The 57,671-nt window shown below is 34.3% G+C and carries 51 protein-coding genes, 1 riboswitch and 2 other annotated features (2 of these 54 cut by a window edge); of the genes, 40 read left to right on the top strand and 11 right to left on the bottom strand.

Translation table 11 applies throughout. The features are described 5' to 3' along the window. The 16 genes from RT261_RS06180 to RT261_RS06105 all read left to right on the top strand — a co-directional run. A protein-coding gene (locus tag RT261_RS06180) for a capsular polysaccharide biosynthesis protein CapF (RefSeq protein ID WP_313130725.1) crosses the window boundary here: on the top strand, nucleotides 1-331 show its final stretch. The gene continues 779 nt to the left of window position 1, outside the view; 331 of the gene's 1,110 nt are visible here — the last part of the coding sequence; the start codon falls outside the window, past its left edge; the stop codon is at nucleotides 329-331. A 63-nt stretch (nucleotides 332-394) separates the two neighbouring features. After that, nucleotides 395-1,519, top strand: coding sequence for a non-hydrolyzing UDP-N-acetylglucosamine 2-epimerase (gene wecB / locus RT261_RS06175; RefSeq protein ID WP_313130722.1), 1,125 nt, complete (start codon nucleotides 395-397; stop codon nucleotides 1,517-1,519). A 140-nt stretch (nucleotides 1,520-1,659) separates the two neighbouring features. Continuing rightward, nucleotides 1,660-1,712 (top strand) — a sequence feature (sodium ion sensor (DUF1646 type); this cis-regulatory element may regulate processes involved in with the transportation of sodium ions). An 83-nt stretch (nucleotides 1,713-1,795) separates the two neighbouring features. Then, nucleotides 1,796-3,517, top strand: a complete 1,722-nt coding sequence (locus RT261_RS06170; protein WP_313130721.1) for a LytS/YhcK type 5TM receptor domain-containing protein — start codon at nucleotides 1,796-1,798, stop codon at nucleotides 3,515-3,517. A 49-nt stretch (nucleotides 3,518-3,566) separates the two neighbouring features. Next, complete coding sequence (locus tag RT261_RS06165; RefSeq protein ID WP_313130718.1) at nucleotides 3,567-4,289, top strand: LytR/AlgR family response regulator transcription factor; 723 nt, start codon at nucleotides 3,567-3,569, stop codon at nucleotides 4,287-4,289. 266 nt (nucleotides 4,290-4,555) lie between these two features. After that, complete coding sequence (locus RT261_RS06160; protein ID WP_313130716.1) at nucleotides 4,556-6,040, top strand: carbon starvation CstA family protein; 1,485 nt, start codon at nucleotides 4,556-4,558, stop codon at nucleotides 6,038-6,040. A gap of 360 nt (nucleotides 6,041-6,400) precedes the next feature. After that, nucleotides 6,401-6,448, top strand: a sequence feature (sodium ion sensor (DUF1646 type); this cis-regulatory element may regulate processes involved in with the transportation of sodium ions). Nucleotides 6,449-6,501: 53 nt separating this feature from the next. Beyond that, entirely contained in the window at nucleotides 6,502-6,828 is a 327-nt protein-coding gene (locus tag RT261_RS06155) for an ATPase (RefSeq protein WP_313130714.1), read from the top strand. Beyond that, on the top strand, nucleotides 6,815-8,764 hold the full coding sequence (locus tag RT261_RS06150) for a V-type ATP synthase subunit I (protein WP_313130713.1): 1,950 nt from the start codon (nucleotides 6,815-6,817) through the stop codon (nucleotides 8,762-8,764). Before RT261_RS06155 ends, RT261_RS06150 begins: the two co-directional genes overlap by 14 nt. A gap of 197 nt (nucleotides 8,765-8,961) precedes the next feature. Then, nucleotides 8,962-9,441 (top strand): V-type ATP synthase subunit K, encoded by a 480-nt coding sequence (locus RT261_RS06145; RefSeq protein ID WP_313130710.1) that lies wholly within the window; start codon nucleotides 8,962-8,964, stop codon nucleotides 9,439-9,441. Between the two features lie 33 nt (nucleotides 9,442-9,474). Further along, entirely contained in the window at nucleotides 9,475-10,035 is a 561-nt protein-coding gene (locus RT261_RS06140; RefSeq protein ID WP_313130707.1) for a V-type ATP synthase subunit E, read from the top strand. Nucleotides 10,036-10,045: 10 nt separating this feature from the next. Next, nucleotides 10,046-11,047 (top strand): V-type ATP synthase subunit C, encoded by a 1,002-nt coding sequence (locus RT261_RS06135; protein ID WP_313130705.1) that lies wholly within the window; start codon nucleotides 10,046-10,048, stop codon nucleotides 11,045-11,047. Continuing rightward, nucleotides 11,040-11,348 carry a V-type ATP synthase subunit F gene (locus tag RT261_RS06130; protein ID WP_313130703.1) on the top strand — a complete coding sequence of 103 codons (309 nt, stop codon included), beginning with the start codon at nucleotides 11,040-11,042 and terminating at the stop codon, nucleotides 11,346-11,348. The genes RT261_RS06135 and RT261_RS06130 overlap by 8 nt, the downstream gene beginning before the upstream one ends. Nucleotides 11,349-11,363: 15 nt before the next feature. After that, the gene (locus RT261_RS06125; RefSeq protein ID WP_313130700.1) at nucleotides 11,364-13,130 is read left to right on the top strand and encodes a V-type ATP synthase subunit A; all 1,767 of its coding nucleotides are present in this window, start codon (nucleotides 11,364-11,366) and stop codon (nucleotides 13,128-13,130) included. Further along, the gene (locus RT261_RS06120) at nucleotides 13,123-14,511 is read left to right on the top strand and encodes a V-type ATP synthase subunit B (RefSeq protein WP_313130697.1); all 1,389 of its coding nucleotides are present in this window, start codon (nucleotides 13,123-13,125) and stop codon (nucleotides 14,509-14,511) included. Before RT261_RS06125 ends, RT261_RS06120 begins: the two co-directional genes overlap by 8 nt. Further along, nucleotides 14,512-15,150, top strand: coding sequence for a V-type ATP synthase subunit D (locus RT261_RS06115; RefSeq protein ID WP_313130695.1), 639 nt, complete (start codon nucleotides 14,512-14,514; stop codon nucleotides 15,148-15,150). It begins immediately after the preceding gene. Between the two features lie 277 nt (nucleotides 15,151-15,427). Next, nucleotides 15,428-16,165 carry a MerR family transcriptional regulator gene (locus tag RT261_RS06110; protein ID WP_313130690.1) on the top strand — a complete coding sequence of 246 codons (738 nt, stop codon included), beginning with the start codon at nucleotides 15,428-15,430 and terminating at the stop codon, nucleotides 16,163-16,165. Between the two features lie 74 nt (nucleotides 16,166-16,239). Next, nucleotides 16,240-16,731 (top strand): ATP-binding cassette domain-containing protein, encoded by a 492-nt coding sequence (locus RT261_RS06105; RefSeq protein ID WP_313130688.1) that lies wholly within the window; start codon nucleotides 16,240-16,242, stop codon nucleotides 16,729-16,731. Nucleotides 16,732-16,828: 97 nt separating this feature from the next. Here the strand turns inward: RT261_RS06105 and ilvN are convergent, their stop codons facing one another. From ilvN to RT261_RS06075, 6 genes are all read right to left on the bottom strand, one after another. Beyond that, nucleotides 16,829-17,326, bottom strand: coding sequence for an acetolactate synthase small subunit (gene ilvN / locus RT261_RS06100; protein ID WP_313130685.1), 498 nt, complete (start codon nucleotides 17,324-17,326; stop codon nucleotides 16,829-16,831). Between the two features lie 171 nt (nucleotides 17,327-17,497). Then, nucleotides 17,498-19,282, bottom strand: a complete 1,785-nt coding sequence (ilvB, locus tag RT261_RS06095; RefSeq protein ID WP_313130682.1) for a biosynthetic-type acetolactate synthase large subunit — start codon at nucleotides 19,280-19,282, stop codon at nucleotides 17,498-17,500. 545 nt (nucleotides 19,283-19,827) lie between these two features. Beyond that, on the bottom strand, nucleotides 19,828-20,601 hold the full coding sequence (locus RT261_RS06090) for an ABC transporter permease (protein WP_313130679.1): 774 nt from the start codon (nucleotides 20,599-20,601) through the stop codon (nucleotides 19,828-19,830). Beyond that, nucleotides 20,594-21,475, bottom strand: coding sequence for an ABC transporter ATP-binding protein (locus tag RT261_RS06085; RefSeq protein ID WP_313130677.1), 882 nt, complete (start codon nucleotides 21,473-21,475; stop codon nucleotides 20,594-20,596). The genes RT261_RS06090 and RT261_RS06085 overlap by 8 nt, the downstream gene beginning before the upstream one ends. Before the next feature lie 193 nt (nucleotides 21,476-21,668). After that, complete coding sequence (locus tag RT261_RS06080; protein ID WP_313130674.1) at nucleotides 21,669-23,309, bottom strand: HAMP domain-containing sensor histidine kinase; 1,641 nt, start codon at nucleotides 23,307-23,309, stop codon at nucleotides 21,669-21,671. Continuing rightward, nucleotides 23,293-23,991: a response regulator transcription factor gene (locus tag RT261_RS06075; RefSeq protein ID WP_313130672.1), complete on the bottom strand. Its 699-nt coding sequence runs from the start codon at nucleotides 23,989-23,991 to the stop codon at nucleotides 23,293-23,295. The genes RT261_RS06080 and RT261_RS06075 overlap by 17 nt, the downstream gene beginning before the upstream one ends. A 303-nt stretch (nucleotides 23,992-24,294) precedes the next feature. Here RT261_RS06075 and RT261_RS06070 point away from each other — a divergent pair, with 303 nt between their 5' ends. The 10 genes from RT261_RS06070 to RT261_RS06025 all read left to right on the top strand — a co-directional run bounded on the left by RT261_RS06070 (nucleotide 24,295) and on the right by RT261_RS06025 (nucleotide 35,613). After that, nucleotides 24,295-25,230, top strand: a complete 936-nt coding sequence (locus RT261_RS06070; RefSeq protein ID WP_313130669.1) for a ketopantoate reductase family protein — start codon at nucleotides 24,295-24,297, stop codon at nucleotides 25,228-25,230. Nucleotides 25,231-25,475: 245 nt separating this feature from the next. Continuing rightward, a riboswitch (glycine riboswitch) is annotated at nucleotides 25,476-25,568 on the top strand. 266 nt (nucleotides 25,569-25,834) lie between these two features. After that, nucleotides 25,835-26,920, top strand: coding sequence for a glycine cleavage system aminomethyltransferase GcvT (gene gcvT / locus RT261_RS06065; protein WP_313130667.1), 1,086 nt, complete (start codon nucleotides 25,835-25,837; stop codon nucleotides 26,918-26,920). A gap of 13 nt (nucleotides 26,921-26,933) precedes the next feature. Next, nucleotides 26,934-27,305: a glycine cleavage system protein GcvH gene (gcvH, locus tag RT261_RS06060; RefSeq protein WP_313130665.1), complete on the top strand. Its 372-nt coding sequence runs from the start codon at nucleotides 26,934-26,936 to the stop codon at nucleotides 27,303-27,305. Between the two features lie 2 nt (nucleotides 27,306-27,307). Next, nucleotides 27,308-28,723, top strand: coding sequence for an aminomethyl-transferring glycine dehydrogenase subunit GcvPA (gcvPA, locus tag RT261_RS06055; RefSeq protein ID WP_313130663.1), 1,416 nt, complete (start codon nucleotides 27,308-27,310; stop codon nucleotides 28,721-28,723). After that, nucleotides 28,707-30,140 (top strand): aminomethyl-transferring glycine dehydrogenase subunit GcvPB, encoded by a 1,434-nt coding sequence (gene gcvPB / locus RT261_RS06050; protein ID WP_313130662.1) that lies wholly within the window; start codon nucleotides 28,707-28,709, stop codon nucleotides 30,138-30,140. Before gcvPA ends, gcvPB begins: the two co-directional genes overlap by 17 nt. Before the next feature lie 251 nt (nucleotides 30,141-30,391). Beyond that, nucleotides 30,392-31,387, top strand: coding sequence for a lipoate--protein ligase (locus RT261_RS06045; RefSeq protein WP_313130660.1), 996 nt, complete (start codon nucleotides 30,392-30,394; stop codon nucleotides 31,385-31,387). 170 nt (nucleotides 31,388-31,557) lie between these two features. Further along, nucleotides 31,558-32,988: a dihydrolipoyl dehydrogenase gene (gene lpdA, locus RT261_RS06040; protein WP_313130657.1), complete on the top strand. Its 1,431-nt coding sequence runs from the start codon at nucleotides 31,558-31,560 to the stop codon at nucleotides 32,986-32,988. A gap of 106 nt (nucleotides 32,989-33,094) precedes the next feature. After that, a complete protein-coding gene (locus tag RT261_RS06035) occupies nucleotides 33,095-33,967 on the top strand; it encodes a GGDEF domain-containing protein (RefSeq protein WP_313130655.1) in 873 nt (290 codons plus the stop codon). A 208-nt stretch (nucleotides 33,968-34,175) separates the two neighbouring features. Beyond that, complete coding sequence (locus RT261_RS06030; RefSeq protein ID WP_313130653.1) at nucleotides 34,176-34,358, top strand: PspC domain-containing protein; 183 nt, start codon at nucleotides 34,176-34,178, stop codon at nucleotides 34,356-34,358. Between the two features lie 106 nt (nucleotides 34,359-34,464). Then, nucleotides 34,465-35,613, top strand: a complete 1,149-nt coding sequence (locus RT261_RS06025; RefSeq protein ID WP_313130651.1) for a GerMN domain-containing protein — start codon at nucleotides 34,465-34,467, stop codon at nucleotides 35,611-35,613. Between the two features lie 94 nt (nucleotides 35,614-35,707). On the opposite strand, the gene RT261_RS06020 is transcribed toward RT261_RS06025, so the two are convergent. Further along, on the bottom strand, nucleotides 35,708-36,763 hold the full coding sequence (locus RT261_RS06020) for a hypothetical protein (RefSeq protein WP_313130647.1): 1,056 nt from the start codon (nucleotides 36,761-36,763) through the stop codon (nucleotides 35,708-35,710). After that, the gene (locus tag RT261_RS06015) at nucleotides 36,756-37,244 is read right to left on the bottom strand and encodes an RNA polymerase sigma factor (RefSeq protein WP_313130645.1); all 489 of its coding nucleotides are present in this window, start codon (nucleotides 37,242-37,244) and stop codon (nucleotides 36,756-36,758) included. The genes RT261_RS06020 and RT261_RS06015 overlap by 8 nt, the downstream gene beginning before the upstream one ends. A gap of 348 nt (nucleotides 37,245-37,592) precedes the next feature. Between RT261_RS06015 and argS the strand changes: the two genes are divergently transcribed. The 4 genes from argS (at nucleotide 37,593) to RT261_RS05995 (ending at nucleotide 44,034) form a co-directional block, all read left to right on the top strand. Continuing rightward, nucleotides 37,593-39,365: an arginine--tRNA ligase gene (gene argS, locus RT261_RS06010; protein WP_313130643.1), complete on the top strand. Its 1,773-nt coding sequence runs from the start codon at nucleotides 37,593-37,595 to the stop codon at nucleotides 39,363-39,365. 107 nt (nucleotides 39,366-39,472) lie between these two features. Further along, nucleotides 39,473-41,722: a methyl-accepting chemotaxis protein gene (locus RT261_RS06005; protein ID WP_313130640.1), complete on the top strand. Its 2,250-nt coding sequence runs from the start codon at nucleotides 39,473-39,475 to the stop codon at nucleotides 41,720-41,722. A 232-nt stretch (nucleotides 41,723-41,954) separates the two neighbouring features. Beyond that, nucleotides 41,955-43,286: an ATP-binding protein gene (locus RT261_RS06000; RefSeq protein ID WP_313130638.1), complete on the top strand. Its 1,332-nt coding sequence runs from the start codon at nucleotides 41,955-41,957 to the stop codon at nucleotides 43,284-43,286. 166 nt (nucleotides 43,287-43,452) lie between these two features. After that, entirely contained in the window at nucleotides 43,453-44,034 is a 582-nt protein-coding gene (locus RT261_RS05995; RefSeq protein WP_313130636.1) for a Fur family transcriptional regulator, read from the top strand. Nucleotides 44,035-44,215: 181 nt separating this feature from the next. Here the strand turns inward: RT261_RS05995 and RT261_RS05990 are convergent, their stop codons facing one another. Next, a complete protein-coding gene (locus RT261_RS05990) occupies nucleotides 44,216-44,431 on the bottom strand; it encodes a PF20097 family protein (protein WP_313130634.1) in 216 nt (71 codons plus the stop codon). A 498-nt stretch (nucleotides 44,432-44,929) separates the two neighbouring features. Between RT261_RS05990 and RT261_RS05985 the strand changes: the two genes are divergently transcribed. The 7 genes from RT261_RS05985 to queA all read left to right on the top strand — a co-directional run bounded on the left by RT261_RS05985 (nucleotide 44,930) and on the right by queA (nucleotide 52,423). Then, a complete protein-coding gene (locus RT261_RS05985) occupies nucleotides 44,930-45,295 on the top strand; it encodes a GntR family transcriptional regulator (RefSeq protein ID WP_313130633.1) in 366 nt (121 codons plus the stop codon). A gap of 162 nt (nucleotides 45,296-45,457) precedes the next feature. Then, the gene (locus RT261_RS05980; RefSeq protein WP_313130630.1) at nucleotides 45,458-46,147 is read left to right on the top strand and encodes an ABC transporter ATP-binding protein; all 690 of its coding nucleotides are present in this window, start codon (nucleotides 45,458-45,460) and stop codon (nucleotides 46,145-46,147) included. A 15-nt stretch (nucleotides 46,148-46,162) separates the two neighbouring features. Further along, complete coding sequence (locus RT261_RS05975) at nucleotides 46,163-46,924, top strand: hypothetical protein (RefSeq protein ID WP_313130628.1); 762 nt, start codon at nucleotides 46,163-46,165, stop codon at nucleotides 46,922-46,924. A 590-nt stretch (nucleotides 46,925-47,514) separates the two neighbouring features. Next, entirely contained in the window at nucleotides 47,515-48,633 is a 1,119-nt protein-coding gene (locus tag RT261_RS05970; RefSeq protein WP_313130625.1) for a cysteine desulfurase family protein, read from the top strand. 58 nt (nucleotides 48,634-48,691) lie between these two features. Beyond that, nucleotides 48,692-49,555 carry a tRNA 2-thiocytidine biosynthesis TtcA family protein gene (locus tag RT261_RS05965; RefSeq protein ID WP_313130623.1) on the top strand — a complete coding sequence of 288 codons (864 nt, stop codon included), beginning with the start codon at nucleotides 48,692-48,694 and terminating at the stop codon, nucleotides 49,553-49,555. Nucleotides 49,556-49,737: 182 nt separating this feature from the next. Beyond that, on the top strand, nucleotides 49,738-51,315 hold the full coding sequence (locus RT261_RS05960; protein ID WP_313130621.1) for a SpoIID/LytB domain-containing protein: 1,578 nt from the start codon (nucleotides 49,738-49,740) through the stop codon (nucleotides 51,313-51,315). A 64-nt stretch (nucleotides 51,316-51,379) separates the two neighbouring features. Beyond that, nucleotides 51,380-52,423: a tRNA preQ1(34) S-adenosylmethionine ribosyltransferase-isomerase QueA gene (queA, locus tag RT261_RS05955; protein WP_313130618.1), complete on the top strand. Its 1,044-nt coding sequence runs from the start codon at nucleotides 51,380-51,382 to the stop codon at nucleotides 52,421-52,423. A 529-nt stretch (nucleotides 52,424-52,952) separates the two neighbouring features. On the opposite strand, the gene RT261_RS05950 is transcribed toward queA, so the two are convergent. Together RT261_RS05950 and RT261_RS05945 are read right to left on the bottom strand one after the other, a co-directional pair. Beyond that, nucleotides 52,953-54,344 carry a glycoside hydrolase family 19 protein gene (locus RT261_RS05950; RefSeq protein ID WP_313130616.1) on the bottom strand — a complete coding sequence of 464 codons (1,392 nt, stop codon included), beginning with the start codon at nucleotides 54,342-54,344 and terminating at the stop codon, nucleotides 52,953-52,955. 371 nt (nucleotides 54,345-54,715) lie between these two features. Continuing rightward, complete coding sequence (locus RT261_RS05945) at nucleotides 54,716-54,997, bottom strand: DUF503 domain-containing protein (RefSeq protein WP_313130613.1); 282 nt, start codon at nucleotides 54,995-54,997, stop codon at nucleotides 54,716-54,718. A gap of 431 nt (nucleotides 54,998-55,428) precedes the next feature. Here RT261_RS05945 and RT261_RS05940 point away from each other — a divergent pair, with 431 nt between their 5' ends. The 3 genes from RT261_RS05940 to RT261_RS05930 all read left to right on the top strand — a co-directional run. Then, nucleotides 55,429-56,283, top strand: a complete 855-nt coding sequence (locus RT261_RS05940) for a S66 family peptidase (protein WP_313130902.1) — start codon at nucleotides 55,429-55,431, stop codon at nucleotides 56,281-56,283. 197 nt (nucleotides 56,284-56,480) lie between these two features. Beyond that, complete coding sequence (locus RT261_RS05935; protein WP_313130611.1) at nucleotides 56,481-57,038, top strand: rubrerythrin family protein; 558 nt, start codon at nucleotides 56,481-56,483, stop codon at nucleotides 57,036-57,038. Nucleotides 57,039-57,319: 281 nt separating this feature from the next. After that, nucleotides 57,320-57,671 carry the 5' portion of a LytR/AlgR family response regulator transcription factor gene (locus tag RT261_RS05930; RefSeq protein ID WP_313130609.1) on the top strand. 347 nt of this gene lie beyond the right edge of the window, so only the first 352 of its 699 coding nucleotides appear in the window; the start codon lies at nucleotides 57,320-57,322; its stop codon lies off the right edge, out of view.

Here is a 57,671-nt window from a genome sequence, read left to right as displayed (position 1 = left end):
TTCTTTTACTGAGTTTATTAAAACCATAGGACAGGGACAAATTTCAGTAAATGTATCCAAGCCTGGAATGATAAAAGGGAACCATTGGCATCACACAAAAAATGAAAAGTTTCTTGTAGTCAGTGGAAGAGGTGTTATACGATTTCGAAAACTGAATTCAGACCAGGTGATAGAATACTATGTAAGCGGAGAAAAACTGGAAGTAGTTGATATACCGGTAGGCTATATTCATCATATTGAAAATATTGGTGAAACAGATATGGTGATTATTATATGGGCAAATGAAAGTTTTAATCCCCAGAAACCGGATACTTACTTTATGGAATTATAAAAAGAAGTGAAATTGTTTAATAATATCAATTTATATATCCTTATTAGAAAACAGGGAGTAGAAATGAATAAATTAAAAGTAATGACAGTTGTTGGAACCCGGCCGGAAATAATAAGATTATCAGCGGTTATTCAAAAATTACAAAAATCAGATGCCATAGAACACATTCTGGTGCATACTGGACAGAATTATGATTATGAATTAAATGATATATTCTTTCAGGATTTTATGCTAAAAAGGCCGGATTATTTTTTGAATGCTGCTACCAATTCAGCCGTGGAGACAATTGGAAACATACTTATTAAGATAGAACCTATTTTAGATGAAAGAAAACCGGATGCATTTTTAATACTTGGAGACACCAATAGCTGTTTGTCAGCAATAGCTGCAAAAAGAAGGCATATTCCCATATTTCACATGGAGGCGGGTAATCGTTGTTTTGACCAAAGGGTACCGGAAGAAACAAACAGAAAGATTGTTGACCATATATCTGATATTAACCTGCCTTATAGTGATATAGCAAGGGAATATTTATTGAATGAAGGAGTTCCGGCAGATCGAATTATTAAGACAGGGAGTCCTATGTTTGAAGTTTTACATTCTGGAGAAGAAGGAATTAAGAATTCAGATATTTTAAAAAAGTTAGATCTAAAAATGGGAGAATACTTTTTAATATCAGCGCATCGAGAAGAAAATATTAATATAGAAAAAAATTTCAGAAACTTAATGGACAGTATCAATGCTATTGGTGAAAAATATAATATCCCAATCATTATTAGCACTCATCCCAGAACAAGAAAGAAAATTCATGAAGATAATATACAATTAAATTCTTATGTTAAAATGATGAAACCTTTTGGATTCTATGACTATGTTAATCTTGAAATAAATGCAAAAGCTGTATTAAGTGACAGTGGTACAATCAGTGAAGAATCCTCTATTCTTGGATTTAAGGCTCTGAATATCAGACAGTCTCATGAAAGGCCGGAAGCCATGGAAGAGGCAGCAGTAATTATGACAGGTCTTACAAAGGAAAGAATTCTTCAGGGACTTACCTTATTAGAAACCCAACAAAATAATCCATTGAGAATCGTAAAGGATTATAGTATGGAAAATGTTTCGGATAAAGTACTTAGAATTATTTTATCTTATACTGACTATGTAAAAAGGGTAGTATGGGGAGAGTAAAGACGTGCAGAATGTTTAATGGAATTGGTGATATTTAATAAAAATATAATGAAAAATTAATGAAATATTGATTTTTCGGCACTTTTAAGCTATTATAGTAATAAATTACTATACCAAATTTATAATATTTATGATTTTCCGGTTGGCAGGTAGTATTATCTGTTTCAAGTTTTGAGCTTTAGGGTGGAGAGCTCCTTTGGAGTTCCCTGCCTTTTTTTATTGTAGAAATTTAAAAAGGTATAAGATAGTGGCATACCTACTATGAGGAGAATGCGTGTGGAAGTTATAAAGAGTATTGTACTAAATATTGGGCTGCTTGTAATTCTGGCTCAAATTTTAGCAAGGGTGAAGCTTGTTAAAAAATATATTGTAAGGGAAAAGCATAAAACGAAAGAGTATGTTATATTAATTGCTATTTTTGGAACGATCAGCGTGATTTCTACTTATACGGGGTATGGAGTAAATGGGGCTATTGCTAATACTCGTGTTATAGGTGTTATGGCGGGAGGTTTTATTGGGGGACCTATTGTAGGTATTGGAACAGCTATTATTGGAAGTTTTCATAGGTATATTATTGACATGAATGGTTTTACCGCGGTTGCCTGTGCAATTTCCACATTAGCAGAAGGTGCCATTAGCGCGGTTACGGCGAAATATGTTAAGAAGAATAAATATGAAAGCTTAGATTTATTTGCGATTACTTTTGTTGCTGAATTGCTTCAGATGTTAATTATATTAATCTTTGCAAAGCCTTATCAGGATGCGGTTGCGTTGGTAAGAGTTATTGCGATTCCTATGGTAATCTTTAATTCTTTAGGTATGGTTTTATTTGTTGGTGTGTTCAATCATATTTTTAAAGAAATGGAATATGAGGTGGGAACTAAAGTAAATCTGATATTTGAAATATCTAAGAAATGTCTGCCTCTTTTACAGTCAGGTATTTATAATAAGGAGAATTGCAGTAAAATCAGCGATGTAATTCTAGAGTATTCCAGAGATTTAGCTGTTATTTTTACGGATAAAGAAAATATTATCTGTGTAAAAGGAAAGGCTTTAAATTGCATAGGCTTAAATCGTTTTTTGCCGGGTTTGGCAAATGAAGTTTTGACTAAGAAGAAAGTTTGTATTGCAGAACAGGTATCGGAAGATGATGTTTTATACAAATCCTTGGAAAAAATGGTTGCCATAGGTGCACCGCTTATGAAATATGGACAACCTTTTGGATGCCTTATTATTTTTGCAAATAAATTTAAAATCTCTTATCATTCGGAAGTGCAGTTTGCAGAAGGATTAAGTAAATTACTATCTGTACAATTTGAACTTGCGGAAATGGAAAAACAACAGGCACTTTTGCAAAAGGCAGAATATAAAGCATTGCAGACCCAGATTAATCCTCACTTCATCTTTAACTCTCTAAATACAATCAGTGCTTTTTGCAGAGAAAAACCGGATAAAGCAAGAGAACTTTTAATTGCCCTTGCTACTTATTTCAGAAATTCCATACAAACAAAAGACGGATTTGTAAGTATTTATGATGAAATGGATTATGTTATGGCTTATTTACAGCTTGAAAAAGCAAGGTTTGATGAGCGGCTGAATATTATTATTGACATGCCGGAAAATATTGATTGTAAAATGCCCTGTCTGATTTTACAGCCTATTGTAGAGAATGCAATTAAACATGGAGCTATGAAGAAAAAGCAGGGAGAAGTGAAAATCATCATTAAGGAAGAAAAGAAAGCCATTAAAATATCCGTAATGGATAATGGGTTTGGAATGCCGCAGAATGTTGTACATGGGTTAAAATACAACACCATCGACAATGGCAGAATTGGACTTATAAATGTACAAAAAAGATTATGTTATATTTATGGTGAAAATAATGGTTTGGATATTGATACATCAGACAAGGGGACTATAGTAAATATATCTATACCGAAAGATATTTCAAATAAGCTGAAACTAAATAGAATGCCTGTTTATAAGAATGTAGTTTAAAATCCGGTAATTTATTCATACAATTACTTTAAGAAATGGAGATAAACCAATGAGAATAGCAATCATTGATGACGAAAAACCTGCAAGAAGTGAATTAATATATCTCATTAAGGAAATAATACCAAATGCAGTAATACTGGAAGCAGAAAGTGGAGACGAGGCTTTGAAACTTATTGCAAGAGAACAATTTGATTTACTTTGCATTGATATTAATTTGGGAGATATAAGTGGTACTTCCCTTGCTGTGGCCGCCCGTAAATTAATTCCAGAGGTAGAAATTGTATTTGCTACGGCTTACAATAACTATGCGGATAAAGCATTTGAAGTGGACGCCTTGTATTATTTATTAAAGCCTTTTTCAGAAGAAAAAGTAAATCAGATGCTAGAGAAATATAATCAGAAACATGGAAAATGCTGTTATGACAACAATAATCTTTGTATTTCCAAAATTCCGTTAAATGTGGATAAGAAGATTGTTTTAGTTGAAATTCCCTCTATTGTTTATATTGAATCACAAAATCGGTCATGTATCATTCATACAAAAGAGAAAAGCTATAAAGATAATAATCCTTTGAATTATTTTGAAGAGAAACTGACCGATAAGGGTTTCTTCCGGATACAGAAAAGTTATTTAATAAATTTGAATTATGTTTTGGAGATATACCCCTGGTTTAATAACACATATTGCGTAAAAATGGAAGGTTTCAAAGATGTTGTTTTACCAATCAGCAGGAATCAAATTAAGAATTTGAAGAATATACTTTACATTTGATGCACTGATTTTGACATGTTACCCCTGAATTTATACAAGACACACAATATCCCGAGCAAATATAAAGAAAATATGATAAAATCGACAGAGAAATAAAGAAAGTGTAAAACATATTACATTTTTATTAAATCATTCAACCATAAAAATCTGTTGTTTGATGAAAGCTTTTGTACATTTTACATAAAGGAGGAGTGAAAAGGATATTGGTAGCTTTTTAGAAGTTCAAAATCTGTACTTTTAAAAATTAATTTATTTAGGAGGTAGCTATGGTAATATTTTTAATAGGGCTCGTAATTTTAATAGTGGGCGGAGCAATTTATGGAAAGTTTTGTGAAAAAGTTTTCGGACCGGACGACAGGGAGACTCCGGCGACAGCATTGGCAGACGGTGTTGACTATGTTGCAATGAAACCTTGGAAAAACAAATTAATTGAACTTTTAAACATCGCAGGAACAGGACCAATCCTTGGACCGATTCAAGGTATTTTATTTGGACCTATTGCATTTATTACAATTCCTATAGGATGTGTTCTTGCAGGTGCACTTCACGATTATTTTGTAGGTATGATTTCAATGCGTAATGGCGGTGCACAGATTCCTAAAATGATGTACAAGTTTTTAGGAAAAGGGGCAACAAGAATTTATACCGTTATTATTTGGGTATTAATGTTACTTACCGGTGTTGTATTTATCTATACACCAGGTGACCTAATTGTTGGTGATGTATTAGGCATGGATGTTAAGAGTAATGTAATTTGGATTGTTTATGCTGTTATTCTGCTTTATTATGTTATTTCCACAATATTCCCGATTGATCAAATTATTGGACGTGTTTATCCAATCTTTGGTGCAATACTAATTGTATCAGCGGTTGGTGTTTTAGTTGGTGTTATGTTAGATGGCGGTGCAAATATGCCTGCTTTAAGCAGTGGCTTATTAATGCAGCATCCAAAGGGACAATCTTTCATACCAGTATTCTTCATTACAGTGGCATGTGGTATTATGTCAGGTTTTCATGGCAGTCAGGCAACACTTATTTCAAGAACTGTAAAACATGAAAAAGAAGGACGTCATACATTCTATACCATGATGCTTGTGGAAGGTGCTATTGCTATGATTTGGGCAGCTGGTGCCATGGTTCTTTTCGGAAGAGGAACTGATACGGTAACAGGTGCTACTCAGATGGTAGGTATTATCTCAAGAGAGTTCATGGGATCTATTGGCGGACTATTTGCAATTATTGGTGTTATTGTTCTTCCAATCACATCTGGCGATACAGCTTTTAGAGCCGTGCGTTTAATGATTGCAGAACAGTTTAACATTGATCAAAAAAGTGCAAGTAAACGTGTGGTATTATCCTTAATTATCTTTATCCCCGCTATATTGATACTTTTTTATGCAAAATCTTCTCCGGGTGGATTCAATTTATTATGGAGATATTTCGGATTTACAAACCAATTAGTTGCAGTATTTGCGCTGGCAATGATTACGGTATACTTAAAGACGGCAGGGAAAAATTACTTAATTTCTCTGTTGCCGGGAACTTTTTATACCTTTATCGTTTTTAGTTATATATTCCATGAAAAGATTGGTTTCGGCTTAGAAGCTAGACTTGGTGAAAGACTTGGTATTGCAGACACCAGTTACGCTATCTCATATATTTTAGGTGCTATCTGTGCGGTACTATTCTTATGGCTAGTGCCAAAATTAGCTTCTAAGAGAAAAGATACAATTCTTAATTATAAGATGTAACTATAATAAGATAAGAGTTGCGTTATTATTTATAAACGGCTGGAAATGAAAATTACACACAATAAAATCTCCTTTTGATATAACTTATAAAGTGAAGTAGCTGTTACTTTGACCAATAATAGTCTAAGTGGCAGCTGCTTTGCTTTATATAATGAGAGTTAATTTCAATATATATCTAATAATTCTGTGTAATTTTAATAATTATTGTGAACTTCATGAGTAAAACTTTTAATAAATTTCATAAAAAATAGGTATAATTTATTATGAAAATTAAGGACGCGTTCTTGACTTTTTGAAGTTATAAAATTATAATGGTAATAAATTGTTTAAGACAAGTTTATATGGTTTTTGAAATTTTCCGGTTGGCAATTATTATTGTTTCAAGTTTTAGCTTTAGGGTGGAGAGCTTAGCTGTCCTACGCCCTTTTTTTGTACCATTAACGTTTAAAGGAGGTGTAAAAGTGGCAAAAGAAGCTGTAGAGTTAGTTAAAAAAGCTGAAGAAGAAGCACAAGCACTTTTGGAGCAATCACGTATTTATTCTGAAAAAGCTTTAGAGGAAGCTAAAATTTCTGCAAAAGAAAAGTATAAGCAAATTCTTAATGATGCGAAGGGAGAAACAGAGAATATAAAAAAGAAGGCGGAAGAAGATACTCAGTCAAAGGCTCAGCCGACAATTATAAAAGGCAAAGAAGATGCAGATGCTATCAGGAATATGAATGAAAAAGAATTAACTTCAGCTATAAACATTGTTATTGAGAGGATTGTGAAAATAAATGGCAATAGTTAAAATGAATCGGTTTAGCCTCTTTGTCTTTGAATCAGATAAAGAAAATCTTCTTCATGAACTCCAAAAATTTAATTATGTTCATTTCCAGGATTTAAAAGAAAATACAGATTATATGGAAATGGGGCTGGAAAATGGAAAAGTTCCCGAGAACATAGTTCGAGTGGATGAAGAGATAACAAAAGTTAAGTATGGCATTGAGAAGTTGTCCAAATATGACACTAGAGTAACCGGATTAAAAGCCATGAAAGAAGGAAGGGAAGCTCTAGAGTTTACAGAACTGGAAGAGAGAGCAGAAAGTTTTAATTATCAGCCTATCTATGAACGACTGAAAGAAGTTGTTTCCTCTATAGAAGCTATTAAGAGTGAAAAGGAAAAGTTAAATTCAGCCATGAATGAGTTAAAACCATGGATGGATTTAGATGCAGCTGTTAGTGAACTTAGTTCTGTTAAACAATGTATAACTTTAACGGGAACAATACCCAGGAATGCAAGAGAAAGCATGGAGAAGGAACTGCTGGAAATGCAGTATACCTACTATGAGGTAATAGGTGAAGAAAAAGGTTATCTTTATATCTTTATAATTTCAGTAAAAGAAGAAGCAGATTCTGCAATAGAAATCCTTAGAAATCATGGCTTTGCAGAAGTAAAGTTAAGTATAAAAGATACGCCCAGAAATGAGATAGCTATTATTCAAAACAGAAAAAAAGTGTTAGAAGAGGAAGAAAAGAATTGCGAACAGCAGCTGACTGAACTTAGTAAGTATTTGCCTAATCTGGAATTGCTATATGATTTCTGCATGAATAACAAACTAAGAATTGCTTCTTCGGAAAACTTTTTAATGGCTGGGAATGTAAATATTATTGAAGGATATGTTCCGGCAGATATGGTAAGTGAATTCACAGATATTGTGAAAAAGAATTTAAATAATGTTTACTATATGGAAATTGAAGAAGCGGATAAAGAGGATGAAGAAGTACCTATATTACTTAAAAATTCAGCTTTCTCCAAACCATATGAGTCATTAACTACCATGTATGCACTTCCAAAATATAATGAAATCGATCCTACACCTTTATTTGCACCATTTTATATCTTCTTTTTTGGTATGATGATAGCAGATATGGGATACGGTTTATTATTAGCACTAGGAACCGGAATTGCTCTGAAAACGTTTAATCTTTCCAAAGAGCAAAGGAAGAATATGCTGTTTTATTTTTACGGAAGCATAGCAACTATTATTTGGGGTGCTATATACGGTTCTTTCTTTGGAGGTATTATACCTATGCCGGCACTGATTGATGTTGCGGTAGAATATAATCTTTTACTTATTGTTTCTATCGCTTTTGGTATTCTTCATATATTCTTTGCTTTAGGAATACATGCATATCTGAATATAAGAGACGGAAAACCATTAGATGCATTATTTGATGTAGGTTTTTGGTATATGGCACTGATTGGTGCAATTCTCCTCCTATTAACAACCACTGGTACTTTATCCGGCGGTTTTAAAAATGTAGCTGTCGTAATTATGGTTATTGGTATGGCTGGAATAGTATTAACAGGAGGCAGAAGCTCTGAAGGTATAGGTGGTAAGATTGGTGGGGGACTTTATAGTTTATATGGAATCTCCAGTTATGTAGGTGACTTTGTGTCTTATTCCAGATTAATGGCTCTTGGTTTATCCGGAGCATTTATCGCTTCTGCAATTAATATGATGGTTGAAATGCTATGTGGTATGGGCATTTTCGGAATTATTGGGGGAATCGTAGTATTTGTAGTCGGTCATTCCTTTAATGTATTTTTAAGTGTACTGAGTGGATATGTTCATTCCATCCGACTTACCTATGTAGAGTTTTTTGGTAAATTCTATGAAGGCGGAGGAAAAGCTTTTAAATTACTACAAAGTAAACCTAAATATACTAATTTAAAAGAGTAATGTTTATTAGATTAAATTTTTAAGATGAAAGCATAATTTATAGAGTTAAGTTCAAACAACAAAATTAAACTTTAAGATTATAAATAAAAGGCTTCATTTATAGCTTTGAATCAATAAAAGCAAAATAAAAAGCATGTAATCTTTAAAGATAAATTTATTTAATTTTAAAAACTCAAAATGATTAGGAGGAAATATTTATGTCTTTTTCAGAATTTTTTATGAATAATAGTGGAGTAGCATTTGGAGCGATAGGAGCAGCATTAGCAGTAATATTATCAGGTTTCGGATCTGCAAGAGGTGTTGGTATGGTAGGTGAAGCCGCTTCCGGTTTGATGGTTGAAGAACCTGAAAAGTTTGGTAAGTCTCTAGTTCTTCAGTTACTGCCAGGTACACAGGGACTTTATGGATTCGTTATCGGTCTTTTAGCATTAGGACAGTTAAGTGCAGACATGAGTCTGGCACATGGTTTCTACATTCTGATATCCTGTCTTCCTGTTGCTTTTATTGGCTGGAGATCTGCTATTGCTCAAGGTAGAGTAGCAGTAACCGGTATTACATTGCTTGCTAAAAATGAAGCGCAATCCACAAAAGGTATTATATATGCAGTTATGGTTGAAACTTACGCACTTTTGTCCTTCGTTATTTCATTAATTTTATTAAACTCAGTTAGTTTCTAGACCTTATCAACAAAATTTTAAGGATGTGAACTTATGTCAAATTTAGATAATCTAATCCAAAAGATAAAATTGGATGCTCAGTCTCGGGCAGATGAAATGCGAAGAGAGGCTGATAAGAAAAAAGAAGAAATAGTGAATGGACAAGTTAAGCTGGCATTGGAAGAAAAGGCTAAGATGGTAGATAAAGCAGAAAAAGATGCTGAAATAATAAAAAGCCGAATCCTTTCCAATGCAGATTTAAGGGTAAGAGATGAAATGTTAAAAGCAAAACAGGAAGTGATAGATAAAGTATTCCTGTTGGCGAAAGAAAGACTTATGAATCTGGATGATAAAGAATATGCCGAATTTGTAAAGAATCAAATCAGTACTTTAGATTTAACAGGTGAAGAAATAATAATTGTACCAAATAATCGAAAAGACTTAATCAAAAACCTTGGATTAAATTTAAAAGTGTCTGAGGAAGAAACCATTGATTCTGGATTTACACTAGTGAATAAGAAAGTAAGACTTAATTTTTCTTTCGAAACCCTTATTGATTTTCTACGAGAGGATTTAGAAACAGAGATAGCACAAGTATTATTCAAAAAAGAATAGGAGAGGTTTCATGGATAGAATGGATTTTACCCAAGGCGTCGTAAGAACCAGAGTCCTTGAAAAACGACTCCTTTCAAGGGCACAAATCGATAGGATGATTGATGCAGACAGTATAGAAGATGTCTTTCGAATACTGGGTGAGACTGAATATGCCGGGGAAGCCTCAAAGGTAAAGGATTTTTATGACTATGAAAAAGTTTTATCCAATGAGCTGAGCAGAGTATATCATTTAATGAGAGAAATCTCCGTAGATCCAAAAGTGATTGATTTATTAACTCTAAAATATGATTACCATAATCTAAAAGTTATGATAAAAGAAAAGGAGTTAAATGAGGATTTTTCTTATTTATACCTTACCATTGGAACAGACGATTTTAAAGACATAAAAAGATTGTTCCTTGACGGTAATCTCACAGAAATCAAGAAAGAATATCAGGAAGCAATTGAGGCAGTACAGAAGGATTTTGCTAGAAGCAAAGATCCGGGAAGAATTGATATGATTCTTGACCGGTACTATTTTAAGCATTTATATCAGCTGGCTGCAGATACAAAGATTCCGCTGTTTGTTGATTACGTAAAGGATATGATTGATTTTATCAATGTAAAGACCACCATTCGCCTGAAAAGGCAGGGAAGAAATCGTAATGTTATGGAAGAAGCAATTCTTTCAGGCGGTAATATTGATAAAGAAAGTCTGTTGCTTACGTTAAATGATTCTATTGAGGAAATGATGCAAAAGTTAAAGGATTACAGAATTAGTGCTAGCCTTTTAAAAGGTTTGGAGTCCTATGAAAAGACCAATCGTTTAACAGATTTTGAAAAATATATGGATGATTATTTAATGAATTTAAATAAGTCTTCCAAGTATATTACTTTTGGACCAGAACCTATTTTCTCATATGTAGTGGCTAAGGAAACAGAAATTAAGAATCTAAGGATTATTATGGTATCTAAAACGAATGGTATTTCTCCTGAAGCCATAAGAGAAAGGGTGCGTGATTTATATGTATAAAATTGGTGTTGTTGGTGATAAAGATTCTATCCTTGCTTTTAAAGCATTGGGAATCGATGTTTATACCGTAAACAATAAAGAAGAAGCACGAAAAACAGTTGATACCCTTGCACATAACAACTATGGTATTATTTTTATTACGGAACAAATGGCCAGTCTAATACCGGATACATTATCACGTTATGACAAAGAGGCAGTCCCTGCAGTAATTCTCATACCCAGTAATCAGGGCACTCTGAATATAGGTATGGATCGAATCAATGAATATGTAGAGAAAGCCATAGGTACAAATATATTATAGAAGGAGAGGCTTATCTTGAAAATAGGAAAAATAGTAAAGGTATCCGGACCTTTAGTTGTTGCAGAGGGAATGGATGAAGCAAATGTATACGATGTTGTTCAGGTTTCAAGTGATAAACTCATCGGTGAAATAATAGAAATGAGAGGCGATAAAGCCTCTATCCAGGTATATGAAGATACTACCGGAATAGGACCGGGAGATCCTGTGTATTCAACAGGAGAACCTCTTTCTGTAGAATTAGGTCCGGGGTTATTGGAAGCCATGTTTGATGGAATACAGAGGCCTTTGGCACCATTACAGGCAGTTGCCGGAGACTTCCTAACAAAAGGAGTGGATGTACCAAGTTTAAATCGGGAGAAAAAATGGAATTTTACACCTGCTGTTAAAGCAGGTGATACCGTTGCCCAAGGAGATGTAATTGGTACGGTACAGGAAACTCCACTTGTATTGCACAAAATCATGGTGCCTTTTGGAATGTCAGGAACTGTAACAGATATTAAAGAAGGGGAATATACAATAGTAGATACAATCTGTACCCTTGATAATAAATCTAATCTTTGCATGATGCAAAAGTGGCCGGTTCGTAAGGGAAGAGGCTTCGAAAGAAAAATGGATCCGAATGTTCCACTATTAACAGGTCAAAGAGTTGTTGATACCTTTTTCCCAGTTACTAAGGGCGGAACTGCTGCTATTCCAGGACCTTTCGGTTCCGGAAAAACAGTAATTCAGCATCAGCTTGCAAAATGGGCCGATGCACAGATTGTTGTTTATATTGGCTGCGGAGAACGTGGAAATGAAATGACAGACGTATTAATGGAATTCCCTGAAATTATTGATCCTGAAACAGGGGAATCTTTAATGAAAAGGACGGTTCTTATTGCTAATACATCCAACATGCCCGTTGCAGCCCGTGAAGCATCCATTTATACAGGTATAACCATTGCTGAATATTATCGTGACATGGGCTATTCCGTAGCGCTTATGGCAGACTCTACCTCCAGATGGGCAGAAGCATTAAGAGAAATGTCCGGACGTTTGGAAGAAATGCCAGGTGATGAAGGTTTCCCGGCTTATCTTGCTTCCCGTATTGCAAGCTTTTATGAAAGAGCCGGTAAGGTAATATGTCATGGTAATGATAACAGAGAAGGTGCAGTAACCGTAATCGGAGCTGTATCACCTCCAGGCGGTGATATATCAGAACCGGTTACCCAGTCAACCTTAAGAATTGTAAAGGTATTCTGGGGATTGGATTATGCTCTTTCTTATGCAAGACATTTCCCAGCTATTAACTGGCTAAACTCTTATTCCCTCTATCAAAGTAAGGTAGATGGATGGATGAATGATAATATTGATTCGGAATTTGCGGCTAATAGACAAAGAGCAATGAACTTACTACAGGATGAATCCGAATTACAGGAGATTGTAAGACTGGTTGGTAAGGACACTCTTTCTGAAGAAGATCAGTTAAAACTGGAAACTACCAAGTCTATAAGAGAAGACTTTTTACAACAAAATGCGTTCCATGAAGTGGATACTTTCTGCTCTTTGGAAAAACAAAATAAAATGTTAAAGATTGTTCTGAATTTTTATGACGAAGGACTTCGTGCTTTAAAATCGGGCATATATTTAAAAGAAGTTGCAAGTATACCAGTTCGAGATAAAATAGCCAGAATGAAGTACATTCCAGAAGATGAGATGAAGGAAGAACTTGACAGTATTCAAACAGAGTTAAAGACAAGTATAGATCAACTAATAAGCAAAGGAGGTATCCTTAATGCTTAAAGAATATAAAACAGTTACGGAAGTAGTAGGACCCTTAATGGCTGTTGAAGGTGTTGAAGGGGTTAAATACGAAGAACTGGTAGATATTGAACTGCAGACAGGAGAAAAGAGAAGAGGAAGGGTTTTAGAGATCAATGGAGATAAAGCCATGGTTCAGCTTTTCGAAGGATCCACAGGTATTAATCTTAAGAATACCAGCGTTCGATTTTTAGGAAGACCCCTTGAACTTGGTGTGTCCCTTGACATGATTGGTCGAATCTTTGATGGATTAGGCCGTCCAAAGGATAATGGACCTAAAATTATTGCTGATAAAAAAGTAAATGTGAATGGTGTTCCTATTAATCCGGTTTCCAGAGATTATCCCGATGAATTCATTCAGACCGGTATCTCTTGTATCGATGGTTTGAATACATTGGTACGTGGACAAAAACTACCAATATTCTCAGGTGCCGGTTTACCTCATAATGAAGTTGCTGCTCAGATTGCAAGGCAGGCTTCTGTCTTAGGTTCAGGTGAGAAGTTTGCGGTAGTATTTGCTGCTATGGGTATTACCTTCGAAGAGGCTCAATTCTTTATTGATGACTTTACAAGAACAGGTGCAATTGACCGTACCGTTATGTTTATGAACCTGGCTGATGATCCTGCTATCGAAAGAATTACAACACCACGTGTAGCCTTAACTTGTGCTGAATATTTAGCTTTTGAAAAAGATATGCATGTACTCGTTATTTTAACCGATATGACCAACTATGCAGAAGCATTAAGAGAAATATCTGCAGCCAGAAAAGAAGTACCGGGAAGACGTGGTTATCCGGGATATTTATATACAGACCTTTCTCAAATATATGAAAGAGCCGGAAAAGTTAAGGGAAGAAAGGGTTCTATAACTCAGATTCCAATTCTTACTATGCCGGAAGATGATATTACCCATCCTATTCCTGACTTAACAGGATATATTACAGAAGGACAGATTATTCTTTCCAGAGATTTGTATAAGAGAGGTATGGAACCTCCAATTAATGCGGTTCCTTCCCTATCCAGATTAAAAGATAAAGGTATAGGTAAAGGAAAAACGAGAGAAGATCATGCAAGTACCATGAACCAGTTATACGCAGCATATACCTCCGGTAGAGAAGCAAAAGAACTATCTGCAATTCTTGGTGAAAGTGCATTATCAGAAACAGACAAAGCTTTTGCACGTTTTGCTGAGGAATTTGATGCGAAATATGTTAACCAAGGGTATTACAACAACAGGGGCATAGAGGAAACCTTAGATTTAGGATGGGAGTTATTAAAACTTATTCCTAGAAGCGAGTTAAAGAGAATTGATACTAAGCTCCTTGATAAATACCTTCCATTAGATGACAAAGGGGCTGAGTAGATGTCAAAACTAAACGTAAACCCTACCCGTATGGAACTTTCTAATCTGAAGAGAAGATTAGTTACTGCAAAACGCGGACATAAACTTCTTAAAGATAAGCAGGATGAATTAATGAGAAAATTCATTGAGCTGATTAAGAGGAATAAGGAATTACGTGTGGAAGTAGAGAAAGAACTTAGCCAGTCCTTTAAAGACTTTCTCATAGCCAGTGCAGTAATGTCTCCCCAGATGTTGGAAGAAGCAGTCGCATTTCCGAATGAAAAGATTAATGTGGACATTACCATGAAGAATATCATGAGTGTATATGTTCCGGTTATGAATTATAAGAGAGAAATGCAGAATGAAGATGAAGGCAGTATATATCCTTATGGATATGCCCAGACCTCTTCAGAATTAGACGATGCTATTCTTAAACTGTATAATATTTTGTCTAAGCTTTTAGAATTGGCAGAAGTAGAAAAATCCTGTCAGCTCATGGCAGATGAAATTGAAAAGACCAGAAGAAGGGTTAATGCGCTAGAGTACCGTACAATACCTGATTTGGAAGTAACCATAAAATATATCAGAATGAAATTGGATGAAAATGAAAGAAGTACAATTACACGTCTGATGAAAGTAAAAGATATTATTAATAAATAAAATATTATAAGGACGTTTCGTCTTAAATAGACCTTCATAGATGTGGATTTTTGTGTACCATGTCTGAGAAGGTCTATTTTATTGGCTCTGTACAAAGTGTTTGGATTGGGTTTTATGGAACCTGACTGGATACTGGATGCAGAGCTATTTTACTAATTAGGGCAAACTGTTTCCTTGTAATATTTCTACAAATTTGATATACTAAACCATCAACTGTAACACCAGACTTTGATTCTGTGTTATTCTGTGAATAAGACTAGTGGAGGTGAATTAAGCCATGGAAATATACAGAACCGCAGAAGTTGCAAAGATAATTGGAATTCATTCCAATACAGTACGTCTATATGAGAAATTAGGTCTTATTCCTAAAGCAAAACGACAAGAAAACGGTTATCGTATTTTTACTGATTTTCATATAGAGCAATTTAAACTTGCCCGCATAGCTTTTCAAATTGAAGTATTGCAAAATGGATTGCGCAAACAGATAATTGAAATGATAAAGGCATCTGCAGCCAGGGATTTTGACAAAGCACTTGATCTTACAAAAACATATTTACGGCAAGTAAGGTTGGAACAGGATCATGCAGAGGAAGCCATAGAAATAGTAAAACAGCTTATATATGATGACCCACAGGCAAATAGTATGTATAAAAGAAAAGAAGTTTCCGAATATCTTAATGTTTCAATGGACGCACTTAGGAATTGGGAAATGAACGGACTGCTGTCTGTTAAGAGAAAGGAAAATGGATACCGCATTTATACAGAGGAGGATATAAAACGTTTAAAAATTATCCGCTCACTGCGGTGTGCCAACTATTCTCTTGAAGCCATTTTACGTATGCTTAATGAATTATCCTCTAATCCCAGGGCTGATATTAAAGAAGTACTTAATACACCTAAAAAGGATGAAGATATTATATCAGTATGTGACAAACTAATTGTTTCATTACAGACAGCTGAAAAAAATGCAAAGATTATGATTAAAATGCTGCAGGATATGAAAAACAAATTTTAATTAACTCTACACTTTAACACCAACCTTCTTGTTGGTGTTATTCTTCTTTATATTAAATATAAGGAGGACAGACAATGGAAGAAGTAATTAAAGTAGAGCAGCTTTCCAAATCCTATGACGGGCTGCTTGCAGTAGACAATTTAAACATATCTGTAAAACCTGGTATGGTGTTTGGATTGCTTGGTGCAAATGGTGCGGGGAAGAGTACAGCTATTGAATGTATGTTGGGAACCAAAAGGTGTGATAGCAAAAAAATATCTATATTAGGAATGAATCCGCAGAGGGAACGAAAAAAGTTATTTGAAAAGGTAGGAGTTCAGTTTCAGGAAGCTAGTATTCTGTATTTCCCTATGCTCATATTCTCAGGAGCAACATTACCCTATGAAGTTATGCCTGTGAAGCTTCAAAAGATAGCGGATGTATTACCTTTAACCCAAGGAATTAAGCTTCTGAAAGCAGCTTCCCTGGGATTATCAGCAGACAATGTACGGATGCCTATTATTGTCATGGCTGTTCTTGGAATAGTTTGTATTGGTATTTCCATCCGGTTTTTTAAGTGGGAGTAATGTAGAAAATTTGACAATATTTAGAATATACAACGGAAGGAGTGGAGGTACTTAACCTTCACTCCTTCCGTTGCAATAAGGAAAATTATAATCCGGTTTACCGATCCGACATACTGATTGATTCAATAGCAACACTGCCGCCCCGAACTACTTCAACACTTTTAAATTGGCTGGTAAGAAGTTTTATAATGTCATTATTTTTCGTTTCTGTACGAACACATTCTAACAGGATGCTATCCGGGCCATAATCTACAACAGAGGCTTTAAATACGCTGGCAATTTGAAATATTTCGCTCATTTCCTGTTTGGAACAATGCTTAATTTTTACGAATAGTATTTCTTTCATATGTGTTGGAGTGGCAGTAAAATCTAATACCTTTATGACTTCAACCATTCGGTTTAATTGTTTTTGTATTTGTTCAAAGGTAATGTCATCACTGTTTAAGCCTATTGTAATTCTGGATACCGTTGAGTCTTCCGTAGTTCCAACGGTCAAACTTTCTAAATTATAAGATTTACCTGAGAATAACCCGGATATTTTGGCTAATACGCCCACATCGTTTTCTACATATAATGAAAGCCATCTTTTTTTCATATAATACCTCTTTTCTACATATTATTTCGTTTATAGGGGAATATGAATTTCAAATCAACATACATTAAATCAACATACATTAAATCAACATACATTAAATCAACATATATTAAATCAACATGTATTAAATCAACGTACATTAAATTAATATCAAGAAAAACTATAATTCCCTTAACAGTCAAGTATCATTTCGCTTATGGGTTTTCCGCCTTGTACCATAGGAAGAACGATTTCTTCACTATCAATCATGAATTCAATAATAGTTGGAGCTTTTTTGTTATCCATAGCCTGAAGAAAAGCCTTTTTGATATCTTCTTCTTTTTCTACGCGAATTCCATAAGCGCCATAGCTTTCCGCCAATTTAACGAAATCAGGGGAATAAGCAGGACAGGAGTTCTTTGCTCCGGAATCACTTGCTTTAAGGTTATCTGTACCGGAACTATTTGTATCAGACAGGTTTAATCCGCCGCAATGGGATTTGCAGTTTTTGCCCCCCCTTAAACAGGTAGAAGAGTAACGTTTACCGTAGAATAATTTCTGCCACTGTCTTACCATACCTAAACAGCTGTTATTAAAGATACATAGTATTAAAGGTAATTCCCATGCTACGGCAGTAGCCATTTCCTGAATATTCATCTGCATTCCCCCGTCTCCGGAGATACAGATTACCGTACTATCTGGGTTGGCAAACTGTGCCCCTATAGCCGCAGGAAAGCCGAACCCCATAGTCCCAAGGCCACCTGAGGTCAGTAATTGTTTATGTTCATTCATTTCCAGATACTGAGTGGTCCACATTTGATGCTGGCCTACATCAGTAACTACTATGGCTTCAGAAAATGTTTCATTTAATGTTTCAATAATCTTTTTTGGTGTAATTCCGGAATCAATGGTCATATGCAAAGGATATTCTTTTTTCCATTGGAATATCTGGGAGTTCCATGATTCCGTACGGCATCTTTTTACTTCCGGCAGCATTTTTTCAATAGCTAGTTTGGCATCGGATACAATTGGTATATCTACAACAATATTTTTGGAAATGGCAGCAGAGTCAATGTCTATGTGAACGATTTTGGCATTTGGTGCAAATTCACCAAGCTTACCGGTGATTCTGTCATTGAATCTGGTTCCGATAGAAAATAATAAATCACACTCATGTACCGCTTTATTGGCGGCATAGATACCATGCATTCCAATGTTGCCAATATATAAAGGATGAGTAGTATCAATAGTGCCTCTGCCCATTATGGTAGTAACGGCGGGAACATTTGTTAGTTCTACAAGTTTGGTAAATTCCTTTTGTGCCCTGGATATATTTACACCGCCTCCTGCAAGAAAGATTGGCTTCTTTGCATTATGAAGCATATCCAGTGCTTTTTTCAACTGTCCCATGTGAACTTTTGAACTGGGCTTATAACCACGGATACTTACTTCCTTCGGATAAGAATCACTGCCAGGTTCCAGCATAATATCTTTTGGAAGATCTACAATAACCGGTCCCGGTTTGCCGGTACTTGCAATATAGAAAGCTTCTTTTATAACTCTTCCAAGGTCTTCCCGGTTTCGTACGGTTACACCGTATTTGCAGATGCTTCTTGTAATTCCTATAATATCTACTTCCTGAAAGGCATCGTTACCAATTAATCCGGTAGGTACCTGGCCGGTAAAACAAACCAAAGGAATACTATCATAATTGGCATCTGCAATTCCGGTAATTAGATTGGTTGCGCCAGGACCGCTGGTTACCAAACAAACACCAACTTTACCGGTAGAACGGGCATACCCCTCTGCGGCATGAATGAGGCCTTGCTCATGACGGGGCAGAATAACTTCAATATCCTCTTGTTTATACAGTTCATCGAATATGTCTATGGCATATCCGCCGGGATAACCGAATAAAGTGGTGATTCCCTCCTCTTTTAATGCTTTTACAAATAATTCTGTTCCTCTTATCTTCATATACTGGCTCCTTTCCGAAAAAAATAAATGAAAAAGTAATAAAAAAAGCCCTAAGCTGAGTGTTTCAGCTTAGGGCGAACATTGCGTCCGTGTTACCACCTAAATTCAAAGATTTCTCTTTGCTCTCTGCCAGTACGGGATTTAATAAATTATAAGGAATGTCATCCGATACTGCTTTCCTTTTAACGGCGGAAACTCCGGTGAAGTCTACTTAAGTTACTTACTTGTTCGGTTCACAGCTCAAAGGCTACTTCCAAGGCTTATGCCCAAGTCTGTCCGGATCTGACAATAAAATTTATTGCTCTGACAGCCTTTACTCCCTACATGAAGATTTCCACCAACCATCTTCTCTCTGTGCTTTTGGTGAGTATGTACTTCTCCTTATCAACGCTTTTCTCTGTTTTTTACTAATTTTTGTTATTATAACAGGATAGAATATAGATGTCAACAACTTTTTATTTATTTGATTACGTATTTTTATTTATTTTCATCCACCGTAAAAAGCGATGCAAAATTCTGCCTAATGTTCGATATTGTCCCCAATATCAATGTAAGTTTCTTTTTGAATTATATATCATGATAAAAATCAAGATTCCTGATATGGCAAAAAAGAAAATATAGGATTGTATCATTGGTCCGAAATTATAAGCTTTACCAATCCAGACGGTATAAAAATCCTTAGTAAAATACGTGGATGGAAGTAGATTGGATACAATTCTTAAACTTTTTGGTAATTTATCCACTGTAATTCCCATCATACCACTTAAAATCATCATTCCGAAGTAGATAAGCATCGTAATCATGTAAGTCAATCCAAATTTTTTTACAAGATTTGCAATGGCGTGTGCTAAAATAAATAGTACTGCTGCAAAAATATATAAACAAACAAAATAAATAATTACACCTGAGACTACAGGCATCACGATTTCAATTACATTGCAGCCTACGATAAAGTAAATCAAAAAAGCAAAAGTCATATAAATAAATTCAGCAATCAGACGATTGATAATCGTATATTTTTCATTAAAACCAAATAACTGCATTCTAAGAGGGATATTTTTTTCAATATCCTGAGAACATGTACTGGAGTACCCCATTAAAATAGTTGCCATCGGAATAACAGCTCCAATACCAAGGAAAATAGAAGTAATAACTTCCCCCAGATAGGAATTGTCCGGCATCTCAATTGATACCGACTTGGTAATAATAATCGATAACAATATGGGAAAGCCAACGCCAAAAATATGAACGAAGGGGTTTCCGGCTACATTTCTTAATTCGTATTGTATCATTCTTAAAGAGACTTTATTTTTATTCATTGCCAATTCCTCCTGATACAGCCTGTTCTTTTGCATTAATAAAAATCAGTTCAATGTCATTGTTACTTCTTTTGTAATTCACATTGTTTTGAAGCAATAATGCTGTAATTTCTGATTCAATCTCTTGTGCATGACAGGCAAGAGCAATTAAATGCTTAGGTGATGCCAACTTTATATATTTCTTTGTTAATAACTGATTTTTCTGGTTATTATCTAGTACAATAACGGCACGGCCGCAATATTTTTTAAACAGCTCATCTTTATCTCCAAAGGCAATTACATTTCCTTTTTCAAGAATCAATAATTTATTTGTTAATTGTTCTAATTCTTCATAGTAATGGGAAACAACACATAATCCATCTTCCTTATCCTGATACCAGTAAACTAACTTTTCCACCAGCTTTTGCCGTGTTTCAAAATCTAATCCGGAAGTAACTTCATCATAGAAAGTAAGGGGTGCCTCCTGCATCATAACCAGAATAATAGTAAAACGCTGCTTTTGCCCGCCGGAAAGAACTTTAAACTTTTTATTTAAACATTTCTCAAATTCAAAATAGGAAATTAGTTCTTGAAGCTTTCGATTTTTCTTAATTCTGGTTTGCAGAATTGCTTCCATAATGTGTTTCACTGCCATGCTTTCAGCATATTCATTAAATTGCATATGAACCGCCATATCAAGGGGGCTGATGGTACTATCAATGGAACCGGTATAATTTACAATCCCTAAAAGGCTTTTTATTAACGTACTTTTTCCTGCTCCATTTGATCCAATAATACCGATACGATCTCCTTTTTCGATCGTAAGAGGATCCGTAATATTAAGAGCAGTAGTTTTGCCATATTGGACATTTAAGTTATTAATTCTTAGTAACATATTTTTATCTCCTCTCCTTTACATGGCTATCTTAACAAACAGAGATGAATCTCGTATGAAGATTCTGTGTAGATGTTGAATGAATGTGATGAAGATAATAGAAAAAGGTATATCTTATCAGAAGTTACTTCTTAATGTCTGATAAATCTATTTGCACCATCAACCCGATTATCATCCATTAGTCCTAACAATCTTATTTCTTACAAACACGTGGCTTAGGGATGGAACCAAACACTACTTTAGTCAGTACTCCTGCCTTTACATTGCGGATTTCAACTTTTGCACCTAAAATATTTGCATAATAAGCAACAATATATAAGCCAAGTCCATGGCCTTTCCCATCGCCCTTTACAAATGGCTCAAAAATATTAGGTATTAGGTCTTCATCAATATGAACATTACTATTATAAATTTCTAATTGGTTTGGCTTAGTTGAAATAGTAATCTCAGCACCTTCTTTACTATGAACGATAGCATTGGATATAAGATTATCCAGGATTTTAGCCAGTAAATTGGAATCGGTCGTTACGTAACTATCATCAGAATAATCGGTTATTAGATTATAATTACCTTCTGCCAAGGTGATTTGATAATAGGATAATTGTCCGGCAACCAGCCTGCTTAGATTAACAGTTTCAAGTGTTATACTATCTTCACAGTGGCTTAGATATAAAATGTCTTCTACAATTTTTCTCATTGACAGAAGTTGTTTTTTCACTTCTGGTAAATAGGTTGTTACATTCTGATACTTACCAATTTGGTTTATCATGCCATCAACCAACAAAAGAGCGGCAGCAATGGGTGTTTTTAATTGATGGGAGGAGGAGCGTAAAAACACTTCCTGTCGTTTATTTTTCTCGTTTAATTCATTGTTCTTATTTTCCAATGCTTTATAATTATAATCCAGTTCCTCATACAGCTCATTCAATGTCTGAATGAGAATAGCAATTTCATCTTTTCCTTTTGCCGGAAGTGAGGCATTTGCAACAATACCACTTCGCTTTACGGCTTCGGTATGTTTTACTAATCTTATAATAGGATCTACAATACCCTTGGAATATAGGAAGGAAACAACCAATGCAAATAAGACAATAACAGCAATAAGCATTGGTAATGAGTGAATTACAATTGGTGTGATTTCATTCATTTGGGGAGTTACTGTTGCGAGATAGGATATTACAACACGGTCACTGTTAAAGGTAAGCCCTATATAATTGGTATAATGATTTTCACCATCTTTTACACCGGCTTCAACAAAAATAGTATCGTTAGAAAAATAATGAATTTTCGTTGATTCGTCCCAATAATGTTCATAGTAAGATGAATCCGATTGTGTTTTCAATGCAAAAGGCAGATTGTCTAAAAAGTTGGCCTGCTTTAAAAAATCATCCCGCCATTCTAAAGCTTTTTCGTTAAAATCTTCTAAAAATGTTTTTTTATCAATATCGTTATTCGTCTTATCAATATCTTTATCCGTCTTATTAAAAGAATTCATATTAGATTTTATAAAACTTTTTATATCCAAGAGAAGTTTTTCCATACCGTCTGTTGTGGGAGTTATTGTAGTTTGAAAAGCTTTACCTGTAACAACAAAAAAATCTTCGGAAAAAGGAATATCGATTGTCATACAGCCGGGGTTTATAATTGACACATTTTGATATGAACCGTCAGCCAGATAGTTTTTATGCTGTTTCACAATAGAGTCATAATTTTCATTTGACATATAATCCACATAGAGAGACGGAAGCATAAATATAAAATACCCAAGTACCAAAATGGTCAATATGCCTGTTACAATTCCAGTATATAGAAAATTTTTATGAATGAGTTTCATGGGCGGCTCCTTCTTTATCAAATTGATAACCAACACCTATTACAGTTTTAATACAGGATACAGGTAATTTCTTTCTAAGATTTTTAATATGGGCATCAATAATACGATCATTTCCAATGTAATCTTCATTAAAAATACGAAGTATAAGCTGTTCACGGTTAAAAACCCGGTTTGGCTCCTTATATAAGGTTTGCAATAGTAAGTATTCGCTTAGTGTAAGGGGTAAAGGGCTGCCATTATAGTATGCACAATAAGCCTCTTCTTCAAAGACAAGGCCCCATGTAGCTTGCAAATTGAAAAAACTGTATTTTGTACGGCGTAAAATTGTTTCCATTCTTTTTAGTAGTATAATGGGGGAAACGGGTTTGATTACATAATCATCTGCATAACGATTAAAAGCATCCACTTGTGTCTTTTCATCTTCTAATGCAGTAAGCATTATGGTAGCTGTTTGAGGATAATGATCTTTAATGTGACTTAATACGGAAAGACCGCTAACACCAGGCACCATGATATCTAATACGGCAATATCAAAGGTATATTTATCTAATAATTTAATGGCTTCATTCCCATTTTCTGTTTCTGTTACATGATATTGGGATATGCTCATATATTCTTTTAAAACTTCTCGAATAGTTGGTTCATCTTCAAGAAAAAGTACATGATATGGTTTGTTTTCCATTGACTGTAACCCCTTTCTATATTTAAGTACTTTTCTATAATACGTATTTCATATTTTCTAATAAAGACAGCTAAATTTAAGTTTTGTTCTCAGATTTATTATAACATAACCATTTGAATTTCAGATGAAGATGATAGTACTTTAAAAAAATATTTTAAGTATGGTTGTATAAGCAATTATATTGGATATAGAGTCCATAAATTAATATGGTATAAGACAAATTTTATAGTATAATGTAACATATTAGTAAAATTATTGAAGTAACATATTATGTAAAGAACATTTTGGCATAGAGGAGGGTGTATGAAGTTTTTAATTTATGGAGCGGGAGTTATAGGTAGTATTTTTGCAGGTAAACTTTATTCGGGAGACCATGATATTACCATGCTTGCCAGAAATAAAAGGTTTGAGGAATTAAAAAAGAACGGACTTAAGATAAAAGATATTGAAGATAATGTAATTGAACAGTATAACATTAAGGTAATTGAGAAGCTGGAACCAGAGGATGTTTATGATTTTATTCTAGTAACTTTGAAATTTGGTCAGGTGGAAGAGATTCTGCCTTTACTTTCCGCGAATAAAAGTAAGAATATAATATTTTTTATAAATAATCCTTTAGGATATGATAAATGGAGATCGTACCTGGGGGAAAGGCTGATGATTGGATTTCCGGCATGTGGGGGAGAAATAAAAAGTAATATTACAGAATACTATATTAGCAAAGGTATTACTAAGGTATTTCAAACAACCACCTTTGGTGAGATTGATGGTTCAAAAACCAAACGGTTAAAAGAGATTAAGAATATTTTTACGAAGTCAGGAATTCCGTCTGCTATATCAAAAAATATGGATAATTGGCAGAAGTGCCACATAGCAGTTGTCACACCAATTGCTAATGCAATATATAAACAGAATGGAGACATAAAAGCATTAGCAGATAATAAAATGGATATTAAGGTTATGATTAAAGCTACCAGAGAAGGCTTATGTGCAGTGAAGGAATTAGGCTATAAAGTGGAGCCTATAAAGCTAAATTTTTATTTTTTACCAATACCATTCTTAGCTTTCTGTTTTGGAAAAGTATTGAAAACAAAGATAGCTGATTTTAGCATGGCAAAACATTCAAATAATGCGAAAGATGAAATGTTTGAATTACAAAAGGCATTTGAAATATTAATAAAAGATACAAAGTTAAATAAAGAACATATAGAAATATTAAGTAAGTACATAAGATGTTAAGTATATATATTAAATGGGCTCATCCCTTTCGTGAGAAGAATAGGTAGCATTATTTATATGAAATTTACATATTATTATTTAGGATAAGTAGACCAGTAGATTAGAGTGATTGCCATTACTTTATACATTGTTAAAAAATATACAATATGTACAAATATTTTAAAATAGAATTTATTGTTTCGGTACATATTACTAAAAATCTATTGACTTTCCATTATTTCCATATTATAATAATAAAAAATCGGTTGAAAGATTTGGGAGAGACTGTGTGAAAGATATTTAAACAGCGCCGAAGGTGATTCGCAATAACTCTCAGGCAAAAGGACCAAATCTGGACGATACTCTGGAAAGCATATGGCACCGACGAAGCAACTCTATGTTGTATGTGTAAGGGCAATGTAGAAGAATCTTTCAGGTAAATCAACAGAGGCGTATTGTTTTCATCAGTACGCCTTTTTTTTATACAATCTACGGGATTTAAAACTTAATGAACTAACCCGGAAGGATAAAAGATTACCAATCTTCTGCAAAATGCGCTGATTACAAGAACAAAAAGAACTGTCAACACGTATCCTAAAAAGAGTGGATAGAAAAGGAGGATTTTATGGAGAAGAAAACACCTCTTTATGAGAGCCATGTACAAAGTAATGGGAAAATGGTACCTTTTGCCGGCTATCTGCTTCCGGTTCAATATGAAACGGGAGTTATAGCAGAGCATATGGCGGTGAGAACAGCAGCAGGTTTATTTGACGTTTCTCATATGGGAGAAGTTTTAATTAAAGGAAAAGATGCTTTAAGTAATATTCAGAAGTTACTTACCAATGATTGTAGTAAAATGTATGACGGACAAGTGAAATACAGCCCTATGTGTAATGAAACAGGTGGTGTTATAGATGATTTACTAGTATATCGAATAAGTAGTGAGGAATATTTATTAGTAATAAATGCAGCAAATCGTTATAAGGATGTAAAGTGGATGGAACAGCATGTTAATGGTGAATTAGAACTAAGAGATATATCCGATGACGTTGCACAAATAGCTTTGCAGGGTCCAAAATCGGAGGAGATATTAAGGAAAGTTACAGATGAGGAAAATATCCCTTCCAAGTATTATAGTTTCGTAAAATCAGGTTTGGTTGCCGGTGTTTTATGCCTGATATCAAAAACCGGATATACTGGTGAAGATGGATTTGAATTGTATTGTAATCCGGAAGAGGTGCAGACGCTTTGGAATGCTTTGCTTGAAGCAGGTAAAGAGGAGGGAATAATCCCTTGTGGCTTAGGAGCCAGAGACACTTTGCGATTAGAAGCCGGGATGCCCTTATATGGACATGAAATGGATGATACCGTATCTCCGTTGGAAATCGGATTAGGATTTGCGGTTAAGATGGAGAAAGAGGATTTTATAGGAAAAGAAGGAATTCTCTCCAGAGGAGAAGTAAAAAAGACGCGGGTAGGCATTAAAATGATTGGCAGAGGAATTGCAAGAGAAAAGTGTCCGATCTATGCGGAGGATCAATTAATAGGCGAAACAACTTCCGGAACTCATTGCCCATTTCTTGGCTATCCGGTTGCTATGGCTATTGTAGATTCTAAGTACAGCAGTGTAGGAACTAAAGTGGCAGTGGAAGTTCGAGGGAAAAAAATAGAGGCAGAAATTATAAATTTGCCTTTTTATAAAAGAAGATAGGAGAGAATGAATTATGAAGGAGATACTATTTAGCAAAACACACGAATGGATACAGTTCTTAGATGAAACAACAGTTAGGGTAGGGCTTACGGATTTTGCGCAAAGTGAATTGGGAGACTTGGTATTCATTAATTTACCAGAAGAAGGGGATGAGGTACTGGTATCAGAATCCTTTGCTGATGTAGAGTCCGTTAAGGCAGTATCTAATGTTTATAGCCCGGTAACAGGAACAGTCAGTAAAGTTAATGAAGAATTATTAGACCATCCGGAACTGGTAAATGAAAGCCCTTATGAGGCTTGGTTTGTAGAAATTGAAAATGTAAGCGCGCAACATGAATTTTTGTCAGAAGAGGAATATGAGCAGTTCATTCATGAGGAGGAATAAGTATGGGTACTTATGTTCCAAATACCAGAGAAGAACAGCAGGAAATGCTTAAAACGATAGGATATTCTAACATGGAGGAATTATTTTCCCCACTTCCAAAGGAAGTGTTAATTCCAAAGGAAGTGTTAATTCCAAAGGAAGTGTTAATTCCAAAGGAAGTGTCAATTTCAGGAGAAGTATTACAAAACCGGAAGCTTCAAATTCCTGATGGCTTATCTGAATATGAAGTTCGAAATAAGATGACAAAAATCTCTGAAAAGAATCAGGTTTTTAAATCCATATTCAGAGGATGCGGAGCTTACAATCACTATATTCCGTCTATTGTAAAACAAATAACCTCCAAAGAAGAATTTGTTACCGCATATACACCATATCAGGCAGAAATCAGTCAAGGTGTTCTCCAGTCTATTTTTGAATACCAGACTATGATATGTGAATTAACAGGAATGGATGTATCCAATGCCTCCGTTTATGATGGAGCAACTGCAGCAGCAGAAGCTGTTTTAATGTGTGCAGAGAAGAAGAGAAAAAAGGTTATTATTTCTGAGACCATGAATCCAGAAATTATAGAAACCATAAAAACTTATTGCAGTGGACTGGATATTCAGATTGTAATAGCTCCAAGCAAAGAGGGAAAAACGGATTGTGAAGTATTGAATACTTTAGTGGATTCGGAAACCGGCGGAGTATTTATTCAGCAGCCAAATTACTTTGGCCAGATAGAAGATGCAGAAGAGGTTGGAAAGATTGCCAAAGGAAAAGAAGCAAAATATGTTATTAGCTGTAATCCGATTTCTTTAGGTATCTTAAAAACTCCGGCAGAATATGGAGCAGATGTAGCAGTTGGGGAAGGCCAGCCCCTTGGCTTACCACTTTCCTTTGGCGGCCCGTATCTTGGATTTATGGCGGCTACAGAGAAGATGATGAGAAAACTTCCGGGAAGAATCGCCGGGGAAACAAAAGACTGGGAAGGCAAAAGAGCATTTGTGCTGACTTTACAGGCAAGAGAGCAGCATATAAGAAGAGAAAAAGCTTCCAGTAATATTTGCTCCAACCAGGCTTTGTGCGCCATGACAGCTGCGGTGTATTTAAGCACCATGGGCAGGGATGGATTAGAGAAAGCGGCGGTTTTAAGTATGTCAAAGGCACATTATCTTGCAGATAAGTTATGCGAATTGGATGGCTTTGAACTGGTTTATTCAGGAGCCTATTTTAATGAATTCGTAACTACCTGTAAAGGCAATCCGGAGCATTTAATGAAACGACTGGAGGAACATGGTATTCTGGGTGGTTATCCGTTAAAAGGAAAACATGCAGGGCATTTGCTTTGGTGTGCAACAGAAATGAATACCAAAGAAGAAATCCACCAGTTAATTCATATCATAAAGGAGGCGGTTGAGAATGAAACTTATATTTGAAAAGTCAAAGGCTGGCAGAGGCTGTGACATATTACCTTCTTGTGATGTACCGGTAGTAGAACCGGAGGATAATTTTAAAAGAGAAAAAGAACTTCGTTTACCCGAGATGTCGGAAACAGATATTAGCCGCCATTATACTGAATTAATGAAAAGAACTTTTGGAGTAAATGATGGTTTTTATCCATTAGGTTCCTGTACCATGAAATATAATCCAAAAATCAATGATGAAATAGCTAAGCTTCCCGGATTTTCTAACATCCACCCCTTGCAGTCTGTTTCAACGGTTCAAGGTTGTTTGGAAGTTATGAAAAAGGCAGAAGAATATCTGTGTGAAATTACCGGAATGGATGCTATATCCTTTCAGCCTGCTGCAGGTGCCCATGGTGAATTTACCGGGCTGCTTTTAATCAGGGCTTATCATCAGGCAAGAAATGATGAGAAACGTAATAAAATCATAGTACCGGATTCTGCTCATGGAACTAACCCTGCCAGTGCGGCTATGGCTGGCTTTACTGTCATAAATATTCCCTCCACCAAAGACGGATATGTAGATATGGAGGAATTGAAGAAAGTTGTTGGAGATGACACTGCAGGCTTTATGCTAACAAATCCTAATACGGTAGGACTATTTGATAAGAATATACTGGAGATTACGGATGTCATTCATAAAGCCGGAGGCTTAAACTACTATGATGGTGCAAATCTGAATGCCATTATGGGAATAGCAAGGCCGGGTGATATGGGCTTTGATGTTGTGCATCTTAATCTTCACAAAACTTTTTCAACTCCCCATGGAGGAGGAGGACCGGGAAGCGGTCCTGTAGGCTGCAAAGAAAATTTATTAGAATTCTTACCGCTGCCTAGAGTGGAAGAAGAGGATGGCGTATATAGACTGCTATTAGAAAAAGAGGAATCCATTGGGCGTGTAAAAGGATTCTATGGTAATTTTCTTGTTGTAGTAAGAGCCTTAACTTATATTCTTACTCTGGGAGGAGATGGATTAAAATATGCTTCTGAGAATGCCGTATTAAATGCAAATTATATGATGCATAAACTAAAAGATATTTATAAAATGCCATTTCCGGAACCATGTATGCATGAATTCGTCATGACTATAGAGGATATAAAAAAGGAAAAGGGCGTTACAGCATTGGATATTGCAAAGGCATTATTAGATTATGGCATTCATCCGCCAACCATGTATTTTCCATTAATTGTACATGAAGCACTAATGTTAGAGCCTACAGAAACTGAATCCAAAGAGACCCTGGATGAAGTGATTGAAATATTTAAGAAAGTATATGAAGAAGCCATGAATAATCCGGAGTCCTTACACCATTGTCCAAAGAACACACCAATTGGAAGACCGGATGAAGTAACCGCTGCAAGAAATCCTATATTGAGATATCATTTTTAAATACGAAATATCTATAAAGGTTGAAGAAGTGTTATTTCTGAGTAAAATTTAGTGAAGATTTATGTGAAAAATGGATTTTTAAATGGTGGGAGATTCTTTACTAATTTGACTTCGCTGAATTTACCTCAGAAAGAAAATACATATTAGAAAGGATGCCACAAATTACTTCTTTAAAAGATACATTTATTCTTTAATGGGTTATTTGTGGCAGTATCCTATCTGTAGCAGATAGGGTATGCAACGGGTGATAAATGATAAAACGTATCAGATATATAATCAGTAAAGATTTTAATCCTTACAATAACCTGGCATTAGAAGAATATTTATTAAATTATGTAAAAGAAGAGGAATGTATTTTATATCTGTGGCAAAATGAAAAAACCGTGGTAATCGGGAAAAACCAAAATGCATGGAAGGAATGTAAGATTCGGGAATTAGAGGAAGATGGAGGAAGGTTGGTTCGTAGATTATCCGGTGGTGGCGCAGTATTTCATGATCTTGGTAATTTGAATTTTACTTTTCTGGTGCATAAAGACAACTATGATTTAGACAAACAACTGGAGGTTATCATACAGGCTGTAAAAAACCTGGATATTCATGCGAAAAAAACAGGCAGAAATGACATTACAGTGGAGGGAAGAAAATTTTCCGGTAATGCATTTTACAGGTCTGGAAACCGCTCTTATCATCATGGCACTATTCTGATTTCTGTTGACATGAATAATCTTTCAAAATATTTAAACGTTTCCAGAGATAAATTAATGTCAAAAGGAGTGGAATCTGTAAAATCACGTGTAATCAATTTAAAAGAATATAATCCCAATTTAGATATAGATAGAATGAAGGAAGAATTATTGCATGCATTTGGTGAAGTATATGGCTGTGAATTAACCCCCATAGATCAAGAGGAATTGGATGAGCAGGAGATGAAGGTCTTAGCAGAAAAGTTCTCTTCCTGGGACTGGATTTTTGGAAAGAAAATGGAGTGGACTTATTCTATGGATAGAAGATTTTCATGGGGGAATCTAGACTTCAATTTTGCGGTAGAATCCGGCAGGATAAGCCGGTGTGTCATCTATTCTGATGCTATGGATACCTGGTTTGCGGAGTATATACCAGACTATTTGCAAGATTGTTTATTCACATCAGAACATATACTGGAAAGGCTAAATAAAATTTCGGTTGATGAGGCTAGGAAAGATTGTATGCAGGATATAAAAGATATGGTTTATAACGAAAGATTATAAATAATTATATTCATGAAGTAAGAATGCCACAAACTGATTTTCTCAAAGCTGAAAGAAAATATAAAGAAAGTGTGCCATAAAGGATTCTTTCAATCGCTTATTTATGGCAGTATCATACCTGTAAATAAAGTATCAATCAGAAGGCAGGATGATTTACAAGGGGTGTAGATATGAATGAACATTATGATTTAATTATAATTGGTTCCGGACCGGGAGGCTATGTTGCAGCTATCAAAGCAGGTCAGCTTGGTAAAAAAGCTGCAATCATTGAGAACAGAGAATTAGGCGGAACTTGTCTAAACCGGGGATGTATTCCCACAAAAACCATTATGCATTCCTCAAGGCTGTTTTATGAAGCAAAGAATCTGCAAGAAGCAGGAATTGAGGTAGAGGGTCTACGTTTTGATATGAATAGAATACAGGAAAGAAAAGAAGAAGTTGTTTCCCGGATTCGAAAAGGTATCAAAAGTTTATTAGAGGCCAATAAAGTTACTGTAATTTCTGGAACTGCAACTATTATGGACGGCCATAGGGTCAGGGTGATACAGAATTCGGCACAAGAGGAGAATACAAATCAGGAACCAAGGGAATTATCAGGAGATAATATCCTGATAGCAACCGGTTCTCAGCCCTTTCTGCCGCCTGTTGAAGGAATCTCTCAAGAGAATGTAGTCACTAGTGACCAACTTCTTTCAGAAAATGACTTCAAATATCATAACTTATTAATAATTGGCGGAGGCGTCATTGGGATTGAATTTGCATCCATTTATCAGGAGTTTGGCAGTCAGGTAGAAATCATAGAAGCAATGGATCGAATTCTGCCTTCCATGGACAAAGAAATTTCTCAAAGTGTTGCCATGAGCCTAAAGAAGAAAGGTGTAAAGATACATACAAAATCTGTTGTTAAAAGGATAAGTAAAACAGATCAATTGCTTTGTGAATATGAAGACAGTACAGGAACTCATTTTGCACAAGCAGATGGAATCCTTGTTGCAGTGGGAAGAAAGGCCAATACCAGAGAACTTTTTAGCCCTGAATTTTCATTGGAAATGGAAGGGGATAAAATAAAGGTAAATGAACATTTTGAAACCAGTAAAGAACACATTTATGCTATCGGTGATGTTATAAAAGGAATTCAGCTTGCCCATGCTGCATCTGCTCAGGGAATCAGGGCGGTGGAAAATATGTATGGAAAGAAGCAAAGCATTGAACTTTCTGCAATACCTTCTTGTATATATACCTATCCCGAAATAGCAACTGTAGGTTTAACTGAAGAAGAAGCTAAAGCAAAAGGTTATGTAGTGAAAACAGGCAAGTATCCAATGTTGGGTAATTCTAAAATAATTTTATCCGCAGATGAGAGAGGATATATTAAAGTAGTCTGTGACTCTTCCAATAATAAAATCTTAGGAGCTCAAATAATATGTCCAAGAGCAACAGATATGATTGGTGAATTTACCACGGCTATGGTAAATGGACTTACAGCAGAAGATTTGGGAAAAGTTATAAGACCTCATCCTACTTATGGAGAAGCAATTACAGAGGCTGCAGAAGATGTGAATGGCATGGCAATTCACATATTTCCCAAAGGCATGAAATAGATTTGAAAAGTTATTTTTAGCACAATTCTTTATGTCGAATTATAAAGAAAAACTTGTTAATATGTCGTATTTGCTATATAATAACTATTAACAAGGGAGGTGCTTTATGTATAACTTGAAGGACTTAGAGGCTATATTACAAGGTAAGAGTTCTTTAAATCAAATCTTTGATAATAACAGAATTGTATATGTAGATAATCATACCATTTGCAAATATATAGATGGCAAAATCACTCCAACCAAGGAAAAATGTTATGGTATTTGGGAACAGGATGAAATATGCACTAACTGCACATCACATCAGGCATTTATAGAGCAAAAGCAAATTATTAAATTACAATACTTTAAAAACAATATCCTTCTTGTTATTTCCGTACCAATCTGTATTAATGAAGCACCTTATGTTTTGGAATTAATAAAAGATATAACTGAAAGTATGGTTTTTCAGGATAGTATACATCATGAAAATTGTGAATTAAGGAACTTAATCAATCGATTGAATATAATTTCTGAAAAAGATCCATTTACAGATTTATTTAATAAAAAATATATAGATAAACAAATAAAAGAAGATATACGAAATGCAAAAAAGAATAATGAAAACTATGTGTTGGCGTTAATTGATATAGACAAATTTAAGAACGTAAATGATACTTACGGACATATTTACGGTGATATGGTAATTAAAGATATTGTAAATATCATTCATAAGCATATAGACGGACGTGATTGCTGGGCGGCCCGGTATGGTGGTGATGAGTTTTTGTTGGTTTTTCGTAATAGAACCTATGAGGATGTACAACGATGCTGTAAACTTATTACAAATGAAATTAATTATAAAAGTTACTCAAGAGATAGTAAAAAGTTTCATATTACAGTCAGTATTGGTATTTATCAGTTCAATCCCCAAAGGGACACTTATGAAACTTTGATAGATAACGTTGATGCAAAAATGTATAATGATAAAAATAAAATATAATTCTACAAATAAGAATCAGTACAGAGTCTCCACGTGAGGCTCTTTTTTAAATCTGTAATAAGATAAATAATTTTTTATTAAATTATGAAACTTTCTTCATTTTTCGGGGATAATATTTAGGAAACCTTAAGGTTTATTTTTCATAAATTGTGTTATACTGTAAATAAGCACATACAGTATAGTTATATAGAATAAGGAGGATTATAAAATGGACGCTAAGAAACTATATAAATCTAGTAATAATAAAATGCTATGCGGTGTATGCGGCGGAGTGGGAGAGTACATAAATCTTGATCCTACTATTGTAAGATTATTATGGACTATATTTGCATTTACAGGCTGGGGTATTATTGCTTATATTATAGCTGCAGTAATTATTCCGGAACAATAATTAAAATATTATTCTTGGTGCCTTAAGGGCATCATGTTTGGAGTGTGAATTAGAAACTGTTTTACAGTTTCTAAAGAAATATGATAATAAAGCGGAGGGCAGGCAAATGTGTCACGCAAAAGGTACAAAAATAAAGAAATTTACATTGAATATTGGCATAATTGTCACCATTGTCACCATGTTATTTCTGACTGCATGTAAGAATAATAAAGGTACTGATTCAGGAGATATAAATCAGGAACCCACAACTACACCAGTGGTTACTGCTGCTCCAACAGATGTACCGACAGAAAACACAGATAATGCAAAGGAAGAACCTACAACCCTGCTAACCATTGCGGATTATTTCCCATTTAAAGAAGATGCAGAGTATGTATATGAAGGTGAAGGAAATGAATATGCTCCCTATGTAGTTTATACAGACTATGTAAAAGAAGATAGCATACAATTAAGAAAAAGCAATAGTGGAACAGAGGTAGTTATGGTACTAAAGTATGAAAAGGGAGAATTAACTAAAGTCTTATCCCGTGAGGAAGCCTATTACAGGGAAAACTTCATTGGTAAAACAGAAGGTGAAGCTGAGATCTTATTAGAAGAACCTTTAAAACAGGGTACCGAATGGACTATACCAGGAAATCATAAAAGATATATTTCCAATGTGGGAGTTGATATTACTACTCCATCCGGTGACTATGAAGCCCTGGAAGTTACCACAGATGAAGAAGGTGGGAAAAAGGTAGATTACTATGCTCCCGGTGTAGGATTAGTCAAAACTGTTTACAACGGAAAAGACTATCAGGTGACTTCTACTTTAGGTAAAATCAATGCCAATACACCATTTAAACAAACAATTTCTATCTATTATCCAACTGCTGAAGAAGTTATCCATGTGGAGAATAAGGAGTTAAGCTTTAATACCAATGATATCACAAGGATAAAGTTAGAGGAGGCTGTTAAAAATATTACCAAAGAAGATAACAGACCTCTTATAAGCACTAACACCAGGATTAACAGCCTTTATTTAAGTAAGGATAATGTTGTTAATGTTGATTTTTCCAGAGAATTAATATCCGAAATGAATGCCGGAGCAGGCTATGAGGCACTAATTCTACAGTCTATTACCAATACCCTGGGGGATTACTATGGTGTTAATGAAGTTTATATTACAATAGATGGGAATCCTTATGAATCCGGTCACATCCTCTTAAAGAAGGGTGAAACGTTCAAAGTAAATTATGATAAAGTAAAAAAATAATGATATAACGATAGAACATTTAAGGAACCGGGGCACTGAGAAGTGCCCCTTTCCGTTTTTTTTGCTTCCTCTTCAATCTTGCTATCTATCGTTGTTAATTATTATCTTGTTTCAAAGGAAATGTAACCCTCCAATTTCCCTCTGTTATCATACCGGAAGTTACAAAATTTCCATATAAAGAATAATTACCAATTTCCTTCTGCGAAACATCAAAAACAAATTCACAATAGTCAATTCCATCCGACTGTTCGTTGTGATTTGAAAAAGATATACTATAATTATAATCCACTGTATTACCGTTGCTATCTTTTAAAAAGAAAAAACCATGGTTATCATTTTTTAAATGATCCTTAATTGCTATTTGTATATGAAGCTTATCATCAATATAACCCATTGCAGTCAGGTCAATACCGTCTACAGGGAATTCCGTCATTGCTTCTGAAGGCGTAAGAACAGTAAATTCACCTTCATCCTTATACTTTTCGTAATCTTTTCCGCCACCTCCTGTTGTATGTACCTTTTGAGTACTTTCTCTATTAGTAAGCAAAGAAAGGTCTGCCGGAATCTTAACGTCACTATAATTCTTTTTATGGCTTAAAAACCCTTTTACAGAAAAAGTAATTTTGTCACCAGCGATCTTTTGCTTTCCCCATTCAGTAATTGAAATCAAAAACGTTGCAGTCTTTGTCTTTTCGTCGTAACCGACACCCTGACAAGTAGCAGTACTGCCAAATGGACGGTTTATGGAGCAACTATCATATAAATCAATACTGTCATCAATACGGTCTTCTGTTAAATCCTGCATTGTTATATAAATTTCGGCTGCATTGTCGTGGATATAAGCTGATATCACCTCCATTTTTATACCATTATCTTCATCAGATTCTTGTACAGGTATAAAGAATTGGGCTATACTCGGAGATACTACATATATAAGTTGATAAACGGGTTCTACCGTTGCTGCGAGTACCGGAATGGTTAAAAACATACAAATACAAATTGCTGTAATGGCTGTCAACGGTCTAAAAAAGGATGAAGTTATAATATTCTTCTTTTTACTGTTGTCATGAGCTGATTTCAAAACAGCACTTAGTAGTTCATCGCTTGGGTGAACTTGATTAATCATATGTTTATATTTTCTTTTAAACATCATAATCCTCCTTTAATAAATTTTTGAGCAATGCTCTTGCGCGGGTAAGTTGCGTCCTAACTGTAGAATTTTTTCGGTTTAATACTTTACTGATTTCATCAAGTGACATATCTTCATAGTAAAATAAGTGAATGACCTCACGATATTTTAATGGCAATTGCTGCAATTCATTATTAAGATCTATGTCGTCTTTGGTTTCAAAAGGCATGGTCTCTGACAAAGGTTCGATTTTTCTTTTCCATACAGAACCCCACAATTTATTTGAACAGTTTATTGTAACTCTGATGAGCCATGCTTTACGATGTTCTTCATTTTCAAAAACAGGCTGCTTTTTTAAATATCGTATGAATACTTCTTGAAATACTTCATCCGCATCATACTTTGTTCCTGTTCGGGCAAAAGCAAGACGGTACACCATATCGGCATAAAACTTTATAACATTTTCTGCGCAATCATCCGTACGTAATGATTGTGATTTCAAAATCCAATCCCCCTTTCACTATTAACACCCCTGATGTAAGAAAAATGCTACATATATATTAAATTTCATTTAAATATTATTTATCGTACTATTTTTGCGATGTTTAAATACAAAAGTAACTTTCGCTTAGCAAACATGTATATTGATAATCGTATAATATTTTTTGAATGAATTCTATTATACCTATTCATACTAGTTTATAAAGTGAAGATTTGAATATAAATACAAATAGAAGAAGTGATTTGGATGTAACAGTTACAGTGCCTAGGCTGTTTACAGTATTTACATTCATGTTCAATTATGATAAAGTATTTGGAGAAAATGAAGTAATATAAACTGGAGGAAGCTATGAAAAAAATTATCGCTATAATTTCTGAAGAATTAATGCAGGCGTTTGAATCTAAAGGCTATGATTCGCAATATGGAAATGTAACTTTATCCAACCGTCCTGATTTATGTCAATATCAATGCAACGGTGCCCTTTCTGCGGCAAAAGCATATAAGAAAGCTCCAATCATGATTGCGAATGAAGTAGTAGAAGTATTAAAAGACAGTAAAACCTTTGAGAAAATAGAAGCAATTATGCCTGGCTTTATTAATATTTCTGTAAAAAGTGAATTTTTTGCGGATTATCTGAATGAAATGAACAGGTCAGAACAGTTTGGACTTGAAAAAACAAGTGAACCAAAAACTATTGTAATAGATTATGGCGGACCTAATGTAGCAAAACCTCTCCATGTAGGGCATCTTCGTTCCGCGGTTATTGGTGAAAGTGTTAAAAGAATATGCAGATATGCAGGACATAATGTAATTGGAGATGTTCATCTTGGAGACTGGGGACTTCAGATGGGACTTATTATTACAGAATTAAAGAAAAGAAAACCGGAGCTGGTGTACTTTGATGAAAGTTATACGGGAGAATATCCGGAGGAAGCTCCATTTACCATATCTGAATTAGAAGAAATATATCCTGCAGCCAATGAATATTCCAAAACACATCCGGAGTATAAAGAAGAAGCAAAAAATGCGACCTTCTTATTGCAAAATGGTAATAGAGGTTATATGGCTTTATGGAATCATATTCTAAATGTTTCTGTTACTGATTTAAAGAAAAATTATGAAAAACTTAATGTTAGTTTTGACCTTTGGAAGAAGGAAAGTGATGCACAACCCTATATACCTGACATGATTCAATATCTAAAAGATAATAGTTATACTAGAATCAGTGAAGGAGCATTGGTGGTAGATGTTAAAGAAGAAACAGATACAAAAGAAATTCCTCCCTGTATGATTCTTAAATCAGACGGTGCTACTTTATATAACACTACCGATTTAGCAACCATGGTAGAGCGTATGAAGTTATTCCGTCCCGATGCTATCACATATATCGTAGATAAAAGACAGGAATTATATTTTGAACAAGTATTCCGTTGTGCGAAAAAAACCAAATTAGTGGATGAAAATGTGAAACTTACCTTTCTGGGCTTCGGAACCATGAACGGGAAGGACGGAAAGCCATTTAAAACAAGAGATGGCGGTATTATGCGTCTTGAAACGTTAATTAGCGAAATTAACGATGCGGTTTATCAAAAGATGCTAGAAAATCGTGAAATGCCGGAGGAAGAAGCAAAAAGTATATCCAGAAAAGTTGGTTTGGCTGCATTAAAATATGGTGATTTATCCAATCAGGCTTCAAAAGATTATGTATTTGACATTGATAGATTCATATCCTTTGAAGGAGATACCGGCCCATATATTTTATATACCATAGTTCGTATTAAATCTATTGTTGCAAAATATAAAGAACTGGTTGGAAAAAGCGAAATAGAAGCAAGTACTATACTTCCTACTGATATAAAAAGCGAAAACAGCTTAATGCTGCAAGCTTCCAAATTTAATGATGTAATTATGAATGCTTATGAAGATAATGCGCCTCACAGAATCTGTCAATATATTTATGAATTGGCCAATGCATTTAATAGTTTTTATCATGAAAACAAAATCATAGCAGAGGAAAACAAAGAAAAACAACAATCATGGATAGCCTTAATCATGCTTATAGAGGAGATATTAGAAACCTGTATTGACCTATTAGGATTTGACGCTCCTGATAGAATGTAACAATTTTTTTGCCGAAAAAACAAAAAAATTGTAAAAATAGTTGTAAAAGATTCCAATATTGATTATAATAGAAATATATTACAAAAGAGCAACTTTGGAGGGAAAAAATGAGGATTAAATCTAAAGTAGAACGTGAAAGAAAAGTAAAAGCTAAAAAATTGATTTGGGAAAAGAAAAAAGAGAAAACTCCGAAAGAAAAATTGTCAAAGCAGGAGAAAAAAGAAAGAAGACTGCAGCAAAAACAATATAAAAAAGAAAACAAAAAAATCAAGCAAGTCGGTGAAAAGATACGTTTTGGTATCCGTCAAAAGCTGGTAGCAGGTTTTATGATTCCAGTTGTGTGTATTATGGTTTTAGGTGTTTTCTCTTATTTAAAAGCATCGGATGGTTTAATATCCAATTATGAACAAGCAACGGATAATACCGTTAATATGGCAACTAAATATATGGAATTTGCTTTTAGTTCTGTAGATTCTGTTGCGTTACAATATGTAAGTAATTCGGACATTACATATTATATACGCGGTTTATCCAAAACTACATCTCAGGCAAGATTATCCTATGTTATGGAAGTTAGTAATGATTTAATGGTCAGAGCCAGTCTAGACCCTTTTATTGAAGAAATCCACATTATAACTCCAAGTAAAGTTCCTTTGTTTACTAGTAAAATGAAAATATTGGATGGGTTTAATGAAGAATTTATAGAGACGGAAGAGGGTAAAGTTCTTAAAAGAAAAGACAATAAAGGCTATTGGATAGGCGAACATCCATTGGTGGATAGTAAATTAGACTTAAACCCTGACAAGTATGCATTATCCGTAATACATAATTTAGCTTCTGGTCAAGGAAGTATTGTAACGGATATTAGTATGAAAGGCATAGTCAACTTTTTAAGTGATCTTGATCTTGGTAAAGGCAGTATTGTAGGAATCATTACCGGTGACGGTAGGGAAATCCTAATAGAGAAAGATAATAATAATGAAGCCAAGACAATTGTAACAAGCAGTAAAGAGTATGATGGAAATGATTTTCGTTTTAGTTTAAAAAGTTTCTTCCAAGATAGTTTAAATAAGGAAGAGGCATCTGGTTCTGAATATGTAGGTTACAAATCACAGGATTATTTATATTTGTATAGTAAAATTGGCGATACAGGAGTTACTCTTTGCAGTATGGTACCAAAAGCCAATATTATGAAGCAGGCTAATGATATTAAAAATATTACCCTGATTATTGTAGCTATAGCTTGTGTTATTGCAGTAACCATTGGTATGCTTATGTCCGGTGGTATCAGCAATAGTCTTAAGAAAATTAATTATAACTTAAAACAAATATCAGAAGGTGACCTAACAGTTCAAGTTTCTGTAAAACGTAAAGATGAACTGGCAACCTTAGGGTATAGCATTACAGAAATGCTTAATAATGTCCGTGCTCTGATACAAAAAGTAGCAAATGTCAGCGGTCTTGTTTCTAATTCTTCAGAACATGTTGTGGATGCTTCCAGAACTATTGAAGTAGCAAGCACTAACATCTCCAACGCCATTGAAGAAATTGGACGTGGTATTGCAGGGCAGGCAGATGATTCACAAAACTGCTTATTGGAAATGGATGCATTATCACAAAAGATAACAACCGTTAATGATAACATTATTGAAATTGAAAGGGTAACCGATGAAACGAAAGGATTAATTACTCAAGGTATTACTACCATGGAGGAATTGACAAAACAGTCAGAGGCTACCAGCGGTATTACCAAATATGTTGTAGATAACGTAATTGCGTTAGAAAATAAATCCCATGCAATTGGCAAGATCATTCAGGTAATCAATGGTATTGCTGACCAGACTAATTTACTTTCTTTAAATGCTTCCATTGAAGCAGCAAGAGCCGGTGAAATGGGAAGGGGCTTTGCAGTTGTTGCAGATGAAATTAGAAAATTAGCAGAAGAATCTCTGGAGGCTTCTAATGAAATTAAGAAAGTAATCCAGGAAATCAGCCAGCAAACAGAAGATACCGTATCTACTGCGAAGAAAGCTGAGAATATCGTAAATATGCAGACTCAGATAGTAGATGAAACCATCAAAACATTCCATGATATGAATACCGGAGTAGAGAAACTAATCAGCAACCTAACTACAATTGGTCAAAACATGAAGAATATGGATAGTGCAAGAGAAGGTACTTTAAGTGCCGTAGAAAGCATATCTGCTATCTCTGAAGAAACATTAGCGGCATCCGTTTCTGTAGATGATACGGTTAATGTACAGTCCGATGCAGTTAAGGCATTAGATGAAGCAGCGAAAACATTAAATGAGAATGCGAAGGATCTAAACGAGGCAATTAATAGTTTCCGTATATAATGATAGGTTAGAGGTAGTAAACAATTATGAAGTTACATATTATGTGTATATGAACACATAGACTTGTTTCATAAATTTCAAAATGATATAATAGGTCGAAGATAAATCAAGTTTAAAAGATTATCTTCGGCCTATTTTGCATTCTGTGGAGATATCAGGGATTCTGCTAAAGTTGATTTAAAGTTCAATCCTATTAATAAAGCTACTATACATACAAAAGGAGTAAGATGAAATGAACCGTCAAATATCAAAATTAGTAATTTATCGAGATTTAGGAAATAACAGCATACTATATTCTTTAGCAGAAATTATTGGGAAATTAAGAAAAAGTTCGGATGGAGAGTATGGTACTACTAATGTTAATAAAGAAGAAATTACTTCACAAATATATGTTCAAATTCACCGGCTCTTAGAATTAGCTACAGAATACGGATTTGATACCAACCTTTGGCACAATTACTTAGCTTTTATACTGGCTACCAATGAAAATCCGTTCAGCATAACCTGTGAAAAGGTAGGAGCAAGAGAGGGGTCTGTAAACCAGTTTGCAAAAAGTGATTTTAAAATCTTTAAACAATTATTTGAATATAACTTTAGCGAAATTGAAAAAGAATTAGAGATCAATTGTTTTAGCATCATACAGAATTATCATGCCGTTGTAAAAAACGGTAAGAGATACAATAGAAGTGTAAGTGAAAAAGTCCGATTGTTAAGTACACAAATTGAACAGGCAAAAGACGAAGATGAAATCTTTCACATCGTTACTGACTTTTACAGGGATTATGGCGTTGGTAAATTCGGCTTAAATAAAGCATTCCGCATTCATCACAAAGATAATAAACCGATAATATATCCAATTACCAATACGTCAGAAATTCATTTGGATGATTTAGTTGGTTATGAGATTCAAAAGAAAAAACTGGTGGATAATACAGAAGCCTTTGTAGAAGGCAGAAAAGCCAATAATGTATTACTTTTTGGAGACAGTGGTACCGGTAAGTCTACCAGTGTGAAAGCTATACTGAATGGTTATTATAGCAGGGGACTTCGCATGATTGAAATCTACAAACACCAATTTGAAGACCTGTCGGCGGTGATTTCCCAGATTAAGAACAGGAATTACAAATTTATTATATTTATGGATGATTTGTCTTTTGAGGAATTTGAGATAGAGTATAAATATTTAAAAGCAGTCATTGAAGGCGGGCTTGAAATCAAACCGGACAATGTACTTATATATGCTACCTCTAACCGGAGACATATAATCAGAGAAACCTGGAGTGACCGTTCGGATATGTCAAAGGATGAACTTCACCGTTCTGATACCATGCAGGAGAAATTATCTCTTGTTGCCAGATTCGGTATATCCATTAATTTTTCAGCACCAACCCAGAAAGAGTATTTTGACATTGTGAAAGGACTTGCAAAACAAATTCCTAATATGGAGTTAACAGAAGAAGAATTATGTGCCAAAGCAAATATATGGGAATTAAGCCATGGTGGTAAATCGGGAAGAACCGCCCAGCAATTTATAAATTACTTAGCAGGTCAGATAAAACAGTAAGACCCTTTTCCATATAAGCCGGTATATGACCTGGTACGAGGTAAAAATTGCATTCTTATCTTTTGCATAACATCTTTTTTGCATATAGGTTATTGACAAAAGAAATTAATATATATAAAATAAGGTAATTGATAACCATTCGCAAAACAGAAAGAGGTGATCATAGGTGGATAAGAAAGAACATATACCATTATCCCAAAAACTTTCCAGAAAAGAAAGAATCATGGAACATCTTAGAGCTAATGGATTTCGTATAACTACTCAAAGAAGGGTATTATTGGATATCATATTGGAAGACGAATATTCCAGTTGTAAGGAGATTTATTATAAAGCAGTAAAAGAAGATTCTTCTGTAGGAATTGCTACTGTTTATCGCATGATAAATACTCTGGAAGAATTAGGGGTCATTAATAGAAATAAATTATATAATTTAGAATATGATACTTTATCTGCTTCACCGGAAGAAGAAATTTTATTTGTGGATGAGAATACGAATCAATCCATTATTCTAAAAAAGGGAGATTGGTTTGAGAGTCTTAAGAAAGTTTTACGAGAGGCAGGGGTACAGAATTTAGCCAATTTATCCATTGTAATAAAAAATCAAAAACAGCGGATTGAGCATAGTTGTGACGAACAGGCATGTAAAGATTGTTGCTGTACGAAGACCAATTGCAAATACCATTGTAGAACCTCGAACTTAAATAGTACTGAAGACTCAAAAAAAATTACAACTTGTACTTGTAAATAAGCAGTTATTGATTAGTACATAATGTATCACTCTTACGCCATTTGAAAGTAAGATTATCCTTCTTATAGGTAATATAATGATGCTAACTAGAATTTATTACATTTAGACCTTCTTTGATATAATAATCAATAGGAGGTCTATTTTTATTGAAAGTTAGATTACAAAGAGTCTTTCGCTTCTTTTAAATTCCATTATTTTTTAAATCGATAATAATTTTTTCACATGTACTACAATAAAATGCATCCACAGAAGGCTCTTCCGATAAACTGTTTAGTTTTATTCTTTTATTCAAAAATGGAAGTTTTGACTTTTCTTTTTTACTAATCCATTTTAAAGAATAGCGATCACTTGGAATGTATCCTTCTTCCATTTCATTTGTACAATACGGACATTTCATAGTAACACCTACTTTACTTATTTATATGTAATATCATCTGGTATAACAATTGCCTGCATTATTGTTAAGGTAACATACTAAGTCGCGTCGCGTTGTGTTGCCTAACCATTGAGAAACAGCATAAAACGTCTCATATAGAGTTACACACAATGGGGATTTTATCTGTAATTCCCTCGTTAACCCATAAATTATATTGGTTTAAAATAGTATATCATAAAATCACAGCTTATGCGGGAGAGCGTTAAAATTAATATATCTTTTTGTTGAATTTAAAATTGCAAATATAAAAACAGGTATTTCGAATCAACCTAATAGCTATAGATTCCTATTGTATTCTCATTTTTTTCAAGAGAACTATATTTTATTGTTTCTTCAACTTCAGAATGCACTAGCAAATTATTCGATGTTTTTTAAAATAAAGTATTGACAGCAATAAAATGATAGTGTACTATATAACTAGTTCACTAATGATTAAGTACATTTGAAAGGAGGTTGAACATGGAATTTGATAATAATATTCCAATCTACATTCAGGTCATTGCGGATATTAAAAAAGATATTGTGACGGGTGTTATTCAGCTGGGAGAAAAACTTCCTTCCGGCAGAGACTTGGCATTAAAATATCAGATAAATCCCAATACTGCTAATCGGATATATAAAGAATTAGAAGGGGAAGAGGTTTGTTTTACTAAAAGGGGGTTAGGAACCTATGTCACTATGGATGAAGAAAAACAAAAATCCATTCGAGAGGAAATGGCAGGTACCTTAATAGACAATTTTATAGCAGGAATGAAAGACCTTGGATTTAAAAAGGAAGAAATTATTAAAATAATTGAAGTAAAATATGATGCAATATCGTTTTAATATGTATAGGCTTTTCCAATAAGTAATTAAATGTTTATAACGGGGTATTCAGTATAAAAACAGCTGACTAAAGGAGCAATTATCATTAAGAATCTTTCTTTATATTCATTCTTAATGGATTATATATAAAATAAATTTATAATAGGACAGGAGAGTAAAATTATGGTATTACAATGCAAGGATTTAGTAAAAAAGTATTACAGTAAAACAGCCGTAAACGGCATTAACCTTGATATTGATCAGGGCAAAATATATGCACTGCTTGGACCAAATGGCAGCGGTAAAACCACATTTATGAAGATAGCAGCAGGGTTAGTAAAACCAACCAGCGGAACCATTACTTATAAAGGAAATCAAATAGGACCTGCTACCAAGAAGAGAATTGCCTACATGTCAACAGAACCCTTCTTTTATAACTATATGACAGTGGCGGATGTGGGTAAATACTACAAGGATTTCTTTGAAGATTTCGATGAAAAGCGTTATGGAGAATTAATTGACCGTATGGAATTAAATATGACGGATAAATCAAAGACCTTATCTTCCGGTTTAGCAGCTAAATTAAAAATTGCAGCAACTTTAGCAAGAAAAGCAGAGTTATATATGTTAGATGAACCTCTGAACGGCATTGATATTATAGCAAGAGATAAGATAGTAACCACCATCTTAGAAGCAGCTAAAGAGGATGTAACACTACTTATTTCCAGCCATTTAGTAGATGAGTTGGAAAAAATAATTGATAATGCAATCTTTGTAAAGAATGGAAATATTGCTTTGATGGGTGAAGCAGAAGAATTAAGAGTAAAACATGGAAAATCAATTGTAGAACTTTACAAAGAAATATATGCGTAATAGGGGGAAATGTTAATGCTAAAATTAATGAAATATGAATTTAGAAAACAAGCTTTTTCAAAAATGGTTATACTTTTATTAGTAGGTTTAATTCAATTGTTATTCTTTTTTGGTGTTGTAACAGATAAAAATGATGTGATTGGTACTGCAATGGGAATTTTATCTGTATTTACTTTTGGAGCATTATTTTTTATGGCATTTGAGGCTATTATTACCTTTAGTAATGATTTGAAACAAAAATGCAGTTATATGCTGTTTTTAACACCTCATACTAGTTACAGTATTGTAGGTGCCAAGGTTTTAGCAGCAGCGATTCAAATTATATTGGCAGGTATTGCTTTCTTTTTAGTGTTCTTTCTAGATATGGCTGTTCTAGTTGCTAAATACGATCAGATAGAACTTATAACAGAAATGCTTCATAGATTTTTACAAGAAGTATTTTCATTAAATATTCAATTAAAAGATATTATTGCAGTAGTAGCAGTTATTATTACAGCTTGGATCAGCACAATCACAGTTGCATTTTTCTCCATTACATTAAGTAGCACTTTTCTGGCCAACTTTAAATTAAAGGGCTTGGTAAGTTTCTTGATATTTATCGGGATAAATTATGTATTTGGTGTAATAGTGAATATGGGACTTGGCAGAGTATATGACATAAATAATTTTACTAATTTATCCATGTACTATATACTCGAGAGTTTATATCTTCTTGGCTTCACAATTATTACCTATGTAGGAACTTCCTGGATGCTGGAGAAGAAAGTCAGTGTTTAATACAGTTTGGTAACAATTAACTTTATGATAAATCAGAAAGTAGGTGCCTTATGAAAAAAATCATCTTATTATTTCTATCATTTGTAGTATTCATTGGTATCATGTTAGGAAAAGATAAAGTATCAAGAAAATATTATCTTGCTAAGTAAATAAAAGCAGCTTATTTAACATGGCCGTGTGTTAGTGATAATAGCACTTATGATAAATCTTAGAAGAACAAAAGATTAAAATCAGAATTACAAAAATTCGGATTAAAGAAACTGCCCATTGTTAAATACCTTAGATAACTAAAGTATTTTATTAAAAAGGACTTGAATGAAGTGAATTCCAAACGTTGGTTTATTATACCTTCGTTTGGAGTTCAGTTCATTCAGGTCCTTTTTACGTTATAAGGTGGAGCCGTTTTTCAGTGGAAAGATGGTGAAGTGATTGGGGACATTCATTAAATGAAAAATTACCTTAAATGATATTGTGATACAGTGAAATGAAGGATTGTCTTGAATTGTTTTATTAGATAGAGTAAAATGATTTAGGTAATTATTTTAACCTTACAGCATTATTATATAAGTTGAAATTAGAAAGGTGTTACTATGATTTATTTAGATTATGCAGCCAACACTCCAGTGGATCCTAAGGTGTTGGACACATTTTGTGAAGTATCTTTAAAATATATGGGTAATCCCAATTCACCACATAAACCGGGGGTTGATGCAAATGAACGTATGAGGCAATCTACTGTAGAGATTGCAGATTTGCTGGGAGCAAAAGAGAATGAAGTAATTTATACTTCCGGTGCCAGTGAATCCAATAATATGGCTATAAAAGGAATTGCAGGAAGATACTCCAGATATGGCAAGCATATTATTACGACATATTTGGAACATGCTTCCGTTACAGGGCCGGTAGCCGCATTACAAAACAGCGGATTCGAAGTGGATTTTGTAAATATATCAGATAATGGCCAAATAGATTTGGAACATTTAAAAGAATTAATCAGAGAGGATACTATATTAGTATCCATTTGTTATGTAGATAGTGAAGTAGGAACCATACAGCCAATAGAAGAAATCAGTAAAATTGTACATGCCAAGTCACACTGTTATTTTCATGTAGATGCGACTCAGGCAGTTGGTAAGATTCCGGTAGCATTTGAACCGGCTGATTTAATGACTTTCTCGGCTCATAAATTCTATGGAATTAATGGAAGCGGTGTATTATTAAAGAAAGAATCCATTATGTTAGAACCATTAATCCATGGCGGGTTGAGTACCACCTCCTTCCGAAGCGGTACTCCGACGCTTAATTTGGCAGCAGCAACACAAAAGGCCCTAACGATTGCTATAGAAGAAATGCAAAAAAGATATGATTATGTAAAAGAGTTAAACAAAGGGTTAAGAGATGCTTTAACAGCATATGACATAGTTAAAATCAATACACCGGAGGCGGGTTCTCCATTTATACTTAATATTAGTATAAATGGCATTAATACTAACAAATTGCAGGGAGAACTAGATAAAGAAAATATATTTGTAGCCACGAAATCCGCTTGTTGCGCACCGAATACGGTATCCAGGCCGGTATATGCCATAACGAAAGATAAAAAGCTGGCCTTGTCAACCTTGCGTATCAGCCTTAGTCATTTAACAACAAGGGAAGAAATTAAAGAATTCATGGATACATTTGACAGATGCTTAGCATCAATGAAATAGAACCTGTTTAACAGGTATCTGATACCATTGGAAGGAACCTATTAGAAAGAGGATATGTATGGAGAATTATAAAGACGTAGAAAGAAGTATTATAAAAAGATTCCGAAAAGAGATTTGGAGGAAATTTATAACTGCAATAAATGATTATCAACTAATACAGGAAGGAGATAAAATTGCAGTTTGTATCTCCGGCGGGAAAGATTCTATGCTGCTTGCAAAATGTATGCAGGAATTACAAAGACACGGCAAATTTAAATTTGAGGTGGAATATTTGGTTATGGATCCAGGTTACAATCCATACAACAGACAGGTAATATTGGATAATGCAGAATTTTTAAATATACCTATAAAGATGTTTGAGTCCGATATATTCGATATAGTAGCAACGGTGGATGAATCACCTTGTTATCTATGTGCCAGAATGAGAAGAGGTTATCTATATAAGAATGCCCAGGCATTGGGATGTAACAAGATTGCGCTGGGTCATCATTTTGATGATGTTATAGAAACTACTTTAATGAGTATGTTATATAGTGGGCAGGTAAAAGGTATGATGCCCAAACTCCATAGCACCAACTATCAAGGAATGGATTTAATAAGACCATTATACATGGTAAAAGAAGCCGATATTATTGCATGGAAGAAATACAATAATCTGCAATTCATTCAATGTGCATGCCGTTTTACAGAAAACTGTGTGCTTGGTGATAATGGCGGAGGCTCTAAACGTGTGGAAATGAAAGAGTTGATTAAGAAGTTTCGTCAGACCAATTCCATTATAGACATGAATATCTTCCGAAGTATGCATAACGTAAATCTGGATACGGTAATCGGTTACCAGAAGAAAAATAAAATGTATAGCTTTTTAGAGGAATATGATCAAGTTAATGAAAATGATTGTAGTGGAGCAGATGATATGTAGTTATGGGGAAATGAAAGAAATGCAAATGGAAGAAATACAAAATAAATGAAATACAAAATAAATGAAATGCAAAATAAATAAAATACAGAATAAATAAAATACAGAATATATGTAATATAAGAAATACGAAATCCAAATGAGAAAGTAAGATATATGAAATACGAAAGAAATTAGGTGATTGCTTGAAGAAATATAATAAGTTAATAATTTTGATGGTTTGTATTATATTGGGAATGTTTATGATTCCCAATGTTCAGGCAGCAACCGACCAGCAATATATTCGAGTAGGATTAGAAAGCCGTTTTAAGAACCGAAGTAAAATTACCATAAAGAGCAAAAGGATTGGAATTGGTTATTGTGTTAATAACGGATTTCGGGAAGAAATTAATCTGGTCAGCAATTCCGGCTTTTCCTATTCATCTGCTCAGGGCTATTATTTTAGTATCCAGAAGGACTTTAAAAGTTACAGTCAGGCAAAACAGGTTGTAGAATCAATGAAGCAACTTGATGTAATTGCTTATCCGGTTATAGTGTACCGCAATACATGGAATGTGTACATAGGAGGGGGCACCGACAAGGAGAATGTGAAAGCACAGCTTGGTAAGGTAACCGGACGCTTTGGCTTTACCTATTCAGATATTATGAAGGATAATCAATACCGCATATTGGTGGAGGGAGAGGAAGACCGCTTTCTTATTGATGTAAATAAACATATGGCCTATCCTCAATTTGTTTCCGGTACTTATAATTCTTCCGGCGTTCCCCTGCTGGATCTGGATTCCTATCGTTACCGGGGACGAATTGAAATCGGAAGATATAAAAGTAATTCACTAACAGCAGTAAATATTGTGAATCTGGAAGAATACTTATATGGCGTTGTACCTGGTGAAGTAAGCAGCAGTTGGCCCAAAGAAGCCTTAAAAGCACAGGCAGTCTGTGCCAGAGGTTATGCTATATTAAAAGCCGGATTTCGCAGTGACTCTAATGTGGATAAACCTTATAAAATAGACGACACCACAAAAAGTCAAGTATATAAAGGATATGATGTGGAAACGAAAGCAACCAATCAGGCTGTGAATGAAACAAAGGGAGAAACGGTAACCTACTATTCCTCCACCAGCGGAGGAAGTACGGAAAATGTGGAGGATGTATGGAGTATCACCTCCCCTTATCTTAGAAGTGTTCCTGACTTGTATGAAAATGAACCGGCGCTGAAACCGTGGGTAATCAAACTTTCAAAGTCTGAAATATATTCCAAACTTTTGGATAGAGGAATGCAGGTGGGAAGTGTATTGGAAGTAATACCGGAAATACGTACCAGCTCAGGAAGAGTATATTCATTAAGGATAAAAGGAACCAAAAAAAACGTGGTATTGCAAACAGAAATCATTCGTTCTGCTTTATCCTTATATAGCACGAAATTTAAAGTGATAAAATATGGAGATAAGCCAGATTATGTTGTTATGCAGGGAAGTTCCGGAAGTGAAAGAAAACAAATAAGCAATAGTTATGTAATCGATGGAAATTGTCAGGTAAAAAAAGCCAGCCAATCCTTAGAACAATATATTGTTTTAAGTGAAGATAATCGAACTAACTTTCCAAGAATTACACCGAATAATGATAACATGATTTATTTTGCAGGGCAGGGATATGGACATGGTGTAGGTATGAGCCAGTCCGGTGCGAAAGGAATGGCAGATGCGGGGTTTACTTATAAAGAAATCCTGGAACACTATTTTACTGGAACCGAGGTAAGATAATATTATATAGAGTATAGATGGTAATCTTGTTTAATCAATTGCCAGAACAGATTAGGAGAACAATATGACAAAGGAAGATTTTAATTTTTATTTACCGGAAGAACTAATTGCACAGGACCCCTTGGAGGATCGTTCCAGCTCCAGACTATTGGTATTGGATAAAGAAACAGGGGAACTAGAACATAAAGTATTCAAAGATATTATTGATTACCTGAAGGAAGGAGACTGTCTTGTTATCAATAATACGAAAGTAATACCTGCAAGACTCATTGGTGAAAGAGAGGGAACGGGAGCTAAAGTGGAACTGCTTCTCTTAAAGAGGCAGGAAAATGACGTGTGGGAGACTTTAGTAAAGCCAGGAAAAAAAGCAAAGACAGGAGACCGCATCAGCTTTGGAGATGGATTACTTGTAGGTGAAATCATTAAAGTAGTAGATGAAGGTAACCGGCTAGTAAAGTTTTATTATGAAGGGATATTTGAAGAAATCCTGGATAAGCTTGGACAGATGCCCCTTCCACCTTATATTACCCATCAGCTAAAAGATAAGAACCGTTATCAAACCGTTTATGCTAAATATGAAGGTTCTGCAGCCGCACCAACAGCAGGTTTGCATTTTACAAAAGAATTACTGGAGAAAATTGCTGCAAAAGGTGTAACCATTGCTAATGTTACTCTTCATGTAGGTCTTGGAACTTTCAGACCAGTTAAAGTGGAGAATATTAAAGAACACCATATGCATTCAGAGTTCTATCATATTGAGGAAGAAGAAGCGAAGAAGATTAATGATACTAAGAAGAATGGCGGTAGAATCATCTGTGTAGGAACTACAAGCTGTAGAACTGTGGAATCTGCAACGGGAGAAGATGGTATGGTGAAACCGGGCAGCGGCAATACAGAGATATTCATATATCCGGGTTATAAATTCAAAGTTTTGGATGCCTTAATCACCAACTTCCATTTGCCAGAATCTACACTAATTATGCTGGTTTCTGCCTTAGCAGGAAGAGAACATGTACTGCATGCATACGATGAGGCGGTAAAAGAGAAATATAGATTTTTTAGTTTTGGAGATGCAATGTTTATAGCTACGGGAACAGGAAATAAATAATTTTAAGTATGTTAATGGATTGAAAATCAATTATATGAAACTCTGGTAAATGAAATGCAAATATATAACTTGATTATAGATTTGTTTAGCACTAAGGAAGGAGATTTTAGTGATTGATATTATTTTAGAAGTTTTTGATTTTGTTTTAATTTATTTGTAGATGAATCTGTATAAATTAATCAGAAGAAGAGAAAGAAAGTTATAGTATTTTTATTTGTTTCCTTGCTTATAGTAGCATTAAATACAGAAATAGCAATCTACTTTCAAAAAATAAACGTAGTTATAATATTCTTATTTTTGCTATTAAATATAGTCGTCGCAATTTTCTGGTGTATATAAAAGAAATAGAATTAAAAAATGACATAAGAGTTTTGCAATTACGATTTATGATATTACTAAGGGGATTATTTTTTGTGAGCTTTAACTTACAAAAAATAATCCCCCTTAAAATATTAAATAAAAGTTATTGAACGGTATTTACAGAATGGTATCGGAATAAAGGATACAACCCCAAATATTTGAACAAAGGTTATTGAACAAAGGTTGTCATGCCAACTGTATCACATTGTTCTCCTTGAATATTAGCATTCATCTTTTGAGAAAAGGTTCTATAATATCTCGCTCGACGGGCAACTGCTCCGGCTCCGTTTTCTGACTGCCCTGATTCATTATTAATTATAACAATGGTTAATCCAAAATTACCGTTATATTGTGCATTTGGGCTGCCTGGTTTCGGTTCCCAGATTCCAGTGATTACTTCGTGGCAAGAAGGTTTTGGAGGTTGTGGTGTCATCCAGAACCATATGCCGGTCATAAAACCTAATACACCATTACTTGTAAGTGACTCAGGGTTGTTTAAGAGTATAGAACTATCTCCTAAAATAACATCCGAACAAAGTCCATAATTATAATTATAGGATAATTGAATTGGTCCCCGGCCGTGGTAACTCTTTCCGGGCACTGGGAGGTAATTTGTTCCGGTACTTTGTACATAACCGATAGCAGTTGAACCGATAAAACCTAATTCTTCATTAAAGAAGAGTCCGGTCAAAGTATCATTTTCCACTTCACCAGCGATGATACCGCCGCCAGTTTCATGGGATATGTTCGCCAGAAATCCTGCCAACTCTCTTTTTTGTGTATTAATATCACCTACAGCCAGAAATGAGCCATAGTCACATATTCTGGTTTGAAGTGTTTTGGTTTGAAGCCATTCAGCATCAAAGTTCGGATCAGAATAAGTCAGCCTTTGCTCTTTTGTAGTCTTGTCCAAACGAATAATACGGTAACACCAATCTGCTCCTTCATACCACTGAACTTTAACAATGGTATTAGCCAAAGTTCTTAGGGCTTCTCTTAAGTTATTGTAAGAATAGTAATCCGTAATATTTGAAGTGTCCGGATAGTACTGTGGAGTTGCAGAACAGTTTTTCCATTCCGGTGATCCGAAGCGGTATGGAAATAGCTCGTTATACGCTGATTCTTGTATAAGTTGGTTTAGTCTGTTAAGTGCATTTTCAGGTGAATACGCGGGATTAATACCCCCATATAAGGAAAGGATTTCAGAATCCGTCAATATTTTGTTTATTGATTCAGAACCTTCTTCTTTTTGATAATTCTTTTCATTCTCAGGAACGGTCCATTCTGCATCCCCTACTAAAACCCAAGGGTCACCAGTATCTGGTTTTTGTCCGGCATTGGCATACCACCTGTTTTCATAAATTTTACCTATGTAATATACTTTTGTACCACCTGAATAATTCTTGTAATCTTTCCAAAAAGGATATGGCGGCTCAGTCATTTCACTGAGTGTCATAGAATTGGTTAAAGGTGTTAAATCTGCCGCATGAATAGAAAGTGAAGGAACAAAGATAAAAAGTAACAAAGAAAAACAAAGAATTCGTTGCAATTTTAATTTCATGAAATCCCTCCTATACGTTAGAAAAAAAGTTAATAGTTACAATTGCTATTTACGCACTTATATGTTATAAAAATACTAACATAAATATTTTGGACAAACAATAGATGAACACAACAATTACAAATAAATACAAAATATACCAATAAAAACAAAGACTATTACCTTATTAGAACTCTATATTAATATTAATGGGTGAAAAAAGAAAAAAGTATAAGCAGTATATTTGCAATGACTTTAGAAATATAAAATTGATGGCCATGGGGGAAGATTTGATATGTTAAAAAAGAAATCCTAACGGTTTATCTGCCGTTAGGACAAAAGAATGAGAACAGGGGATTAAAAATATTTGTAAACTAAAATGGGAAAGTTGATTAGTATATTTCTCTTTCCACATGCATAATTTCACCTTCAGTATTACTCTCTATGAAATTTAAGATAGTATCAATCATACTATCAGCAACTCTGGAATCTGTTGTAACACAGGCAAAGCCAAGCCCAATGCTTTGATGAATATCCTGATTTTCCACTTCTGCAATAGATACATTGAACTTATTAGAAACCTTAGCACAAAGACTTTTTACAGTCATTCTTTTTTCCTTTAAGGAATGCACCCAGGGTACGTGTATAATAATTTTAGCACTGCCGATAATCATAAGCTTCCTCCAATTTATTTTGCTTTAATTCCCAAATAATTCTTTTCGATTATTCTATTTTTAAACATAATAATGTATAATAGTATATCATGAACCTAAAGTTTGTTCATGATTTTGAGGCTGAACTTAGAGTTTGCAAACATGGTTGCTGTGTGATGTATGAGTATCCTGTTTTGTATATTCTTATTTTCTATCATGGTATAGAGGGTGATCATAATCTTGCCGCTTTGTTTATTACGTTTTTATTATATCATGAACGTTAAAGCGTGTTCATGATCTTAGCACTCTACTCGAGAAATGCAATCAAGCTTGCATTTCCCTCATTACGTTTTTAGTATATCATATTTAATATAATAATATAAAAGGAAGACAAATTAAATTGAAAAAGATATCACATATATAATTTAATGTGATAGGAAATAGGTGTGAAAATGTTATTAAAGCAGGGAGATAAAGTGGGTATTGTAGGGTGTTCCAATGCACTATCAATATCCAGCAAAACAAAAACAGATGAATTACTTAGAACTATTGAAAGTCTTGGATTAATACCGCTATGCAGTGATTTTATTTACGAAAAATACTCTGTATTTAGCGGAAAAGCTTCGGTTAGGGGCAAAGCTCTTATGGAGTTTTATTTAGAACCAGAAATTAAAGCTATCTTTGATATTTCAGGGGGAGACATTGCTAATGAAATTCTTCCATATTTGGATTTTCAAATTATAAAGAAATACCATAAGCCCTTTTTTGGATATAGTGATTTAACGACAATCATTAATGCATTATATTCACAAACCGGGCATCCCTCTTATTTGTATCAGATAAAAAATCTAATATATGATAAGAAAGTAAAACAGCAAGAAAGATTTGTTCATACACTATTCCAAGACAATAATGATTTATATAATTTAGACTATACCTTTATACAAGGGGAGAGAATGGTGGGCATTATTGTAGGCGGAAATATCAGATGTTTTCTGAAACTGGCAGGAACTCCATATATGCCTGATTTTGAGGATAAAATATTATTCCTGGAGAGTATGAGTGGAGACGTAGGATTAATGACTACTTACCTTAATCAATATAAACAAATGGGCATTTTTCGAAAGATCAACGGCATACTTTTAGGTACTTTTACTAAGATGGAGAAAGAAAAATTGCAGCCCACCATGGAGGAACTGGTAGTTAACATTGTTGGTGATGAGAAGCTGCCTATTGTGAAGACAGAGGAAGTTGGACACGGTACTAACTCAAAATGTCTTGTTATTGGTAAAAAATATATATTTTAAGTCCTTGCTCATATGCGCATAGTTCACATATGGATAGAAAAAGAAATATATTGAATAATCAGACATAAAAACCCAAACAGCTTGACTTGTATATGACATTTTTGTACAATTATAGTATAATCTACAAATAGTAAAACAATAATATAGGTAGCATTGTTTTTTAAATAAATATTTATAAATAATAAGGAGGTAATATTATGGCGGTAAAAAATGCAATGACTAGTGATTATTTACATTCTGCATATGGCGGAGAGAGTATGGCTCACATGAGGTACTTAACATGGGCGACTATGGCTGAAAAAGAAGGATTTAAAAATATTGGAAGGCTTTTCGAAGCCATTGCTTATGCAGAACAAGTACATGCCAATAATCATTACAAAGAAATAGGTGGAGAGACTGCGGCAGATGCAACAGTGGTAGCCGGTGCAGTTTTTGGTACCGGTAAAACGGTAGATAATCTGCAGGGAGCTATCAATGGTGAATTACATGAAGTAGAGCAGATGTATCCGGTATACCTAAATGCAGCAGAATTTCAAGATGAAAAAGGGGCTCAAAGATCCTTCCATTTTGCCTTAGAAGCAGAGAAAATTCATGCTGATTTATTTGCTCAAGCTCAAAAGGCAGCCAAAGAAGGCAAGGATATGGAATTTAAAAACGTATACATCTGTCCAATCTGTGGACATACAATCCTTGATGGTGCTCCGGATAATTGTCCGGTTTGTGGTGCGAAGAAAGAACTTTATAAGGAATTTTAATAACAGATTACATTTTAAATAACTTTTCAAAAATATAAAAGCTGTACATGACGTACAGCTTTTATATTTTTAGTATTATTTGATTGTAACAGTCACATGCTGTATAAACTTGTATATTTCCTCTTTGCTACTTAAATACTTATGAGTGGTAATTCCACCATTAGTAGAATCAAGATTCAGCGTGCTCTCATTTTATATAGTAATTAAATTATGTATAAATTGCCATATATTCAAGTTTATGGTATACTTATCTTAATAAGTAATAGAGGGAGTTTGGTATTATGCGCATAGCAATTTGTGATGATGAGGAGATTATATTAGAGATTATAAAAGAAAAATGTATAGCTATATTAAATGATAATAATTGTGAATATGATATCGCATTATTTAATAATGGGAAAAAATTACTTCAAGAATTAAAGAATCCGGATATTATATTTTTAGATATTAATATGCCAGATATAGATGGATTTTCGGTTGCTGAATTACTAAGAAAAGAGGGGTATAACAAATATATCATTTTTCTAACAAGTAAAATAGAATATATGCAAAGAGCATTTAAAGTAAAGGCTTTCCGTTATTTACTAAAACCAATAGACGATGCTCAATTAAAAGAAGCTTTGAAAGAGGTTA

Source organism: Anaerocolumna sp., from assembly GCF_032079385.1.
Classification (GTDB): Bacteria; Bacillota; Clostridia; order Lachnospirales; family Lachnospiraceae; genus Anaerocolumna.
This window is presented reverse-complemented; position numbering and strand designations above follow the sequence as displayed.

Coding starts and splice junctions, on each gene's coding strand:
- RT261_RS06105 (WP_313130688.1), top strand. CDS start 16,240: ATGGAAGAAGTAATTAAAGTAGAGCAGCTTTCCAAATCCTATGACGGG.
- RT261_RS06150 (WP_313130713.1), top strand. CDS start 6,815: ATGGCAATAGTTAAAATGAATCGGTTTAGCCTCTTTGTCTTTGAATCA.
- RT261_RS06020 (WP_313130647.1), bottom strand. CDS start 36,763: ATGTTTAAAAGAAAATATAAACATATGATTAATCAAGTTCACCCAAGC.
- RT261_RS06075 (WP_313130672.1), bottom strand. CDS start 23,991: ATGGAAAACAAACCATATCATGTACTTTTTCTTGAAGATGAACCAACT.
- RT261_RS06110 (WP_313130690.1), top strand. CDS start 15,428: ATGGAAATATACAGAACCGCAGAAGTTGCAAAGATAATTGGAATTCAT.
- RT261_RS05940 (WP_313130902.1), top strand. CDS start 55,429: ATGTTATTAAAGCAGGGAGATAAAGTGGGTATTGTAGGGTGTTCCAAT.
- RT261_RS06090 (WP_313130679.1), bottom strand. CDS start 20,601: ATGAATAAAAATAAAGTCTCTTTAAGAATGATACAATACGAATTAAGA.
- RT261_RS05970 (WP_313130625.1), top strand. CDS start 47,515: ATGATTTATTTAGATTATGCAGCCAACACTCCAGTGGATCCTAAGGTG.
- RT261_RS06165 (WP_313130718.1), top strand. CDS start 3,567: ATGAGAATAGCAATCATTGATGACGAAAAACCTGCAAGAAGTGAATTA.
- RT261_RS06115 (WP_313130695.1), top strand. CDS start 14,512: ATGTCAAAACTAAACGTAAACCCTACCCGTATGGAACTTTCTAATCTG.
- gcvH (WP_313130665.1), top strand. CDS start 26,934: ATGAAGGAGATACTATTTAGCAAAACACACGAATGGATACAGTTCTTA.
- RT261_RS05950 (WP_313130616.1), bottom strand. CDS start 54,344: ATGAAATTAAAATTGCAACGAATTCTTTGTTTTTCTTTGTTACTTTTT.
- RT261_RS06140 (WP_313130707.1), top strand. CDS start 9,475: ATGTCAAATTTAGATAATCTAATCCAAAAGATAAAATTGGATGCTCAG.
- RT261_RS06130 (WP_313130703.1), top strand. CDS start 11,040: ATGTATAAAATTGGTGTTGTTGGTGATAAAGATTCTATCCTTGCTTTT.
- ilvN (WP_313130685.1), bottom strand. CDS start 17,326: ATGAAAAAAAGATGGCTTTCATTATATGTAGAAAACGATGTGGGCGTA.
- RT261_RS05935 (WP_313130611.1), top strand. CDS start 56,481: ATGGCGGTAAAAAATGCAATGACTAGTGATTATTTACATTCTGCATAT.
- RT261_RS06160 (WP_313130716.1), top strand. CDS start 4,556: ATGGTAATATTTTTAATAGGGCTCGTAATTTTAATAGTGGGCGGAGCA.
- gcvT (WP_313130667.1), top strand. CDS start 25,835: ATGGAGAAGAAAACACCTCTTTATGAGAGCCATGTACAAAGTAATGGG.
- wecB (WP_313130722.1), top strand. CDS start 395: ATGAATAAATTAAAAGTAATGACAGTTGTTGGAACCCGGCCGGAAATA.
- RT261_RS05945 (WP_313130613.1), bottom strand. CDS start 54,997: ATGATTATCGGCAGTGCTAAAATTATTATACACGTACCCTGGGTGCAT.
- RT261_RS05975 (WP_313130628.1), top strand. CDS start 46,163: ATGCTAAAATTAATGAAATATGAATTTAGAAAACAAGCTTTTTCAAAA.
- RT261_RS06000 (WP_313130638.1), top strand. CDS start 41,955: ATGAACCGTCAAATATCAAAATTAGTAATTTATCGAGATTTAGGAAAT.
- lpdA (WP_313130657.1), top strand. CDS start 31,558: ATGAATGAACATTATGATTTAATTATAATTGGTTCCGGACCGGGAGGC.
- gcvPA (WP_313130663.1), top strand. CDS start 27,308: ATGGGTACTTATGTTCCAAATACCAGAGAAGAACAGCAGGAAATGCTT.
- RT261_RS05985 (WP_313130633.1), top strand. CDS start 44,930: ATGGAATTTGATAATAATATTCCAATCTACATTCAGGTCATTGCGGAT.
- RT261_RS05980 (WP_313130630.1), top strand. CDS start 45,458: ATGGTATTACAATGCAAGGATTTAGTAAAAAAGTATTACAGTAAAACA.
- ilvB (WP_313130682.1), bottom strand. CDS start 19,282: ATGAAGATAAGAGGAACAGAATTATTTGTAAAAGCATTAAAAGAGGAG.
- RT261_RS05965 (WP_313130623.1), top strand. CDS start 48,692: ATGGAGAATTATAAAGACGTAGAAAGAAGTATTATAAAAAGATTCCGA.
- gcvPB (WP_313130662.1), top strand. CDS start 28,707: ATGAAACTTATATTTGAAAAGTCAAAGGCTGGCAGAGGCTGTGACATA.
- queA (WP_313130618.1), top strand. CDS start 51,380: ATGACAAAGGAAGATTTTAATTTTTATTTACCGGAAGAACTAATTGCA.
- RT261_RS06025 (WP_313130651.1), top strand. CDS start 34,465: ATGTGTCACGCAAAAGGTACAAAAATAAAGAAATTTACATTGAATATT.
- argS (WP_313130643.1), top strand. CDS start 37,593: ATGAAAAAAATTATCGCTATAATTTCTGAAGAATTAATGCAGGCGTTT.
- RT261_RS06035 (WP_313130655.1), top strand. CDS start 33,095: ATGTATAACTTGAAGGACTTAGAGGCTATATTACAAGGTAAGAGTTCT.
- RT261_RS06145 (WP_313130710.1), top strand. CDS start 8,962: ATGTCTTTTTCAGAATTTTTTATGAATAATAGTGGAGTAGCATTTGGA.
- RT261_RS05990 (WP_313130634.1), bottom strand. CDS start 44,431: ATGAAATGTCCGTATTGTACAAATGAAATGGAAGAAGGATACATTCCA.
- RT261_RS06135 (WP_313130705.1), top strand. CDS start 10,046: ATGGATAGAATGGATTTTACCCAAGGCGTCGTAAGAACCAGAGTCCTT.
- RT261_RS06120 (WP_313130697.1), top strand. CDS start 13,123: ATGCTTAAAGAATATAAAACAGTTACGGAAGTAGTAGGACCCTTAATG.
- RT261_RS06080 (WP_313130674.1), bottom strand. CDS start 23,309: ATGAAACTCATTCATAAAAATTTTCTATATACTGGAATTGTAACAGGC.
- RT261_RS06005 (WP_313130640.1), top strand. CDS start 39,473: ATGAGGATTAAATCTAAAGTAGAACGTGAAAGAAAAGTAAAAGCTAAA.
- RT261_RS06045 (WP_313130660.1), top strand. CDS start 30,392: ATGATAAAACGTATCAGATATATAATCAGTAAAGATTTTAATCCTTAC.
- RT261_RS06085 (WP_313130677.1), bottom strand. CDS start 21,475: ATGTTACTAAGAATTAATAACTTAAATGTCCAATATGGCAAAACTACT.
- RT261_RS06070 (WP_313130669.1), top strand. CDS start 24,295: ATGAAGTTTTTAATTTATGGAGCGGGAGTTATAGGTAGTATTTTTGCA.
- RT261_RS06030 (WP_313130653.1), top strand. CDS start 34,176: ATGGACGCTAAGAAACTATATAAATCTAGTAATAATAAAATGCTATGC.